Genomic DNA, 55,028 nt, shown 5'->3' with positions numbered 1-55,028 from the left:
GCAGCGTCAGAAGGGGGTTCGTGTATTCCTCAGGGAAGCCAGTGACAAGCTTGTTTTTGGAATCTTTGCCGCACAGGCGGAGTTTGAGCGAGAATTGATTGCCGAGCGAACAACAGCAGGTCAGGCCTCAGAAGGGACCCGAGGGAAGAAGGGGCGGCCTAAAAAATGACGCCAATAAAATCGCTACCGGCAATGGCATTAATAGGACGGCCAGAAACGAAAGTCAGTACATTATGCCACGAACTCAGGGGGTGAAAGTACGCTTAGTTTTCTTGCTCATTAAGTCATTTGTTTTGTGTTGAATGAGAATATAACCTTTAATCAGGTGGCCAAATTTTCTATGCCACTACAATCAGAGCTTCATTGAGGAATTCAGGTGTGTGTAATTTACGGGGCTTTTTGCTTATTGATAATGATCTTGTCATGAGTCCCTCTGGTTGAGAGTTTTCTCACTTAGTCCCGTGTCCACTATTGCAGGGTAGGATTAATCGAGGGAAGTGTCCCTCGCTGGATCTGATGCTTACATTGGACGGCGCAGGCTATGGCATCGGCTTGATGACTGCGACCAAGATCCCGGTAAGCCAACGATCGGATGTCGTTATCCGTCACCTGGCAGTCGAATCGGCTTTGACTATTTACTTGCTTCGCTCCGAGAACAACCGCTTGTCTGTTTCACTAGAGTGGCTTATCGATCGTCTGCGCGATGGCTTGGGCGAATAAATTTCCTGCAAACCGGTCTCAAGAATCCGCAGCAGACTGTGTATTCCTTTTCGAGCTTCTCGCTGTTGCCACGGAGGCCGGTGAACGAGCCACGGCTGGGGCGGGAAACCACTGCCACATTCCACAGCCATGAAGTGTCATGCGCGGTCGGAGTAACGTGCGGTACCCCGATAAAACAGATCATTCTATCCATCCACGGCACTCGAAGATGCCGTTGCTCTCGATCAACTGAGCCGGAGGTTGCGTTCAGCTATGTAGCGCCTCGGTGAAGTGCCGAGTGATTTGCGGAACATAGTCACAAAGTTACCGGCACTTTCTTAACCCAGACTATCGGCGACCTGTCGAACCGACATTCCAGTACTCAACCATTTCACCGCAAGAATGACTTGGATCTGCTGGCGCCAGCGTTCGAAGCTCATACCGGTTTCCTGAATAAGCAACCGTGCGAGAGTGCGTTCACTCAGGCCGACACGAATAGCCCAAGTGCGGACGGTCCCGCGGTGTATTGGGGCTTCCATGAGATCTTCTGCAGTCGCACATCGGGCGGCATTGGCAGGCGAAGATTCCCCCTTGGTACCACCTAAATTTCACCTAAAAGTAAACTAATCAGATGTGTTTCTGCCCTCTGGATAGAACATAGAGAAACTTGCGGAGCGGATCACTAGCTCACGTAACAATGGTGTCGCAGATATCGTGCAGAACTTCGACGGAAGACTCGAAGCAGCGCTTGAGTTGATGTAGGCGATTTAGCATTCGATTATACCTGCGGCCAAGATCTTGTGAAAGAAGCCTCCCGGCACATTGATCTCTGGTGCTAGCCGCGTCTCCCGGTCGGTCTTTATAAACCTTCATTATATGGCAGCAATGAAGCGCTTCGAAGCGTCGGTTTAGAGCAAACCAGATGCCTTATGGCACTAAGTGCCTTATTGTCACTTGGTGCCAGATATGACAGAATACTCTCATGGCAAATAAAAATCCCGGCCTTCGCGAAAGGCACAAAGAGAGCACCCGGAGGGAGCTATCCAACCTCGGGCTTGAGTTGTTTCTGAAACAGGGCTTTACCCACACGACCATCGAACACATCGTCGAGCCGCTTGGTGTGGCTAGGCGTACGTTCTTTCGCTACTTCAAGACTAAAGAAGATCTGATCTTCCTGTGGCACGACGAGAAGACGCATGAGCTGGTCGATGAATTGCGGGGGCGTCCCGACCACGAGGGGCCACTGGATGCGGTCAGAGAGACGCTGGCCACGACGCTCCTGCGGTATGACGCCAATCCTGACATGGCTTTTGCACTGGTGCGCCTGCTGAAGGAAACGCCGGCTCTGCTCGCCAAGGGATGCGAAAAGCGGATGGATCGGGAGGTGTCGCTCGCTGCCGCACTCGTGGAACGAGAAAGCGAGACCGGGCTGAGCATGCTCAAAGCGCGCATCATCGTGGGCGCGGTGACGTCCGCATGGACGGCTGCCCTTGACGAGTGGTATGCGGATGGCGGCAGGCAGAACCTGCGCTCCATCGTGGCCAGGGCGTTTTCATTGGTGGGCGAACTGTGATGGCAGCTATGCACGTCTTGTCGGGCCATCAGCAACGCTATCGTCCCCGGCTCATGACGAGCGTGCTGGTCGCTGCGCCTGGCCCTGGTCCCAGCCAGACCAGATGCGCTCAATGGCCCGGGGTCAACGGCGCGGTGTCGCGAGACAAATCGCAAACCCAGACAGGTGGCACAGACACGATCAGCACCACTTCGGGGTTCTCTGGCGCCAGGTTCTTGTGAGAGCCAGACCTGTGGGGAGATGCCCCTGCGACAGAAGAAGTGGCCCGCAGTGAGCCTGATGCGCGCAACGCCAATGACGTGAGTTCCCTGACGGCTATGTTCCCCGCGTGGCTGGATGCGGATACCTCTCTCCAGACCGCCGATGCGTCTGCAGTTGCGCGCACGCGAACGAAGTCCGGTATAAGGCGGATGTAATCACCTTATTCGGGCAGGAAGGCCCGGGTTGACAGCTCAGGGGCGCGCAGGAAAGCGCCATCGCCGCTGCTTACGATCGCACCCATCCCGGGTCTCCTTGTGCGCGCCGCAGGGAACCCGCCGTTATGGGCCGCAGTACCGCAGCCCACAACGACTGAGCAAATGGACGACGCTCCGTCTGCCACCCCTGTATCGCCCGTAAGGAAAATTATCGCCATGAGTCAGGAACAAGAACACCGTAACCAGCCCACCCGGGGACACCTCCGGCGGCACCGGATCGCGTATTTCGTGGGGGGAGTGGCCCTCGTTGTGACGGCGCTGGCGATAGTCGTCGGCAGGGGCGATACGACGCTGGAGGAAGCGACTGCCGCGGCGACGCCGGCGCTGACCGTCACATGCACCATCCCCCGGGAAGTCTCGTGGCCCATAGAGATCAGGGCTTCGGGTGCGATTGCCGCATGGGAAGAAGCCAGCATCGGTGCTCAGATTGGTGGTTATCAGCTCATCGATGTTCGCGTCAATGTCGGCGATATCGTCAGGAAGGGACAGATTATCGCTCGTTTTGACCCGGATCTGTTGCTGGCGGAACGCGCGGAACTGAAAGCGAATGCCGATCAGGCTGCCGCCAACCGGCAGCGCGCGCTCGCGTTGCAAAGCAGCCGCGCGATGAGTGAACAGGACGTGCTCCAGCTGGTGACTCAATCCAGGACCGCGGATGCGCTGCTCGCTGCCAATCAGTTGCGGCTGCGTTACACCGACGTCACTGCGCCGGACGATGGTGTCATCAGCCACAGGACTGCAACGCTCGGCAGCGTCGTTACGGTGGGCCAGGAACTGTTTCGCATGATTCGCCGGGGGCGCCTGGAGTGGCGTGGCGAACTGACCGCCGAGCAACTCGCTCAGGTCGAGATCGGGCAGCAGGTAACATTAGACCTTCCCGACGGCAAGACAGCGAAGGCGACGGTTCGCCAGACCTCGCCGATTCTGGATAGCACCTCTCGCCTGGCCACTGTTTACGCCGACATCCACCCTGGAAGCACGGCACGGGCTGGTATGTACGCCAACGGCAGGCTCGGACTCGGGACAGAGCCGGCGCTGGTCGTGCCCGCCGAGAGCGTTGTCATCCGCGATGGGCGCAGCCACGTCCTGGTGCTGGCCGACACCAGTGCCACGTCCCGCGTGTCGCTGCGAAGCGTCAGCGTCGGCCGGCGTAATGGCCGTGAGGTCGAGGTCACCGAGGGGCTTGGCAAGGACGAGCGTGTTGTTGTCCGGGGAGCCGGCTTCCTCAAGGATCGCGATCTGGTCCGGGTTTCGCAGGGGCAGCCTGCTGGGGCGGGCAGACCATGAATTTCGCTACCTGGTCCATTCGCAATCCGATCCCCTCGATCCTGCTGTTCGCACTGCTGGCACTCGCAGGGCTATGGGGGTTCCAGAAGCTGCCTACGCAGGATCTTCCAGACCTTGATCTACCAATGGTCACGGTCATGCTGACGCAGCCGGGGGCGGCTCCTGCGCAGCTGGAGACGGAGGTCGCGCGCAAGGTCGAGGATTCACTTGCGACCTTGAGTGGTTTGAACCATCTGCGCACATCGATCACGGATGGTTTGGTTTCAATCCAGGTCGAATTCGTGCTGGAGAAGAACCTGTCGGACGCGCTGATCGAAACCAAGAACGCGGTTGACAGCATCCGGTCTGATCTGCCGGATGATCTTCTGCAACCGACCGTCAGTGCTTCCACGAGCGTAGGTTCGCCCGTTCTGACCTACGCCATATCGTCGTCCCGGCTTAATGAGGAGCAGCTTTCGTGGTTTGTGGATGACACCATTGCCAAGACTATTTTCTCGCTTCCCGGAGTCGGTCGGTTCGAGCGGCTTGGCGGAATCGAACGTGAGGTTCGGATTGAGCTCGATCCGTCGCGCATGTCTGCCCTCGGCATCACGGCGGCGGATGTCTCCCGTGCACTGCGCCAGGTTCAGCAGGAATCTTCCGGCGGCCGTGGTCAGCTTGGCGGCCAGGAGCAGTCGGTTCGCACGATTGCCACGGTTCGCCAGGCATCGGAGCTTGCGGACCTGCGAATCGCGTTGTCCAACGGCAAGAGCTTCAGGTTGGACCAAATCGCGACCATCGTCGATGGTCAGGCCGACCCCACGCAGGCGGCCCTGCTCGATGGCGAGCATGTGGTCGGCTTCAGCGTGTACCGCGCCAGGGGCTTTGACGAGGTACGGCTGGCCGAGGGCGTTCGCGAGGCCCTGGCCGGCCTTCAACAGGCCGACCCGGCGCTCAGCCTGACTGAGATTTCGGGGTCGGTCGGCCAGACGCTTGAGCAGTATGAGGGCTCCATGGCGATGCTGTACGAGGGGGCCATCCTCGCGATGATCGTCGTCTGGCTGTTCCTGCGCGACTGGCGGGCGACGCTGATAGCCTCGACCGCTCTGCCGCTGTCCATCCTTCCGGCATTCGCGGCCATGGCCTGGCTGGGCTTCACGCTCAACACCGTGACGCTGCTGGCGCTGGCGGTGATCGTCGGCATCCTGGTCGATGACGCCATCGTGGAGATCGAGAACATCGAGCGCCACCGGCACAGGGGCAAGTCGGTCCGGGAAGCCGCAGAGGACGCCGTGACCGAAATTGCCCTGGCGGTGATGGCGACCACAATGAGCCTGGTGGTCGTCTTCCTACCGACGGCCATGATGAGTGGTATCGGCGGCCTGGTGTTCAAACAGTTTGGCTGGACCGCCGTGATCGCCGTGCTCGCTTCGCTGCTGGTGGCGCGCCTGCTCACACCCATGATGGCGGCCTACCTGCTCAAGCCCGAGCCGATCCCCGAGAAGGAAGATGGCCGGGTCATGCGCTGGTACATGGCAACGGCGCGCTGGTGCCTGAAGCATCGCAAGACGACCCTGAGCGGAGCGGTCATCTTTCTCGCGGCTTCGCTCGCCCTGGTGCCTTTCATCGAGACGGGCTTTATCCCCGCCTCTGATAGCGGCAGCACGACCCTGAGCATCGAATTGCCGCCAGCCAGCTCGCTGGAGGACACGTTGGCGGTCGCCGGGTCGGCCCGCAAAGCCATCGGCGATGTTGACGGCATCGCCCATGTTTTCGCCACGGTGGGCAAGGCGCAAAGTGCCGGCCCCGGTGGGGCGCAGGCGGGCGAAGTTCGGCGCGCGTCGCTCACGCTCACGCTGGGGCCGCGTAATGATCGCCCTTCGCAGCAGGTCATCGAGAAAGCCGTGCGGGAACGCTTGCTCGATGTTCCCGGGGCGCGCTTTGCCATCGGCGGCGGCGGGCCGGGCGAAAAGCTTACGATCATCCTCGCCAGCGACAATGCCGAGGCACTTAAGGCGAGCGCGGATGCGGTGGAAGCCGAACTGCGCGACGTCAAGGGCCTTACTGGCATTGCCTCGACGGCCAGCCTGGAGCGCCCGGAGATCATCATCCGTCCCGACCCGGAGCGCGCCGCCGAGCGCGGCGTGACGACCGAGGCGATCGGGGACGTAGTGCGGGTGGCAACCAGAGGCGATTTCGACGCTCAGGTGGCGCGCCTGAACCTCGACAACCGCCAGGTCTATATCCGCGCGCGCATTCCCGATGCCGCGCGGCAGGACATCGACACGCTCGGCAACATGCGCGTGCCGGGGCGCGACGGGTCGGTGCCGCTGGCAAGTGTCGCCAGCCTGACTGTGCAAAGTGGCCCCGCGCAGATCGACCGCCATGACCGTCTTCGCAACGTCACCATTTCGGCCGATTTGGGAGGTACCGCGCTCGGGACGGCGCAGGCGGCTGTGGCCAACCTGACTTCGATCAAGTCCCTTCCGTCCAGTGTGAAGGTGATTGAGGCCGGCGACGCGGAGATCGTTGCCGAACTCGGCGGGGGCTTTGCCATGGCGCTCGTGGTCGGTGTTTTGTGCATCTACTGCGTTCTGGTGCTGCTGTTCAGGGATTTCCTTCAGCCCATCACCATCCTCTCTGCCATTCCTCTGTCCATAGGTGGCGCGTTCCTCGCGCTTCTGGTCACGCGCAGCCAGTTGAGTGTGCCTTCGATGATCGGTCTGGTGATGCTTATGGGTATCGTCACCAAGAACTCCATCCTGCTCGTCGAGTACGCGGTTATCGGTATACGCGAGCGCGGATTGCCTGTTCACGAGGCGCTGCTGGATGCGTGCCACAAGCGTGCCCGTCCCATCGTGATGACCACCATCGCGATGATCGCCGGCATGTTGCCTATCGCGCTGGGGTTAGGTGCGGATTCTAGCTTCCGCCGGCCGATGGCCATGGCGGTTATCGGCGGCCTTATCACATCGACTGCCTTGAGCCTGCTGGTCGTGCCAGCCGTGTTCCTGTATGTGGACAGGATCGAGAAATGGCTGGCATCGCTTGGTTTTTTTCGACACACCGTACGCGCTACCGCTGACGAGGTTGAGCGATGACGCAACTAACCTCGTCACGACTCAACAGTCCTGCAATTCACTCGTCACATCGAAACTTGATGCGCAGCGCCTGCACTGACCCGTGCGGGACGACCCAGTGTCGTCCGGACGGTATGGAAATCAGGCAGACGGTGCAGTGCGGCCGTCTGCTGGTGATGGTCCGCGAACTCATCGAGATGGCCCGATGGCGTGGTCCGCGAGCTGCCATTCCCCAGTACAGGGGAGGCATTTTCACGTTTTCCTTAAAAGGGATCAATCATGTCATCTCGTCCTCAATGCGCAGTCCGCCTGCGCCGGCAGCCGTCTTACGCTGCGCTACCGATCCTGGTCGCTGGCATTTTTTCAACACCCGTTGCATGGGCTCAGACCGACGATACGAATAAGTCGGCGAGAGGTCAGGCGATGCCCGAAGCCGGACGCAGTGAACCGACGTGGGGGATTGGCGTTGCCGGTGGCATACAGTACCGCGTCTACCGCGACTTCGACGACCGCGTTCGAGGCTTGCCAATGATTACCTATGAGAACAAATGGATTCAGGTGGCCGGGCCTGTCCTGGACGTCAAGCTTCCGTCGGTCGGGCCGGTGTCATTCAGGCTGCGTGGTCGGTACATCGGGGAAGGCTTCGATTCGGGCGATTCCCCATATTTCGCGGGCATGCGCGATCGAGACTCCAGTTTCTGGCTCGGCGCCGCCGCCATCTGGCGTACCGGCATTGCCAATTTCTCTGCTGAAGTGCTCACGGATGCCATGAGCAACAGCGGGGGGATGCGGACGACGCTGCAGATCGACAGGCGATTTACCGCAGGCACAATCGGGCTGGCCCCGCGGCTGGCGGCCGAGTGGGTGGATGGCGAGTACGTGGACTATTAATACGGCGTAAGGTCAGACGAGGCACGGAGCTGGCGCCCGGCCTACGGCGGTAGTTCCGCGCTCAATACCGAAATCGGGCTTCGCGTGGACTGGCAGCCCGTGTCCAGTCACACCATGTTCCTCGACATGGGCGCCAAGCACATGGGCAGCTCGATCCGCAACAGCCCGCTGGTGGAAAAGAGCACGCAGTATGGCCTTGGTCTCGGCTACCTCTATCGGTTCTGAGAAGCGATTGATGGCATCGCCCGTTGTTGGCGTTTGCCGGGTATCGCATTCGACTCGAAATGAGGGGGATGCAACGTATTGGGAAGGTCTTCTGGAACACCGATTGGTGTGTTCATCGAGCGACTCATGCCATAGGCGTTCATCCTCATCGTCAATGTGGAAGGGGTGGCTATGGCAATTTTCGGCAAATCCAGACGTTTCAGGAATCTTGACGGGAGCGAAGCTCCCGGCACCGTGGTGCCGGCATTTCGGATGCTGGTCGTCGATAGTCTTGCAGGCCGGGGCCGTGGTGTACCGAGAAAGGCTTCGGTGCCGTGTGTGGTGCCCGATCTCGTCGCGATCGCCACTCCACCGGGCACGGGTGAAGGCGCGCGCCTGACCTGGATCGGGCATGCGAGCTGGCTGGTGCAGATCGAAGGGAAGTCGTTCCTCGTCGATCCGGTCTTCGGTGAGCTTGCCCTGGGGCCAGGGGGGCGGAATGTTCCGGCTGGCCTGCGCCCCGAGGATCTGCCATCCATCGACGCGGTGCTGATCAGTCACAACCACTACGACCATCTCGACCTTCCATCCGTGAAGAGCGTCGATGCGCCGGTGATCGCCGGCCTGGGCATGGCGTCGTTCCTCGCAAAAAAAGGGATTTCCGCAAGCGAGTTGGACTGGTGGCAGTCCATCGACATCGGCCCCGTGAGGGTGACTTTCGTGCCCGCCCAGCACTACAGCCGTCGCGGCTTGACCGACGTAAACGAAACGCTGTGGGGCGGATTCATTCTCGAGGGAGCTTCCGCCTGCATCTACCATTCGGGCGATACGGGCTACTTTGACGGGTTCCGGGAAATCGGCCGCCGTTTCCCGGTGATCGATGCTGCACTTTTGCCCATCGGCGCCTATGAGCCGTCCTGGTTCATGCGCCGCCAGCACATGAACCCCGAGGAGGCTGCCCGGGCCTACAGGGATCTTGGTGCCGGGTGCTTCTTCGCCATGCACTGGGGGACTTTCAAGCTGACCTACGAGCCGCTAGACGAACCGCCGGTTCGCCTGGCAGCAGAGTGGGAGCGCCTTGGACTTCCCGCATCGGAAAAGCGGGTTCTTGCCGTTGGCGAAACCGCGGACGTGTGGCGTTATCCGAATGACTAATCTCATACCCGCCGGGCAGTCAGCGCATTGTCGTACAGACAGAAAATGAGTAAGGCCTTGACGATTTCCGCTGGCAGCCCGGTCCCCACGCTTTCTTGGCGGAAGCCTGGGTGGATCCTGCAAGCCCTGGCGTCCCACGCTAGTCTGGCAATGCGGTATGCACCTGACGTAAATCCACCCGGCCGATTGTCCCCCTGATGCGTCCCAGCCACAGGGTGCCCTGAATTTCGACTGCGCCGCTCGCCAGAGGAAAATCCGCGCAGTCAACCAGCGGCTGCACGCTCATTGTTTGTGGGTCAATGCGTAGCACGCGCGCATTCCCGCACGCAGCACCTTCCTTCCCGGAGAAATACTCAACGATTTCCCGTAGGGTGCCTTGCTGGCCCGCGAGCAAAAGACTACCGTCCGGCGCCCAGTGTACATTGTCGCTGTGGAAACCGGTTTGAATTACATGTTTCTTCGCGGCACCGGCTCTGAACGAAAAGCGGTTAAAGGTCTGGCGGACAGAATCTGCGTAGTAGAGCCATTCTCCGTCAGCCGACGTTTCGATTCCGTTCGGCATCAGGTCGCCTCCGGTATCGACCTTGCTCCATCCGGAACGGGAACTCCAGGCCAGCACCTCACCGATGCTGCGCCCACCCTCGATTTCCTCGAAATTCAGCGCACGACCTCCCTTCTTGGGGATGGGCAGCGTGGTCTGCGTCATCACGAATCCGTCGGGCATTGGTGCGACCCCGTTGCCGGTCACAGAACCCGGTGTAAGCACGCAACCCCGCCAGTGGATGCGGGGCAGAACGTCACGGGTATCGACAGTGAAAATCTCCACGGATTCGCGGACGCCGTGATGCACGACGAGGAGCTGGTGGACACCGTTCGCGCCACGACGAATGGTGAGTCCGTGTGGATTGAAGCGCTCTGGCGGCCGGTCGGGCTGGCCGTGAAAGGTGTGCGCGTCGAAGCGTACCTGCGCCTCCGGAGAGGGATAAAGGGCACGGATTGCATGCGTGGATGTGTTCACCAAATCCAGTCGCCCTTCGCCATCGGGTGCCAACGCTCTCACGCTCACGATCAGCCAATGCGTGCCTGGAATTCCAGTCAGGTCTTCAGAGGCTTCGATTGATCCCACCGGCGCTACCTGCGTTGCACCGTTTGTCAGGTTCTTGGGTGTATCCATTGTCATTCAACCCTCAATGTTTATGGGGAGGTGGTTCAAGAAGGCGAGGTCCACCCTCTCGCGATTGCGGATGCTGTCTATCAATCTACTATCGTCGGACTCCCGATCACATCCTCCGTCGATCACGGGCAGGACGCGCAATACTCCCGGGGTTACTCCTGTGGGTCCACGCAAGCTGCCTGACGAGAATGTGCCCAGGCTCGTGCATCTGTCGCTATCCTCCTGGCTAACGCAGCGACCAGTCGTTGTTGGGCCTGAACCATTTCCGGATAGCCTCCTGGCGCGGGCTCATCCAGATAGCCCCGGCAGACCAGCCGTGGCTTTCCCGCCTCATTCGCGAATCCCAAACTCCAGTCGGCATCAAGCTGAACCCGTTGTCCGGGCCAGGCATCAAACCGACGCAACTGGAGTTTGATTCTGAGTACAGGCCTGGCAGAGGTCTGTGGCAGCCCGGCCACATCCTGGGTGGCCAACTCATGCGTCAGTACTGACGATAAGGCACTACGAATTTCGTCATCCAGCGGGCCAGTCCAGCGCTCGTTATCAAGGACAACGGCACCAGCGGCGCCCTGTCGTACGACCAGTTGTGACTGATCGTTCTGTGACGGGATACCGACCGGCAATACATCAACCATGAAGGGGGCCGGTGGCTTCGTCGTTATTGTTTCCCCGGACGGTGCGAGAAGTGAGTAGTAATGTACTGGCGGAGACGCGCAGGCATTCAGAAAGAAGACCGGCACGAGAAGCCCAGAAAAACGGTAACTTTTCATTGATGCGATTCCTGTTGACTTACTGTGTTGTCTTTTCCTGTGGCAGGAGGCGAGGGAGATTCCGGGCGTCCGCGCAACAGTGATTCAGGATGCCGGCCAAGCATGTCTGTCAGCACCCGTAGTGAGCGAGATACCCGCTGAACTTCCTGTAGCGTCTGGCCCAGGTTTTGCTGTAATGGCGCATCTTCGGCCAGCACACCTTGTGCCGCACCAAAGGCCTGCCGGGCCTGCAGCAGGGTCTGCGTGGTTTGCGGTAACGTCTGGCTGTTGACTTGCTTAAGGGTCTTGTCAAGTTCTGCTAATGTGCTGTCGAGGTTTCGCCCGATTGAGTCGAGGGGCATCTTCTCTATCTTGCCGACGATGCTGGCCACCTGCCCCTGCAACTGATCGAAACTGCCGTTGATTGTGGGAACGCTTAGTGGGCGTGCCGATATGTCTATGGTTCTTTTCGGTGCATCCGGAACAAATTCCAGCGAAACATAGAGCTGTCCGGTCAGCAGATTTCCTGATCTCGCCTGCGCGCGCAGGCCATGTTCGACCAGTTCTCTCAGAAATTGAGCGGCTTGTTGCTCTGTATTTGTACCAGGCAATTTATCCAACAGACGCCCAAGACGTTGTGGATACACCACGATGCCAACGGTTGTGGGGAATCGGAGCGTACTTGGATCGTAGTCGAGGTTTATTGATACCACCCTGCCCAGATCCATCCCCGAGAATTGAACCGGAGCACCTACAGATAAACCGCGTAGTGCCTGGTCGAAGCGTAGCTGGACGAACTGCTCCGGCCCGTCGGGTTCAGCCATGGCGCTGGCTTGATCCGGTGCAAGACTGAACTGGGTATTTTCAGGTGCCTTTTGCGTGTGATCTTTGCCGCGTGCAGAGGCGGCGAAAGCAATTCCTCCCGCCACAATTGTGGCCACGGATTGCGTTTTGAGCTTGAGTCCGTCAGCACCCAGCGAAACATCCATCCCACTGGCATTCCAGAATCGGGTATCGGTAGTGACAAAGCTGTCGTAGGGTTTGTCGATGAAGACCTGCAGGCTGACGTGATTACCATCATCATCAAGCTTGTAGGAGGCTACCCGGCCCACCTGGATACGCCGGAAGTAGACCGGCGAGCCAACATCCAGCGACCCCAGATCTTCGGTATGCAGGACAAATGACTTTCCGGGCATACCACCAATAACCGTTGGCGGCGTTTCAAGGCCAGTAAAGACTTTGCTGGATGCATGTTCCGATCCAGCATCCGCCGCAATATAGGCGCCGGAGAGAAGTGTGTCGATGCCTGATATACCGCCGGTGCCAATACGCGGGCGCACGACCCAGAACCGCGTGTCGCTGCGGGTCAGACTTTCCGCGCTCCTGGCCAACGAGACCGTGGCGGCAACGTGCGAGCCGTCGTCGCTGAGTGTGATTGCCGTTACTGTGCCCACGGTCACGTCCTTGTACTTGACCGGTGTTTTGCCTGCCTCCAGTCCTGCCGCTGTACGGAAAGCTATAGTGATTTCAGGACCAGCTGACAGCCAGGTATGCGCCAGCATTGACAGCCCGACCAGTGCAGCGATGGCTGGTACCAGCCATACCAGGGAAATACGCCAGCGACGGCGGGCCACTGCAGGATTGCCGGGCTGGTGGATATGTTCGGGTTCGTTATTCATTCCGGTTTATCATCCCATATCAGACGGGGGTCGAAGGTCATAGCTGAGAGCATGGTAAGGATCACCACCACGCCAAAGAAGAAGATGCCAACTCGTGGCTCGATATCACTCAGGCCCTGGAACTTGACCAGCGCGGCAACTACAGCCACCACCAGTACGTCGAGCATTGACCAGTAGCCGATCACCTCAACGAGCCGGTAGAGTCTGGCTCGCTCGCGTCTCGCCCAGTTACTGCGTCGTTGTGAAGTTATCAGCAGCAGTGTGAGGACAAGAAACTTGGTGCAGGGAACTGCCACGCTGGCAATGAAAATCACCAGAGCGATGCCATAAGACCCGGATTTCCAGAACTCGATAGCGCCGTTCATGATGGTGCTACCGCTGCCACTGCCGAGTAGGCTGGTATACATAACCGGCAGCACGTTGGCCGGAATGTAGAAAATCAAGCCAGCGATCAACAAGGCCCAGGCCCGCACAATGCTGTCGGGGCGCCGACGATGCAGTGATGCGCCGCAGCGAGGGCAGTGTACGTGCTTCGTTTCGTCGAGCTTGTCCTGGCAAACGAGTCTACAGATATGGCAGCCGATGACACCCAGGTGGCACGCGCGGGGAGGCAGATTCATGTGCGGCCCGCCTGCCGTTGCTGGTTGTATTCGGTCAGCTCCCACAGCCAGTGGATATCGCGGCTCGCGATCAGCGTAATCAGCAGCACTAACACGGCCGTGGCCCAGATCCCCGGTCCGGGTGCTACCTGGAGGAAACTTGACAGTTTGATGACCGCCACCAGAATGCCGAGCAGACCGACCTCAATCATGCTCCAGGGGCGCAACGCGACCAGCATCCGCATCGCCTGCGCGAAGCCTGGCGCACGCCGACCAGTGCGGGCAAAAGCCAGCACCCAGGCCAGCAGAGTGATCTGTAGAAGTGGTGCCACGATGATTGATATTGCAGTTGGTACTGCAATGGGAGCGCCAGGTCCGTAGGCGAGCGCCGCCGTCGACTGCCAGAGCGTGGTCTCGTTGTGCAACCCCTGCATACTGATGCGAACGACCGGGCAGACGTTGGCGATCACGAACACGATTGCTGCGGCGACGGTCAGCGCCAGCCAACGATCGACATCCAGACGGTTGGCGCGATAGAGGATGGCAGTACATTGCTCGCAGCGTGCAACCTCGCCCGGGGCCAGCGCGATGCGCCGGTACACCCTGTCGCAGTGCTCGCAGACAACGAGGTCTGGAAACACGATGAGTTTAGCGGAGAGACTCAGTTTCTTTGCCATGGTTTTATGCCCTGTTGTTTAGTGACCGCCGCTCATGTCGATGGGTCCCTTTGGTTTTGGAGAGAACCAGATTAATGCGGCGGCGAAGGCGAAGCAGAAAGCAATCGCAGCGAACATGTTGAGTGTTGCGAGCATGACGCTCTGGCCCTCAACGATGCTGCTCAGCGTAGATGTGGCAACCTCTCTCGACATTCCACTGGCCATCATGCTGTCGAGGGTGGTTTGTCCCTGAGTCATCGCGCTTGCCAGTTCAGTCTGGTTCTCACGTGTCGCGTTGGCCCACCCGGTCTGAACTATTGAAGTCGCAAACGCGCCGGCGAGCGTTCGCATGAAATTTGAGATCCCGGCCGCGTCGGCCTGTTCTGCTGTTGTGACGCTCGCCATACACAGACCGGTTACAGGGATGAAAAACATCATCAGGAATGGGCCCGTCAGCAGCATCGGCCAGGCCATCTGAATGAAGGTAATATCCGGCGTGAATCCCACCCGCCACGCAGATATGCCACCAAGTCCCAGCAATCCGACCGATACAATCAGCCGTGGATCGAGCCTTGCCGCTACCTGACCGATGATGGGGGAACTAATTACTGCGAGAATCCCCATGATCCCGGTGGCATATCCTGCCCACGTGGCGGTGTAGCCCATGTTCTGCTGCAGCCAGAGCGGGATCAGAACAATACTGGCGAAGAACGCACCAAACGCAACCGAGTAGGTAATGGAAGCCGCAACGAAGCCGCGATGGCGAAACACGTGCAGATTAACGATGGGATTCTTTTCGGTCAGTTCCCACATCAGGAAGGCGACAAAGCCGATTACTGCAATCACTGCAAGCACGCGGATTTCTGTTGCAGCGAACCAGTCATGGTTGCGGCCTTCATCAAGCATGATTTGGAGCGCACCGACCCACACAATAAGCAGGCCAAGACCCACTACATCAATCGGAGACCGGGTGACCGTTTCCTGCTGGCCTCGCATCAGGTACAGAAGTCCTAGGCCACCGGCGGCAGCAATTGGCACATTGATGAAGAATATCCACTCCCACCCGACGTTATCGGAGATCGTGCCGCCAAGAATGGGACCGGCGATCGGTGCGACTGTGGTTGTCATCGCCCATATGATTGTCGCGATTGTCGCCTTCTCAGGTGGGAAGATACGCAGCAGAAGGGTCTGCGAAAGGGGAATGATCGTGCCACCGGCCAAACCCAGGAATATGCGCCCGGCGACGAGCATGCCAAGCGTGCCCGACAGGCCACACACTAGCGAGAGCACGCCGAAGGCCAGATAAGAGGTAATGAACACACGATAACCACCGAAGCGGCGCATGAGCCACCCGGTAAGCGGCACAGTGATCGCTTCGGCCACTGCGTAGGAGGTGATAACCCAGCTTGCCTGGCTGGACGAGACCCCTAACCCGCCGGCGATATGGGGGATCGAGACGTTGGCGATAGTGGTATCCAGCACGACCAAAAAATTGCCCAGCCCGATCAGGATAGCGGCGAGGATGAGTTTCCCGCCCCTTAATGACCGGGCGGCTGGATTTTCATGCTGAGAGATGGAATCAACCATTATCGTCTGGTTCCTCACAATCAGTTGGAGACGTCGATATCGGCGGTCATAGACAGACCGACACGAAGAGGATGCTCTGCAAGCTGTTGGGGATCGAGTGCAATCCTTACTGGCAGGCGCTGGACGACCTTGATCCAGTTGCCGGTTGCGTTTTGCGCCGGCACTACAGAAAAGGCCGAGCCGGTACCGCCGGAGAAACCGACGACTTTGCCGTCATACTTAACGCTATTACCGTAGAGGTCTGAGGTGAGCTTAACCGACTGGCCTGGCTTAACCTTCCTGAGTTGACCCTCCTTGAAGTTGGCGTCCACATAGCTGGCGTGGATCGGGACCACGACCATCAGCATTGCGCCAGGCTGCACACGCTGACCAACCTGCACCTGGCGACGGGAGATGATCCCATCAACGGGTGCACGAAGAATGGTGCGTTCGAGGTCGACCTGAGCCTGCTCCCGTGCAGCACGTGCTGCCAGCACCTCGGGATTGGTGTCAGGTGTACTCTTGTCTATAAGTGCCCGGTTGGCGTCACGGCTCCCGATGGCAGTGGCACGATTGGCCGCGGCCTGCGTACGGGCTGCTTCAGCAACTCTCAGACTGGCGAGCGCAGTGCTGTAGGCATTGCGCGCTGTGGTCAACTCTTCGCCTGAGACGGAGCCCGACTCAGCCAGGGCGTTGCGGCGGTCAAGATCGATTTTCGCTCTGGCAAGATCAGCCTGTGCAGAAGAGACCTGCGCCTGGGCGCGCACTTCGTCGGCAGCCCGTGCCGCTATTTGCGCGTCAAGACCGCCATCCGTGGCGATAAGACCGCGCACGCGGCGTTCAGTCAACGCCAGCTCAGCTTCGGCGCGCTTTAGCGCTATCCTGGCATCCGTATCGTCCAGTCGAACGAGAACATCCCCCTGTTTCACGTGCAGCGCATCATCCACCAGGACTTCGCGCACAGGCCCCCCAATCAGAGGGGTCACCTGAGCGATATTAGCCCCGACGTAGGCATTGTCGGTTTCAGCATGGCGGGATGCGACGAAAAGATCATATGCGTAATAGCCACCCCCGAGCGTAGCGACGCTCGCCAGCAGGGCCAGAAATAGCCGCTTTCGCCTGGCGTTTTGCGCTCTGCTATCCGCAGCAGTATTGTTGGCAACGGGAACATCTTGTTCAATGGTATTGGTGGATTCAGACATGGCTCGGATTTCCTTTATGCGCGATAGCCGCCACCGAGCGCACGGATGAGGGCGATCTTGAGGACAAGGGCGCGGCTTTTCAGAGACGCGACCGTGCGGCGGGTGCTGATGAGGGCGTCTTCGGCAGCCAGCACATCAAGATAGGTCGCAAGGCCGCCGCGATAACGATTGCTGGCAACGAACCATGCGGCACTGGCAGAGCGCTCTGCTTCCTGTGCGTGTTCAAGCCGCAGGTCCAGCGCGCGTGTGCTTGTGGCTGCATCAGCCACATCTCGCAGCGCCTGCGTTAATGCGCCGTCATATTGGGCGACGGCCACCCGGTAATCGGCTTCGGCGGCACGGTACTGTCCGCGCAAACGCGCGCCGTCGAAGATCGGCAAGCTGATGGCCGGGCCGACTGTTCCAAAATCGGACCCTGACTCAAACACATTTCCGATGCCGAGAGCCTGCAGGCCAATCAGACCTGTCAGATTGACGTTTGGATAGAAGGCCGCCCTGGCTTCCTTGATCTGGCTCGCAGCAGCTTCTGCCCGGAGCCGTGCGGCAATGATGTCAGGGCGTCGTCCGATTAATTCGGCCGGTAGATTGGCTGGCAGGCCGAAGCTGCCAGTAATGGTCGCGCCCGGACGCGCTATAGTCAGTCCGCGATCAGGGCCAGCCCCAATCAGTGCTGCAATCCGGTGACGAGTGAGGGAGAGGGATTCATTCTGTTCAGCCAGATCGCCCTGAGCTGTGGCGAGTGCTGAACGGGCGCGCTCAACCGCACCTTTATTTTCCAGCCCTTGCTTATTACGACCCTCTATCAGTTCCAGTGTGCGCTTACGCACTTTAATAGCATGTTCGGCGGCATCATGTTCGGCGTAATCTCCGGCCAGATCTCCGTAGGCGCTGGCGATGCCTGCTGACACAGCCAGACGAGTGGCCGCAGCTTCGGCACCTGTTGCTTCGGCTTGTGAACGCGCTGCTGCTAATGCCGCCCGGTTGCGGCCCCAGAAGTCGAGCTCCCAGGTAAGATTGAGGGTTGTCTGACCATAATCACGCCAGCCCTCGGGCAGCCCACTTGCCGGGGAAAGATAGTTGTAGCTTTGCTTGGTCGATCCGACCTCACCATTTGCTGTGATGGCGGGAAGCAACCTGCTCCGGGTCTCCTGAACCAGTGCTTCGGCACGGGCAAAACGTGCTGAAGCCACGCGCAAATCGGTCGCTCCCTTCAACCCCTCGGTGATCAGTGCATTGAGCTGGGCGTCGCCAAATTCTTCCCACCAGCGATCCGAGGGCCAGGCCCTCCCGGGTGCGGAAAAGCTTGTAGCACTCGCGAAGCTTTCTGGTCCTGCAGGCACCACGTCATTTTTTTGTGGCAGGGGAGCACAGCTGCTTAGCATGAGCACAACCACAAAGGCGGTGACACCTCCCGACGCCGTGGTCCGCCATTGGAAATTTGATGACCCCATAACATGCCCTACATAACCATACTGTACGGTCATTTTAGATATATGTTCTTGCAGGTGTCAATGCAAAATCGTACAGTGCTGTATGAAAAAGTGAGGTTTCGAATGAGAGTAAAGACAGACGATCGGCGTAAGGCGATCCTTGATGTGGCAATCGAGGTATTTCGCGATGTCGGTTATGCGCGCGCCAGCATGGCGATGATCTCAGCGCGGATCGGAGGATCGAAAGGCACCCTGTATGGCTACTTCAAATCCAAGGAAGCGTTATTCGCTGCTGCCATGATGGCAGTGATGGAAGAACAAGCAGATGAGATTATGGGACTGCTTGATCTGTCCGAGCCGGATGTTTCACTGGCACTTCGGCGTTTTGGTGAGGCCCTGCTTGCTTTGCTGACTTCTGCAGATACGCTTGCCATCATGCGAGCTGCCATTGCCGAAGGCGCAAGTTCTACGCTGGGAGCCACGCTCTACGAGATGGGGGCCGGGCGGGCGTGGGAACATATGACAAACTATATTGCCCGTCAGCAGGAGAATGGTGTGATTCGTCCGGTAGACGCCCGCGTTGCCGCGGCGCATCTAAAGGGTTTGCTCGAAATCGGATTTATTGAACCGTTGTTATTTGGTGCTCAACCCTGGTTTACGCCAAAGGAAGCTGTAGCAACAGCGGTCGATGCGTTCCTTCGGGCTTATGTCAGCAACGGCGGGGGACAGTAACTATTGTTCTCGGTCTGACCTTCTCATCGCAAAGTCCAAATCCAGAGCGATGGAGCACAGGTCACCACCGGCAACATGCTGCCCGGCTCCTTCGTCACGGCAAAGCAGGAGGCACTGATACCTGTGTCGCTGTAAAACCCGTATTCTCGTGCACCACTGGCGATCCGTGTACCTTGCCGCCCGGGCTAGGCTGGAGTCGTTTCGTTGCTTCAGTCCATGCGATATTGCTGTGGCATAGCTATACATGAACAATCTTGTTTAACCAGAGTCGCCATGTCCCGTCATGATCGCCACTGAGTTTCAGTTGATATCATGTTCGGCAATGGCCGTTTTCTGCCATTGCCGGGTTCCTGAGACAGGTCCGTCGCTGATTACATGATCAGCACAATCCGCCCGGCAGGCCGCCGGCCGAGTTCTGCGTTCCTGATGACAGTCAGCGCGTCGGTGAACGGCGCTTCCAGTCCAATGGATACATGGATTTTGCCTTCACAGGCCAGTCGGGCTATCTCCCGCAGGTTCCTGAATCCCCCTGTTGCGAACACCATCCGGTAGCGCCCTGAAATAAAGCCGCGCAGCATTCTGCCAGGTGTCGGATTAATGTCGATGAAGCGTCCCCCGGACTTCAGCATCGCCAGACCCTCGGCGACGTCGAGCGTGCCGAGCGTGTCGAACACCGCGTCGTACGGGCCATAAGCGGCGAAGGACGTTTTGTCCGGGTAGGTAAAGGCCGGGCGGACACCGGCCAGCTCCACGCTTGCCAGCGAGGCTTCGCCGCAGGCGCCGGAAACCTGTGCTCCACAGGCCTGAGCCAGTTGCACAGCACTGCTGCCGACCGCGCCGCTGCAGCCGTGAATGAATATCCGCGACTCGCTGCCAGCACGCGCTGCGCCCACAATGGCCGCCCAGGCGGTGGCGAATGGAATGGGTAAGCACGCAGCTTCACTGAATGACAGCGCGGCGGGCTTGGGGGCAACCAGCCTCGCGTCAGCATCGACGACCTCGGCAAACGCACCCTGCCTTTTGATTTCTACCGTGCCGAACACCTCATCGCCAACCCGGACGTCTGTCACGGCGGTGCCAACCTCGTCGACAATGCCTGCAAAGTCAGAGCCCATGCCCTGGGGAAACCGGTTGCCAGTAACGAACTTCATGACGCCACGGCGAATCTTCCAGTCGAGCGGGTTGATTGCTGCGGCCTTTACGCGCACGCGGACTCGCCGGGGTTCAAGGGCTGGCAGCGAATATTCTGCAAGCGACATTTCTTCGGGGCCGCCGTAGCGGCTGAACTGGACTCTCTTCATGGATGCCTCGTAATGACAATGGGATTTAGAACGTCACCGCGTCGCGCGGCGGAGTATTGATGTCGATGTCTTTGACGCTGGCAGCCGCCGGCCTTTCGGCAGAGGCATCAGCTGTCTGCGACCTGCCCAGAACGGTCGCCATAACCGAGTTCTGCCAGTTGAAATAGGGATTGAAAGTCAGCCGCGCGTGGACTTTTCCCTGCTCACGGTGGCCCCAGTCCGAATACCAGACCGGTACGCCTTGCTCGCAGGCCTGCGTGTCTTTTGCACTAAAGCCATTCAGGCAGATACGAATAATTCCGCCTTCGCCATACACGGGGTTGGCCGGGGCAAATGTCAGGCTCATGTGCGAAAACTGACTGATGCGCCATGCGGGGAGCCTGTCGGGACGAACTAGAACGCGTTGCATATCCACCAGACTGTCCGGTGCCTTGCCGTACCAGATCAGGCGGCTGTCCGGGTGTGTGAAGCGCCGCTGGAAAACGTCGAGCAGATAACCAGTATCCAGCACCGAGTCATGCCCGGCGACCGCCATGAATACCGGCCTGTCATAGGCCCGCTCTCGCAATAGCCGGCGCGCGTTGGCGCTGGTCCGGTAGAATTGTGCGAAACCGTTGGCCGGTACATTGAAGTATTTGACGGCATTCTGCATCGGAACGTTGCCGTCCGGTGTGATGAGCCAGGGCCTGATACGGGCTGCCAGTGGCGCAAGCCAGTCGAATGGCATGCTCTTGAACCCTGGCGAAAACAGCACCAGCCCTGCGATTTCTGGATGGGAGTAAGCGTAGTCGAGAGCCAGATTGGCGCCCGTGGAGAAGCCCCCCAGGTAGACTGGTCCTTCGACATCCTTCTGCAGTGCGTTGGCCTGTTCCCACACGACCTGCTGCCATTGCTCTGCTGTGGTTTGCAACAGATCCTCGGGGCGGGTTCCGTGTCCGGGGAGAAGCACCGTTCGCACGAGAAACCCTTGCATTGCCAGCGGCTGGCCAAGGTCCCGGAATGACCACGGCGAGTCGCCCAGGCCATGCACGAGCAGGATCCCTTTGCGGGGATAACTTCCTTTCTCCGACGACGCGGGTCGCCACTCCTGAGGTGTATTCCACGTCAGTTCGGCATCGTGGTCGGCAAGCTGAAAATGGCGACCAGCCTGTATATGTTGGATTGTTTCGCGTCGATAGTCCTCGAAGCTCACTGCTGCAGCGGGCGGGGCGCTCAGTTTTACGCTGGCGCAGCCGGTCAATATGCCCGCTGTAACAAGGGTCGCTGCGATCAGTATAAAACGGTGCCTCGGGTGGCCCGGTATCGTGCGGCAAACCGCTTCACGCGAGTTCGGCATGATCTTCTTCAGTGAGCCGGATGCCGCCAGCGGCGACATTCTCTTCAAGATGCCTGACCGACCCTGTGCCAGGGATTGCCAGCATGGCCGGTGAGGACGCCAGTAACCAGGCCAGCGCGGCCTGAACAGGCGTGGCACCGTGCCGCTTTGCCACTCGGGTAAGCCGCCCGTCGTCGATCTCGCCCACACCTCCGCCAAGCGGGAAAAACGGGCAGAAGGCGATGCCGGATTCTTCGCAGGTCTGCAACAGGCTCCGATCCTCGCGCCGGGCGAAGTGAAAGTTGTTCTGCACGGCCACGACCGGAGCGATGGCGCGGGCCTCATTGAAATGCCCGATATCGACATTGCTGATGCCGAGGTGGCGAATCAGGCCTTCTTCGCGAAGTGCGGCCAACGCCCCGAAGCGCTCTGCAAGCGACTCGCCGTGCGGTACCGTCATCTCACCGATGCGCAGGTACACCAGGTCGAGGCGGTTCACGCCGAGGCTTGCCAGGTTCTCCTCGACAAGCTTACGCATGTCTCCGCCCGTGGCGGGCCGGTGGCTGCCATCCGGGTTGAATACAACACCGACCTTGGTTGCAATCACCAAATTTGAAGGATAGGGATGCAGCGCTTCACGAATGAGCGCATTGGCTCGTACTACACCATCGGAGCTTTGGTAGAAATCGGCCGTGTCGATCAGGTTGACGCCAAGTTCAACCACGCGGCGCAGCACCGCGCGGCCGGTCTCCGGATCGCGAGCCGGACCGCGGAAACCATTGCAAGGCAGGCGCATGGCGCCAAAGCCGAGCCGGTTGATCGACAGATCCCCGCCGAGACGGAATTCAGGGGAGGGGGTAGCGGATGAGTCCATGTCATGCTCCTGGGAAAATTTGAGAAGACCACAAGGTTCAGCGAGACGCGCGATTTACCCGCGCCCAAGCCGGTCTGCAATCCGGTCGAAGATGAATTCGGTGGCCGTGGCATAGCCTCCTATCTGGCAGTGCGACTGCGCCGTCGAAGACTCATCGAACAACAGATACTCCTTGGGGCAATTCAAGGCGTCGAAGAACGGCCTGGCACCGTGGAAGACCTCGCCGGTTCCATCCAGCACCAGCGTTTCACAGGTCACCTGGTCCAGGATGGCTGAGTTGTCATAGGGCTGGAGGGCCTGCACTACATCTTTGATCGAGTTGGGCACGCCATGCTTCCAGGCGTAATCACTCACCAGATTCCGTAACTGATCAGGAAGCTCGGCCAGCGGCCGGTCGGCGAAACGCTCCAGCTGCGCGATGATTTGACGTCCCCAACTGATGTTGCCCGGATCAGTGATGCAGAGCTTGATACGTTTGTCGAACGCAGCCACGCGAGGCACCAGATAGCCACCGAAGCTCAGGCCCATCAGCGCGATATTGGAGGCGTCTATCTCCGTAAACTTCTCCAGCGCGAAGTCAATCAGCGGGCTGACAACCTTCTCCCAGTCGGGGCGGAAGGTCAGGTTGTTCAGACGCAGCGCGAACCCCTGGCCAGGGCCATCGTAGGTCAGGCAGTGAATGCCCCGCTGAAGCGCACCTTCGCAAACCCACCGGGTGTCCTCGGCCCAGGTATCCCGGCCCGGTGTGACGATGAGTAGCGGGGCTTTCTCGTCAGCATGAGGTGATCTGTAGAAATAGCCGGGAAGGAAGCTGCCTTCGTAGGGGATTTCGATGCGTTCGGCGGGATAGCCGGACAGAGAGATGTGCCGCTCGTAGCACGATGCGCTGGCGACTGCGTACTCCTTCATACGCTTGTCCCCGAAGTCGCTGAAATAAAGCAACGCGCAGCGCCAGTACGTCGAAGCGCGAAGGTAGGCACTGGCCGCGGTGACAGACCTGTTATTTCTGTCCGCATCTTCGGCCCTGTCTTGCAGCCGGGTCGCCAGCGCGGCCCAGGCACTGACCCAGGTCTCTTCGTCGCTGCCCCTGAGCTGGTGCACCACGTCCATGACCTCGCCGAAGTCGGTCATGCCATAGGGCATCAGGCCCAGGATGTGCTTGATCAGCGCATCGAGCAGCACGTTGTCGTTAAAGAAACTCGGTTGTGCCCAGTGTTTTTTTTCCGGGCTGGCAACTTTTACATTGGCCGCATTCGTATTAGCCTGCTCTTTTCCGGACTGACTACTTTGAGTATTCATACATTTCTACCTCCATTCTTCTTGCTGGTTGCTACGTGGTTAAAAAAATGTTTCATTTCTTACTGTCTTCGTCCGTTTGCCCACCCGCTGCGCCATGAAGAAAAATTTGTACAGCATGACCAACGATTTCCTCGATTTCAGCATCAGTCAATGTTGGTGATCGAAGTCCAGACGCAGCCTGAAGCTTGGTGTTAGCGGCCACCAGACTGACAAAATGTTCCGCCAGCGCTTTGGCGGGGACGTCGCGGCCTAATCCTTTTCCCGGCTGCTGTTGAGCGGCAATCCAGACTGAAAGAATTTGGATGGCTTTACCGTAGCTGACGTCCCACATAGCTCTGGCAACGTCCGGAAAGCGCCGGCCTTCATTGACCAGAAGTCGATGCAACGCAAGGGTGCGTGAAGACAGGGCAGATCTCAGTAGTTGCCGGCCAAGAACTGGCAGCACCTCGCCTGGCTCTCCGTCCGCGATGTTCAGTTGCTCCAGCGGCCTGGCAACCTCGGTACAGAGGTCGATCATTGCATGCCTGAAAAGACCTTCTTTTCCTCCAAAGTGGCTGTAAATGGTGCTTCGTGATCCACCAACACGCGCAATCAAGTCATCAACAGCGACTGCATCAAAGCCCCGTTCAAGGAACAACTCGGCGGCGGCCTCAGTCAGGTCACGGACACGTTGGGCTCCTCTGGCAGTTCTGTGCTTAGGAGCGGAGGTTCTTTCGTCAGCTACCATTTTATTCTTCCGGTCTGGATAGATATTTGTACTGTACTATACAGTACAAATAGCAGCAGTTCAAATGGCAAAGCGCAAGATTTTGGAAGGAGTAAGAGCGCAATCAGACTGTCAGGCAGTGAATGCAATGCCCACCGCATCGCGCAGCAGGACAATTGGCTCAAGCCCACCCGGTGCCTGAACGGAACCAATGGGGTAGCAGGCATCGACAATATTGGAGGGATCAGAGCCTGCGCCAAACGGTGGCGTCCGTGGGTTAAACGCCAGCGGCTGCCCGCCTTTCAGACGGTAGCCCGTGCGGTCGGCTTCGGTACTGACATACCAGTCGTCGGCAAAGAAGGTATCGACCGCGGCATCCGTCAGTCGGTGGATATAGAGGCCCGGTACCAGTCGCAGAGTGACGGATTTCTCCAGCACCGGCAGTAATGCCTCAGGAACAGTGTTCCCCTCGCGGCGGAAGCGATCTGCGTTTACTGGATGCACGTTCAACACATCATCCGCTGCCAGTCGCCGCCCCTGAAAGCCCCCCAGCGCCCCCAGCGTATAGGTCGAGCCGCTTCCCAGGACGCGCGGCACATCAAGGCCGCCAGCAATCGCCAGATAGCCACGGCATCCCTGGCGGGCCGGGGCAAAGCGCAGATGTTGCCCGGCGTGGATATACAGCGCGCTGTGCGCAGCAGCAGGTTGATTGTCAACGATCGGCGTCATCGCCGCGCCGCACACCGCGATCAGCGCATCGGTGGAAAAATGTAACTCCGGGCCGAGCAGCGTCATCTCCAGCACCGCATCATCGGCTGCGTTACCCACCAGCAGGTTCGCCATCTGCATTGAATACGGATCCAATGCGCCGGAGGGGGGAATGCCCAGGTGGTAATAGCCTTCACGCCCTGCATCCTGTACCGTGGTGGCAAGGCCAGGCTTAATCACATTGATGGTCATACAACCCCCTTTTCAATAACTGAGGATAGCCCTGCGGATCGGCGACAAAGTCTGCAAGCACAAATGTCACATCGCGAATGCGCGGGGAAAATATGCCTTTTTTCACCTGTTCGCTGATGTCGTCATAAGTCTGATGATCGATGGCGCGGAACTGCACAATGTCGCCCGCTTTGAAGAACACCATTTCGCTTTGCAGATACGGCAGACGTTGCGCCGGATCATAGATCGGCATTGGCGTGATACCAAACAGCTGATAACCGCCAGCGCCACGCACCGAGTAGATACAGCCGAAGCAGCCGCCATGACCGAGGGATAACCCGGGCGTATCGGTACGCGGGCGCAGGTATTTCGGTACCTGGAGCTGTTTGTCATGCCCGACCATCTGGTACATAAACGGCAATCCGGCGACAAAACCCACCATCGACACGAACCACGGCGTACCGCTGTGCGCGGCAATAAAGTCGTCTTTATCCGCATAACCGTTGATGTGTGCGGCATAGTCGAGGTCGCTGCCTTCCGGTGCCTGATGGCGATCGCGAAAACGCATTAACGTCTCGTGTGTCCACGGATCGTTGTACAGCACCGGCACCTCAATAATGCGTGTCGCCAGCGTTGCGTCGGCTTCGCTATCGGCTTCCAGCGCCTGCAACTTGTCGAGCAGCGTTTGCGGTGCCAGCACGTCCGGGTTAAAGCGTACCTGGAAAGAGGCGTTCGCCAGGCAAATATCCAGCACACCGGGGAGCTGGCATGCCTCCAGTGCCCGTGTCAGTGTCAGGCCGTGGAAAAAAGCATTTAACGACATTGACTGGTCAATTTCGGCAAAAAGATGCTCATCTCCGCCAAACGAGTAGCGAATCGGATTATTGGCCATAGCGCCTCTCCTGTAGCGGCGGCGTGGCTGCACTGTCGCGCTCCGCCAGCCACTGCTCAAGGGTGGTGGTGGTAAATTCTCCCGCCTGCAATTGCGGGTGTTGCAGCAGCCATTGATGCAGCGGGGCGGTGGTTTTGATGCCACGTAGTTCAAGCCCGCCGAGTGCCTGGCGGGCGCGGGCCAGCGCGTCGGCGCGATCGGGGCCCCAGGCAATTACCTTCGCCAGCAAGGAGTCATACCACGGGGGAACGCTGTAACCGCTGAAGACATGGCTGTCGACACGGATCCCTTCGCCACCCGGCCACACCACTGCGTCTATCCGGCCAGGGCAAGGGAAGAAGTTCTTGTCGGGGTCTTCGGCGTTAATGCGCATTTCGCAAGCGCTGCCGCTCAGGTGCACATCCGACTGCGCCAACGTTAGCGGTTCACCGTTGGCAATGCGTAACATCCACTGCACCAGATCGATGCCCGTTACCATCTCGGTTACCGGGTGTTCCACCTGGATACGGGTATTCATTTCAATGAACCAGAACTCGCCGCGCGTTTCATCAAACAGGTATTCCAGCGTGCCTGCCCCGCGGTAGCGTAGGTGCCGCGCCAGTTGCACTGCGCTGTCGCAGAGCGCGGCCCGCTGGGCAGGACTCAGGGCAGGCGAGGGCGCTTCCTCAAAGATTTTCTGCCGACGGCGCTGTAACGAGCACTCGCGGTCGAACAGGTGGATCACCCGCTCGCCATCGCCGAGGATCTGCACTTCAACATGACGGGCGCGGGCGATAAAACGCTCGAGATAGACTGCGCTTGAGCCAAAAGCGGCTTTCGATTCGCTCTGGGCAACGGGGAATTCCCGCGCCAGTGCCTCATCATTTTCTACCACGCGGATACCACGACCACCGCCACCGGCTGCGGCTTTAATCAGGCAGGGATAACCGATCTGGCTGGCGCGAACTTGCGCTGCCTGTACCGTTTCCAGCACCCGGGAGCCGGGAACGACCGGCACACCGGCTTCTGCTGCTGTGCGGCGGGCTGCGGCTTTATCGCCCATCACGCGAATGGTTTGCGCGTCGGGGCCGACGAAAATATACCCGGCCTGTTCAACCCGCTCGGCGAACTGGGCATTTTCCGACAGAAAACCGTAGCCAGGGTGGATCGCATTTGCACCGGTTTGCGCGGCGGCATCCAGTAAGGCATTAATGTTGAGATAACTGCGCGCGGCAGGTGCCGGGCCGATAATGCACACCTCATCGGCCAGTTTTGCCGCAAGGCTTTCGCTGTCCGCCTCGCTGCATGCCGCCACCGTTGGGATCCCCAGTGTTTGCGCAGCACGAATAATACGCACCGCTATTTCCCCACGGTTAGCGACCAATAATTTTTTTATTTTCCCCGTCATAAATCCTCCGCAGTGATTATTCGTTATCGGTTTTTATTATGGCGATCACCTGTCCGGGTTCGACGGCATCACCATTTTGTATGGTGATGGCGCTTATTATGCCGCGAGTCTCGGCGAATATTTCACTGAACTGCTTCATCACTTCAATTAAACCAATAATGGTATCGGGTTCGACTTTATCGCCATCCTTAACAAAAGGTGCAGCCTCCGGTGAGGGTTGCCGGTAAAAAATACCTGGCAATGGCGAAAAAATTTCAATATCAGACATCGTATTTCTCTCCAGATAAGCGGGAATGATTAAACCATACCCGGTGAGCAGACGTTTATACCTGCATTAATGAGCGCCATTTTTACCGAGCTGATAATTTCCAGTGCGCCGGGCGTATCACTGTGGATACAAATAGAATCGAAACGAATCGGGATGGTATTGCCGGTAACGGTTTTGACTTTCCCCTCCAGACAGGCCATTAACACTTTCTCGGTGATCGCCTGCACATTAAGACGTCCGGTACTGCGGGTGAAGACAATAAGCCCTTGATCGTCATACTCTCTGTCGGCGTAAAACTCGGTGACTACCGGATGCTCCAGCCGCTGCGCTGCCTGCCAGACGGCGGAGCCCGCCATGCAGTAAAGATAGAGGCCGGCGTCGAGTTGATGCAGGGCGCAGACTGAGGCGGAACGCAGCACAGCGAGTACCGGACAGTCTGCGCCTCGCAGTGGAATAAAAAAAATTCCGGCCTGGCGGTATCGCCGCCAGGCCGGTGAGGCCATCACGATGACCTGAATAAAAGCTTACGTATAGCTGCCTAATGAAAGGTGTTTCAGTTCATCAAAGGTATAAATGCGAAACACCCGACGGTGGCGTTCTTCCAGCGGGACGTGCTGATGGTTGATGATGACGTGTCTGATGCTGTCAAACAGCAGTTCAAGTGCCCGTTTTTTCTGTGGGTCAGGCATGACATAAAAAACATAAATCCAGTTCTTGCGGGTACGGGCCAGCAGGTGACTGGCAATTATCGACTGATAACGGGCCCGGGTTTTCAGGCGGCGCTCGGTTTCAATGGCAATAACTTTTCCGTCAGGCAGGGTCAGTAACCCATCTGGGCGATGTTTTACCTGATACTTGCTGATAAAAGTGGTCCGGTCGCCGTTAATCCATCCCGAAGCACCTTTTTTCTCCAGAATAAGTCTGGCGGCCTGATTATCAAGATGATGCTCCAGCGTCCAGCCGGTAATTCTGGACGGTTCAAACCTCGCGGGAAAGATTTTATCATCCGGAGTTAACACCACCGCCAGCCCGTCGCTGGTGATCCCCCATAATGAAATCTTCATTGTCCGTGATTCAAGCACATGCTTCTGGATTAACCCCATTTGCTCAGTTTTTGCCAACAGCGAATAAAGCGATTTATGATCCCGGAAACCAAATAGCAGCATCAGCGTTTTGAAATCGCTGTAGGTTTCTTCTTTCAGGAAGTTCAGCAGTTGTTTTATTTTTTCTCTGTTGCGTGTCTGGCGCTCTTGATATGTAGAAATCAGCATAACCGCTCCTTAAAAATCCAGCGGGGACAGGTGTTCTCCTTCATCAGGTTGGGGCTCTGCCGGTTTGACTTCGCTTTCGTTGAAGAAAAGATCCGGGTGCGTTGTCATCACATCCTGTATGGATGGTTTATCATCCTCGTCAAAATCCAGTGCGATTTTCACCGGTGCCGCCGATGCGGCAATATCAGGGGAAACCGAGAAGATTTTTAGCTGACTCTTTCTGATCTTTATCGGTGAAATCAGTGAGGCAGAAGGTAGCGTTTTTGTCGTAAAGATAAAGCTGACAAAATCGTGCAGGTTCAGGATCATGTTACTGTCAATAAAGTAACGTTCGGCCTGGCGGATTGTGCGCTCACTGTCGATGGTCTCTGTCAGCATATTATCCGTTTTAGCCTTACGGAGTTCATCATCCACCAGAATAGTGCCTGACATTCTTGCCACCCATTCCGCCGTATCCGGGTCCATGACGCGATAAACCAGTTTGAATTTGGCATTTTCAACGACCGCACCGACAACGGCATCACCTTTCAAATCTGCCGGGCAGTCTTTTAAATCGGCAATGGACTGGTGGTCCATAATAATATGCACGCCTTTATCCCGCGCCGCACCTAAACCTTCCAGCGCTGGCCGGGATAAATGATATTTCAGTTCGGAAAGATAAATAGCTATGGAGCGGGGAACGTTTGTTACACGGTCGCGCCTTTCTGCTAACTGGTACAGGCGAACCAGTAACATGCGCTGGGTTGTAATAATTTTGCTGTTTCGCATGGAGCCGATAACATAGCAACAGCCGCCTTCATCAAACATTTGTTGAAGTGAAAAACCTTCCGGTGAATTAATGGCATTTAATAATGCCAGCTCTTCAATCTTACCGAAAAATGCTTTGATTTTTTCGGCAATGCTCTGAACGTAGTCACCGTTATAAACATCACGGAGAGTTGCCGATGGGTTATCACTGACAAATTGCGCGGCCATACGTGCGGCTTTTCGGTCATCAATGCGATAAAAATCCGATTCCTGCCCTTTTTCCGCCAGGCTGAAACCGGCAACAAACAATTCTTCCAGTTCATCGGGCGTGATATCTTCAATCAGATTTAACTGGTATTGCTGTTTTCGCAGGTCGATTAAGGCAAAGGGTTTGCCTGCATCCTCGCAGGCTTTGCGGTAAAGATGCGGTGCCCATTCATCATCCTTGGGGTCCATAACAAACACACCTTCACCGGCCAGAATGCTTTGATAAAGCAATATACCAGCAGCAACCCCTTTACCGGCTCCTGTGGTGCCGATAATATCCGCGTGTTGTTTCTGCCAGTCCTTTAACGGGAGATACAACGGCTCCTTCTCGCTGTCCATACCAGTAAAAATACCTTTATTCAGGTCGATATAATCCAGCGGGTTATAATGCAGTGTTTCCGGCAGCAGGGATTTTACGGTGCGGACATCGGTGCGCAATTCCCGTTCAAGGGTGGTTTTTTTAACAAGGCGTTTCTTTATTCTGTCCAGTTCAGGCGTGAATACCCGGCGAAGCATAATATGAAAAATAATCCCGGTCACAGTGAAAGTGATCCGTACTGCCCACGCCAGTACCGTATTATCACTGGTGAGTCTGATTTTATACAGCCACTGAAAGGATCCGATAACTATCGGGGCCATTGTGCCAGATATAAAACACAACAGCGAAAAAGCAATAATCAGCTTTTTCCATAACGGGGCCTTCTGCCGTTCATCGCTTTTCATCGACGTAAAAAACGGCATCGTCAGCCCCGCTAATAACGCCAGTATCAGTTGTTGCTGTTGCACAAAAGCGAGCAGTGCCAGCATCCCGTTCACTATCGGCGACAGTGAAGCGGTAAGCTTATTTAAAATCATCGTGCCTCCTTCGTCAGCGATTCGCCCCATGACATCGCCCCATCAGTTCGCCCCACGGTGTCGGGCGAAAAGGCGGGGCGAACGTATGGGGTAAAGAAGGTGGTCGCTGTGCGGCCATGTGCAGGAAAGCATGCTTCCCTGCACGAAACGGCGTGCGCCAGTACATGCGGGCTGGACGCCCTTATTGCCTGTCACATGGGGGCAATGTCGTGGCTGGACGCCGCGCCAAAACCCCCAGGGTCAAAGGCAGCACACCGTCGCCCGCTACGCGCGACCACCCCCTTTAAGACGGTCGCTTTCGCCTTTTTCTTCCCTTTACTCGTTCCTCGTAGCGGGAATAAAAGGGAAGCTGACCTTTAAAGAGGGTGGTCGCGCCACGCTACCGGCTTTTGGCCGGAGACTTAGCTGCGACGGTGTGCGGGGCGATGCCCCCCAAATAAACCGCTGTCGTGGGCGACAGCTTTTCGCTCGCTGGGGCGGCGAAATTTATCCGGCTCCCCCCAGCCTGCAAAATCCGCGTGGGCGCGGCTGTTTGCAGGTGAGGCGCGGTGCCTGAATTATTTTCGCTCCTTAACCCGCGAAAATATTTCTGTCCGCTGCCTCATTTTTACGGCCCCTGTTTCTTCGCTCCTTAATCCGCGAAAAACAGAAGCCGTAAAAACCTGAAAACCGTCACGCTCTGTGCCCGTCTCGCCAGTATTAACCACGAACGCGGCCATATTTACTGATGACCTGACTGATAGCCGCCGGGTCTGCCGAATCACATTCAAGTAAAAACGATTTTCTGGCATCGGCCGTATGGTCAGGAAGAAAACCGTGTTTATTCTCTTTCACGATATTAAAGAATGCCCGTTCAGCGGAATGACATTCACTGCTGCCACTGTTTCCCGTTGTTTTACCGTACATGCATAAAACCACTTCGCAGGCATCAGCGGCCATTGCGGATGTTGAACATGACGCCATAACGCCGAGAAATAATAAGGAGAGTATGACTTTCTTCATTTCAGTTACCGGTATGATTAATGAAAGGTTGCGTATTTAGGGTAATGTTATTTGCCAGAGTTATTGTCTGAATGCCTCTTTCATGCTGTTTAAATGAACTGGCTTAAAGTAAATATCACTCATCCGGCGCACATCGCCGTGTATGTCAATACTGACGATGACATCAATGCTTTTAAGTACCTTGCGTAACAGCACATCAAAAGGAATATTCCGGCAGTCGGGGTTTTCATAGCAGCGGTCAATGATCCCTTCAATACATTCTTCCGGGCTGCCCGCGTGCATGGAGGTGATTAGTCCTTCATGTCCCGAGCCGACAATTTTCAGCGCGTCCCACGCTTCACGCCCACGAATTTCCGCCAGTAATATCCGGTCAGGGTTCATCCGATAATTAGCACGAATCAGCCTGCCAGGCGTGACAATAGCGTTATCCCCGGCATCCGCCGGGTAAAAAAGATGAACATAATTGGCATGGTGATAAAAACGGATTTCAGGATTATCCTCAATGGTGGTTAGCCGGAGATGCAACGGAATATAATGCAGTAGCGTTTTCATATAGGTGGTTTTACCGGAGCCGGTTTCACCCACAATAAAAATCGTTTTGCCATATTCCACCGCTTTTTCCATAAAGCGGGGAATATTCCCGCTGTTATATAACTGAATCAGTGCATCATCCTGACTTTCCGTTTTCTCCTGACCGGCCACACGCTGATAAAATCCCGCATCAATCCATGACTGATGTGTTTTCTGCTCAAACGAGGGCTTGCGCAGCGTAATGGATACCGTATTACGCTCACAGGCCGGAGGAATAATCGCCTGAATACGTTCGCCGGATCTTAATGTTGCAGAAAGGATGGGTGATGTATCGTCAATATTATCGTCATGCCAGGATGCCAGCGCCCTGGCAAAGGCATGACACTGACGCAGCGTGATCGGGGATGCCTGTTTTTGCCAATTCCCCCGGATTTTCGTATACAGTTCGCCCGGCCGGTTAACGGCAATTTCTGTCAGGCCATCCTGCGCAAGAAAATCACCAAAGAGCCGGTTTTTCATAAAGTCCAGTGACAGGTTTTCAGCGTTCATACCATTTCTTTTTTAGTCGAAGTTGATAAACAGAGGAAAAATCAATATCCGTGCCGGTCATGATGCCGAGCACATCACCCTGGTTCAGGTACATGGTGGGCGGGATACTGATGCTGTTTTCCAGCGTCGTTTTTGCCATTTCAGCCGTGGCGGCACGGGTGTTTTCGGTATAGTCGGTATTGCGGTCTTTACCCGGCGCGGCATCTGATGCCGCTGCCGCCACGTCCTGCACGGTACTCAGCATCAGGGCGTTGCCGAAACGCTCCCAGAAATGGCTGTCGATCCAGCCTGCGATCCCCGCCTCACCAAGCGGGCCGGTAGCCTGCGTATCGGTGAGCGGGATTTGCAGGCTGCCGGGCTCCGGTGTGCGCAGCTCCGTCCACAGCACAAACATCCGGCTGCGTCCGTGATGCAGTGCCCCGGTGCGGTAGAAACCACGGGCAACTGTTCCCGCTGGGATCAGCCTTACATGGTTGCTGGCGCTCCAGACATCCTCATTGATAAGGCAGGAGATATGGCCGCCAACATCCGACACGAAGCGCCGCATCATCGAACAGGGAATATATCGATCCACCGGGATATAGAGATCAGGATCGAGGCCCAGCCGCCTGACACCGGTGACGCTGGCGAGGCCCGGATCGTCGCTGTTACTGCTGGCTGCCGATGTGACCCCATCCGGGCAGTGCAGGCGGCCATCCTTCCCCCTGACCAGTACCAACTGACAAGATGTGTACGCCGTGGATGATGCCGGACTGCCCGACGTTCCCGTGCCGCTGTGCGGTTCGCTACGGGACGTGCGGGTATTGCCGCCAGCTGTTGTACTGCCGTTGTTCAGCCCATCGGCCAGTGCTGCCGCCTTGTTCAGGGCGGGTGGTTCCGGCGGTAATAAGGGAGGAGCAGTGTCGCTCTGACTGGCAGGGCCTGCGCTTTCCTGCCTCCCTGGCCCGAACAGGCCAAACGGGTTACTGTCCATGCCCAGATTCTTACGCTCCTGCTGCACCGCCCCGGAGGAGGGCGGCGGCGCGGTGTCAGATTTTTTCTCATCATCCCTTTTCAGGGCGCTGAGAAGACGATCGCCACCGGATGCCAGCGCGATGACCAGGACCAGACTCAGCAGGCTGACGATCAGCGTGCGGCGACCGGACGCCTTACGGAAACGGGTCACTTCCGGCTGGCCGGGCGGCGTTTTCTGCTCCGGCTCCTGATATGTCATTGCCGCGCGGGCGCGTTCACGGGCTTCCGCTTCCCGTTCTGCGGTGGTTTTTTCCGGTTCGTCCGGGAAAGATTTGTCGGTCATTTTGCCTCCAGCGTAACGGACGGCGAAACGGTGTCACTGTTGGTCAGCGGGAAACGCCCGAATCCGTCGTTTTCGATCCCCACCACCGAGGTGCCGTAACGCAGTACCAGCTGCGGCGATGCCGGAACCACCATCACGGTGTAGTTGCCCTGTTGAACTGTCTGCGGCGTGACCGCCTGCTCCTGACCATTAACCACCCGGAAGACAGAAGGCAGGGTTTTCGTGGGGGAAAAACCGATATACGCAAAACGGCCGTCATCCCAGGTAAAGTCCGGGGCGATGAAGGCTGAGCCTGCTGCCACCCGTTTTGTATAGCGCCAGTTGCGCGGAGTGGTAGCCTTCCCGAATGCCGCCGCTATCCGCTTGCGGTCCAGTGTTTCCTGCTGTCGTTGCTGACGGGGGGCGCTGGCGGCGGCTGACTTTTCCCTCTGCTCATCGGGATAGCGGTAGCGGATAACAAATGCCTGAGCGGGCGAGTCTTTATCCAGGACGTTCAGCTCCAGGCTGTAATCGCGCTTCGATGTCACCACGAACAGATTGGTTTTCCAGTCTTTTGCTGTCGGCAGAAATACCTGGCTGACGGTGTTGCCGCTGGCATCCGTGACCGGCTGGGTAATCGGGTTCGGACTGACGCCCACCCGGTTGTCGCTTTTCGTCACGGTCCAGCCTCTGGGAAAACCCGCCTGCGCATCGATAACGGTTTCATCGTCATCAAACACCAGCATGGTAACGTAGCCGGGGCGGGTACTGACGACCGTGGCGTTCTGGCTGTTGTATGTGACGTTCTGCATCCGGCTGTCATACGCGCTGCCGCGCGGTGTCGCTGCGCTCCATGCCACGCATGACGCCAGTAAGCCAGAGAGGAGCAGGGTATGTCTAAGCATCATTCCCCCCTCAGCTCTTTATCGCGCTGGTAGCTGGTGACGATAAAGCCCAGCGGGTTCACTTCGCGCTGGCTGTCGGTCAGTTGCCGGTGCGGGACGTAGCGGTATGTGAGACGGATATTCCAGACATCCGTTTTCACGGAATTATCAGCAATACGGCGGATAGTGCGTTTGATACGCAGGGTTGCCAGATTATCCGGCCTAGTGGCAGGCGCATGCACATTGGAAATAATGTCGATATAAACGACATATTCCGCCTTGTTAAAAATAACGTCCGGTGCCTGGTCGCCGTTAAACCCGTACAGATAGTCCCGGTTTACGCTGTCGCTGTTGAATAACTGTACGTCGTCATAATCACGCTGGAGGGAGAAATAATTATATCCCTCGCGGAGTTTGACATAGTGTGCTGCCAGTGAATGCGCCAGTGCCTTTTCAGACGAAATATCCCGTTCCTTCACGCGGGTCATATATTCATAGCGCCCGGTCTGTTTATCCACTGACCATAATTCAGTGTCGGTGGTTTTCAGCGGCAGCAGAATAATAATGGCCGTAATCGCCATTGCGGCCAGAATCAGTCCGGCAGTGGCCACCCGCCAGGCGGTTCTTCGGGAACGCTCTTCCTTTTCCAGCAGGATGGATTCAAAAGAGCGGGAAACATTAACAATGTTCTGAATATCAGACATGGTTAGTCAGCTCCTGAATGATGGCGGGGGAATTCACCGGCTCGAGTTCGCCGGATACCGGCGGGAGGTCGCCCTGATGCCGTGCGCAGCCCGTGAGCGCGCACAGCATCAGAAGGAAGATGCTGAATTTCATGGAAGCCCCTTATCGTATGGATGCAGGAATGCCGCACCGGTGGCGCAGGCCACGGCGTGACGGGGAAAGGAAATTAAGAGACGGGAGGATTAACGGTGACGTTGCCGGTTCAGGCGTTTCATACTTTCGATGGCGGCGGCGCGTTTCTGCCAGGCGCTCACGGTTTTACCCGCGCCTGCGCCAGTGAGTGTGCCGGTCGCCGCTGCGACGGCCATACCGCCTTTCGCAGCCAGGCGGGCACCACCCTTTATCCCCGGCCCGGCAAGGTCGGCGGATTTGTTCGCCAGTCCGGTCAGACCACTCATGGCCGCCCCCTGTAACACCGCCTGTACAGCGGCTCCGCTGAGGGCGCTGGCGAGCTTCGCCGAGAACCAGACCACCACACCGGCTGCAATCCCGGCCAGCAGGCACTGTGCCGCCAGCGTCACCATGTTGCTGACATTGGATGTCCGGGTCGCTGCATCAAGGATTTTATTCAGGTAATTGATGGCGATACGGATGGATAAGGCGGAAAACATGATCGTTAATATTGCCGCGAAAATCGTTTTCAGCCAGTTATCAAACATCGGCTTAAGAAAACCGTACAGCAGGCAGAAAATAAAGAGCGGCGCGGTGGTCGTCATTAACAGGATGACAATTTCAGCGAGCAGGTTGACAAAGGTGGCAGCCAGTAACAGAACGATCGCGCCGCCCCATACCAGCACTTCGGCAAAGCCACCATTCAGTTTGACGTAAGTCGAGGTGTCCATACTGAACAGTGTCTGCCCCAGTGTCTGTGCCTTTTCCCAGACGGTATCAAGCAGCGCCCAGACGTTATCATTGCCGCTGACACCGTCTTTGAGTCCCTGGATAGCCGCTACCGCCATATCCAGCCAGCCATCCCGGTTTAACGCAAAGGTGGTGATCAGCAACATTCGCCCCACATCCCAGACGACATCTTCAACCGGGGCCCGGAGTTTGCCAGCCAGCGTCTGATAACCGCGATACAGTATAAATAAGGTAAAAGAGCTGACGATGATGACACTGATCATCGTACCGTAACTGGAAGACTGACCTTCCAGTACGGCATTAAGTCCATCCATGATGTTTTTGTCCATACCCACAAAAATACCACCGGACATGGTGCCTCACCTGATATATAAAGAAAGGAAATAGAAAACAGGGAGAATTCCCTGTTTTGCTGGAGGAGATATTACTGTGTGACGGATTTTCTCTTTTCGGCTTCCTGCTGAAAGATTATCTCAAATTTTTCTTTTATTCTGGGCTTGCCAATTTGAGCGAACATAATGGCAGCCCGTTGAGCAAACTCGCAGTTATCGCTTGCCTCGCCATCCTTCAGGCATTGCGTATAAACCGCATAAGTTTCGTCAGGATGTTGCTTATACCAGGCTTCGGATTTGGTTTCCTTGCAGCCGGACAGTAATATCACGCCTGAGAGTGTGCATAAGGTGAATAAGGATCTGAGCACGGATAACCTCCTTATAAATTATTAAGGTCAGCAACAGGTGCCGTTAGCTGCTGCTGTTCAAAGGCTTTCTGTCTTTGCTGTTCCAGCAATGTCGTTCGCTGTTGAGCCTGTCTGACAGACATCTCCCACTGATTCGTCAGCGCATTTAACTGTACGCTTTTCGCCGCGATGGCGTTAGCCAGATCCTGAGACTCTTTCGAGTCCTGCGCATTCGATATACGGTCAGATAAGTCTGATATATCGCTGAGTGTGCTGTTGATCCTGTTTTCAACGTCAGTGGTATTCTCGATCGCCATTGCCTGATTGAGGATTATCTGTTTGCAACTGTCGGCCAGGGCCTGATATTTTATTCCTTCCTGTTCCTCGCTGCATACGCTGAACGATTTGTATTTACTGTAAAGGTGTTGCAGTTCAGAAGAATATGAACTGTTCTGCGTGGTCAGCAGATCATCCAGTGAAATACCGTTCTTACGGAGATTATCAATATCGGTTTTCAGGCTTCGGGCATCACTGAGAAAACTCTGAATATCCCGCACGCCGGTTGCGGTAGCCAGTTGCTTCTTATATGCATCAAGTTCACTTTTATAATGGGTAACTGTATTCTCCCATTGCTGTAATTTCTGCATCCACTGGTTAATGGATTCGGTATTCTGCACGGCGTCGAAAACCGGTATTCCGGCGCTGAAAGCCTGCGTCGAGAAAAATAACGATAATGCCAGAAGGTGATCCCGGGTACGCATTAATATTACCTCCGGTTGGCTTTCAGATTGCCCGCTCAAGGAAAGCGTCTTTCCATTCATCAGGTCGCATACCGTCCTGATAAATGGCATCGAATATTTTCAGGTTGTCCTCACTGCCGCTGAGAAGCCGGGTGAGTTTACCCAGTCCGGACAGATCCATTTTCGCCATTGCCACAAACGGGCGGGTTTCTCCGGCCTGCAACGGTGTTTTCAGGATGACCATATAATGCTCGCCCGGATCAAGGTTTCTGACCGTCTCATAAACGCTGTCCGGCACTTTCATTTTCTCCACGTAATCCGCATGGCTGGCTTTTGGATTGGCGAGGAAAATCTGGGTACCGCATTGCTCAATAATCGCCGGGGCGATGGGGTGTCTGACGATTTCATCCGGTGACTGTGTTGCCGGGATGAAGATACCGTTCAGCTTGCGGATGACCTTCAGCATATTGAGCGAGAAGCGGGAAAATTCGACATCGGCCAGCCAGCGCCAGAACTCATCCATAAACATCACCAGGCGGCGACCATCCAGCAGGCTGGTCACGCGATACAGCAGGTAAAAGGTCACGGGGCCGCGAATATCGTCATCATCCAGAAATTCGGTGCCGTCGATACCAAAGTTATCGACATCGCTGATGGTGAAAGTATCAGCCTCGTTATCAAACACCCAGCCGAACTCGCCCCCCTGCGCCCACTGTTTCAGGCGAATACGCAGCCCGTTTGTGCGGGCATCTGCAGTCGGCGGCTCTGGCAGCATTTCCAGCAGCCGGGTGATCCCGAACCGGCGGTACTCCGGCGGGTAGTCCAGCATGATGGTGTCAACGGCGGCATTGATCCGCTCCTCATCGCGCGGATCGAGCGGCTTACCGTTGCGGCGGCACAGCATGCGCACCAGACGTTTAATGAAACTGATGTTCCGGCGGGTTGGCTCCAGCGTAAACGGGTTGAAGCCGGTGGGCTCGCCGGTACGGATGCGGAAATAACGCCCGCCCGCCTGGCGGATCGCCATCTCCGCCGCCCGATCCTTATCGAAATACACTGTGGTCAGCCGTTTGATGGTGGCAGAAGGCGCAAACGTCGCCGGGTTGCGGTACTTCTGCATCAGTTGTTGCATGACCGTCATCAGCAGGGTTTTGCCGGAGCCGGTTTTCCCGATAATCGCCGTATTCCCTGGCGTTTTCTCACCGGTATCATCCCGCCCGGCCTGGCTGTCGTGAAGGTTCAGGTAATACCCGCCACCGCCGGGAGATGTGAGGATGGCGATGGCTTCCCCCCACGGATTGCCGCTGCGTTTGTGGGGATGGAAGTTATGCAGGCAGGCCATATCGGCAAAATTCTGGCTGCTGACGGCCACCAGTCGGGGACGCAGCGTATAGACGCCCGGCAGTTGCGCCAGATATGCGGCGGGCAGTGACAGGGTGGAGAGCGTCGTCATAATACCCAGATCGGCGAAGGGCTGGGCCAGAACGTTAGTGTCCTTCACCACCTGTCCGGGACTTTCTGAGGAGATCAGCAGGGAAAAGTGGAATTTACCGCACGACACATGCCCGGACTGCAGCAGGTCGCGCAGGACAATCAGCTCTTCGCGCTGGGAAATCGCGTCGTCGTCCGCTGAGTTCAGCCGTTTTTCCGCCAGCCGGATATGATGCTGCGCCTCATCCCGTGCCATGCAGGTAAAGGACTGCGTCAGAACATACTCGCTTTCGGCGTACAGCAGCGCATCCAGCATACCGGTATGGGTTTCCGGGGAATAATCCTTAATCTCAAGGCTGCGGAAGAAGCGGGAACCGCTGACCGTCTGGCATTCACCGGTGTCGGTGGTGAAAAACACGTCCGGCGTGCTTAACGTTTCATAAAACGGCGAGCGCGTTACGGCCACTTTCTGCCACTGGCCGGTGATCAGGCGGTGGAAGAACGCCATTTGCGAGGAATATACCCGCCCGTTTTCTTCATATATCCCCAGCGGCATTGCCATATAGCGGGATAATGAAGATTCCAGTGCTTCGCGGTATTCCAGCATGATTTTGAGCGCGTCATCCAGTGCTGCCAGGCGTTTACCGTGCGACTGCGCTTTCATGGTTTTCTTCTCAATCTGAGAGAACGGCGCGTAGCAGACGGTGAAAAAGAGCCGGTGCCGCCAGAACGGTTTTTCTTTTACCGGCTGGTAATACCGACGTGTTACCTCATCGGAAAAGGGAATGCCGGAATCCGCCTCAAAGACATCATGATATTTTTCACGGAGCCGGTGAATATAGAATGTTACCGGCAGCCCCTCATACGAACGAATAACGTTATTCAGGTGCGTGGCCATCAGGGTCAGGAGATGTTCGTCTTCACATTCAAAGACTGTGCCGCCCAGCTCCCAGGTGGCAACCAAATCACGGTGACGATTTCTGATGACGTAGGGGTGAATATGGGAGGAATACGGAATATATTTATCCAGCGTAATACGCTCGTTTAATTTCATTTTCTGAATAAACTCCGAGACATCAACGTTATCGTACTGGTTTGCCAGCAGGGCATTCGCGCCAAAATGGGTATTGGTGAAAAGTCGTCCACGGGTTTTAAACGCCAGCCAGAGCAGACTGAAATAATGAATATCCTTTCGGGCTTTGTTTTTCATTTCCGCCCAGGCAGGAATGAGCAGAACCGCCAGGTAATAGCTGACATAGACCGCCAGCAGGACGATGGCCCCGCTGACGAGAACGAACGGCACCAGAGGAATACCCATAATGGCGGCAGGCCGCGTCAGTGCTTTATTCAGCGTAGCCATCGTTGCCTCTCTTATGACGCCCAGTAGGCACCGAAGCCGGACGCGCCGACAATCAGGATCGCGCCGATGATGACGTTACGCATGTCGTGCAGGCTCTTGCCGTCGAACAGCACCTTGTAGCCCACCCACATGGTCGCCAGCGTGATGGTGACGGCGGCCAGTCCCAGCAGGCCGGTCGAGGTATTGCTCAGTGTTTCATTGGCCTTGTTAAAACCACTGTCCGCCGCCAGCACCGGGGAAGACAGCAGCACGGAAACAACAGCGTAGTAACGGCGTTTATGCATGATCATTTCTCCTCATCAGGGATAACAGGGATAGCGCCGCGAATGACGGAACCGGGATAATGCAGGGAAGTCAGGATCGGCGCAGTGGCACCGGCTGGCTCGTCGCGCAGCACAACGGCGGGATAGCGGACAGGCGGTTGCGCGTTCCGGTCAGGGTCACGCTGCCGGTCTTCCCGGGTGGACGGGACGACATAGCCAATGCGCTGCACGTAGCTGGTCTGGTTAAAGGCCGATTCCGGTCGCTGGCCGGTTTCAAAGTTGCCGGAGTAGTAACAACTGAGCGCCCGTTTCAGTGTTCCGCCGCGCCGGTAACAGTCGGCGAGAATGCGCTCAAATACCGACAGATTGATGCAAGGGTTAAGCAGGTCGCTGGCCGTGACGCCGTAATGGCGGAAATTGGTGCTGGTGATTTGCATCAGGCCGACCGAATAGCGTCGGCCCTGTGCAGCCAGCTGTCTGGTGAGGTGGATCGCCTCCGGCAGGCTCGTGGGGAAATGTGAAATCACGCCCCGGCTGTCTGGCAGAGTTTCAGCAATGGCGTAAGGGTGGAAACCGGATTCGACCCGTGCGACATCAAGTGACGTGGCCGGGTGAATACTGGCGGCGCACTGCACCGCCAGTGCCAGAAAGGCAGTGGTGGAAAGCATGCTGGCCTCGTAACAGAGAGAACGGCGGCTTATAGAAAAGTACGCCGCCGGTGGAGAAGAAGAGAAAATGGATTAAGCGGCAGAGGCATCCTGTGAAATGTCGCTTTCTTCTCTCGGTTCGAGCAGCACCAGCCTGCCGGAAACCGCAATACCGGGTATCAACACGATATTCAGGCCGGGCTTGCAGTTATGCGCGAAGGCAACGCCAACTTTTGTCCAGTACGTGTTTTTTTCACCCTGTGCATCGGGCTGACTTTCCTGGGTGACAAATACGTGATAAATGGGTTTTCGCATGAAGTCTCCTCTAATAAAAACATCGATGAGTTAAATAAATGTCACATCCCAATTCTGCATTCCGGTTTTAACGGGGCAGCGAGAACATTCAGCGGCACCCTGAATTGTGGTCACGTGACAGCCCGATCCATTTTTTTAAAGAGCAATACCCGGCCCGGACGAATTAACGTCTATCTTGGCAACCATGCTGTAATGGCAATTTCAGGATCGGATATTTATCGCAGGATATAAACGACAAACTCAAAATAAAAAGAAGAGAGATTAATAAGTGGGGAATTTAAGATGCTATGAGAAGGATAAAAGTATAAAAAAGAAAATAGAGACTCATTTAAATTTAATGAGAATGATAAGGACGTGCAGAGAAATAATATCTTCGCACGTCATTGTTGCCATGATTAACGTCTACGGCGCTCAAGTTTTTCCTGACATTCCGTACAGGTGGTTACGCCCGGCAATGTCTGTCGTCGCTTTTCAGGAATGGGTTTACCGCATACACGACAGTGGAGTAATGACGGTTCTAACCCAGGTTTAAAACGATTCTGTTCAATCATCTCCTCTAGTCGCTGTTCATTAAATTCCTGATCGCGATCAATCTCATCCGGCATGGGGCACCCTCCTGTTAGCGACGACCTCCTGTTCGCACAGCGTAATACGCTTCCAGACCGTTGTGAGTGACAGTCCTTCGGTCCTTGGCAGCAGGGATTCAGTCACCTTCATCATTGCTATCAGCGCGTCGGGCGATTCCAGGTTGTCCACCCGGCATCGTTGCCATTGCCGCCAGATCTCGGTATCCGTCTCTTCATCTGGCTCAGGTGTGCGCCCATATGGCACGCTGATACCCAGTAACCGTCGGCGAAGGCTGACCTCATTTGACGTCAGGCCAAAATAGCGGTTGAGCAAAGCGATAGAACCACCCAGGCGGATAGCGCGTTTAATCTGCTGTTGTCGCCGATATTCCTGACGTGCCTGTGTCAGTAAATGAGACAGAACATCATGGCTGACAGTAATCGAAATGAAGGGTGCCGCCGTCCGGCTGACAGTAAACAGTTCATCAAGAGATAACTGATCGAGAGCATTTATTTCGTCGAAAGTAAATCCCAGAGCTTCGCAGTGGCGAATATTGCCTTGTTTTAGTGCATGCAGTGCATCGGTCATGATGGCGTAATTAATTGATGGGATCATTCTGTTATCTCCTCAATTTGTTGGGAGGAAAGTTGAGTACATAAACGGATGTTTTAACTACTCTCACGTCTGGATAATTTCCGGTTGATCCATTCATCAAGTTCCGATTCGAGCCATGCCACACTGGCAGGGCCGATTTTAATGGAACGAGGAAAGTCGCCATTTTTCATATATAGGTAGATCTGCGAGCGTTTCAGGCCGGTTTTTTCTTCGACCTGTTTTAAACGTAATAACTGGTGTGTTGTCATTGTCTGCTCCTGCATCAAAATTAACCGAGGTATCCGACAATCATAAAAAACACAGGTAAGAGCGGAGGGAAAGTTTCTGAACCCTTATTAAGGGTTACAATACCCTTATTACGAGTTTTTAGGATGAATGAAATGTCTTAACTTTTGCGTTTAATTGCCAGAGTAGTGGCTTGTCCTTTTTAGTAGATAATCGATTTGATAGTTTGATTATTCTATTAGGTGAGAGATAAGGCAGGTTTGATATGAAAAGAAATGGGATTCGACAGGGAATGAAAAAAATTAGTGGGAGTGTGAGCACGTATTATGAATGGTTTTACAATTGATATGGATATTATTCGGGTATGCCATATTATTTTGAACTCTGATTCGGGGATCCGCGTTCAAGCGCTCTTTTCAGCGTGTCCGCGCTCAGATGATCGGTAATACCATCGACTGATGCCCATTCTTCAAAAATGGGAAGAAGTTTATAGGGATGCCTGAGCAGTGGACTGATCGAATCATTATGTTTGCATGCTAACCAGAATAAGCGTGAGAGAGGTGTGGAAAGCCTACTGGATGAAGTGTGGGTAAAGCGATCTGCATGTGTACCGAGTAATTTATCAAGTTCCTCTTGTCGTATTACAAAGCAGGCATCTTCCGGGAGTTCATAAACAGGAAAATATCCTTTACCGGAAAAATTCATGAATCTGTTTACTGATTCATCCTCATAAATATCTGCAATGATATGCGCCGGTAATCGCGTGATTTGCTGATTAATTCTGTCCTGCCATGTCTTTTTTTCAAAAATCTGATATGATTGGCCTGCCAAAGCAATTGTAATACCATAATTGGCATTATTTGCACCTGTAATAGGTAACGGCATATTTAGAGAATGTGCAAGTAGTCGCTGAATGAGAACGAATTCATGTCCCAGCATACCTATGTTCATGACTAATTGAGCAGGTGAGATATATTCCCCCTCTGTACTGAGAATTAAACCTTTACCATTTAAAAATACATTTCGTTCAAGCATGCAAAGCCGATATGGTAGAGAATCGCCTACTGGGCGTAGTTTTATTTTGTTCACTGAGGAACGAATTTTTCTCAGTATAACAGGTGACTGAAAGTATATCGAAAGTGAAATGTTACCATATAAGGCATGTCGATAAATATCATATTCTGCTATTTTTATATCCCTAAGTTTATTGGTTATTTTTACTGCTTCACGGATGGTAACCCAGGCTGGCTTAGGGAAAAAGGTATTGACTTTACTAACATCATTTTGCATAAAATAAACTCCTTGAATATCACAGAGTAAACATGATATTACTTGCTATGCTTAATAATTTTACTCTTGTAATCTTTGATGTATTTTAAAAAATCGTGTGCCACTGCCTACGGATAAATCAGATTATATACTCAGAAAGTTTTAAGATTGTCATGCATGATGTTCATAAAGTTAATGATGCCGTTTTCCGCAGCATTCACATACGTTGCGGTAACAACTGTTACCACAATCATTATGTTATAGTGTTGGCCTCGTCTGATTATGAAGAGTCTGCGAAATTTTTATCCGTATCAATACCGATTAAAGGTCGTTTCTGGAGTATTGATAACCATGCTCCAGCTGCTGCAATAAAACAGGTCAAAACTCCCAACAGGAAGGAAATAACACTCAGCTTTCCTGCAATAAGTAACAGCCCTGCTACTGTAGCAGTGGCTTCAGCAGCGCCCCAGACACAGGTCTGTATTGCCATTACAACAGATCGACGTCCTCGCCAGATTCTAACTGCCTGCGCCTGATACAACGGACCACAAATCATTTCTCCGGTTACTATCAGGACGACAACGATATACAGAACGGCTTGCTGCTCAGATGAGAATATTAATAATGCACATCCTGAACCGATACATAAGTTTGAAATAACAACCCGCCATAGTCGGCTTATCCTCTGTGAGAATGAAGTGATATAAACCTGTCCGATAATGATGATAATACTTGATAGAAGAAATAGAGTGCCTACCAGTTCACTGGAAAACTTTTCCACCGCATAGGTCGGCAATACATAATAAAACTGGGCATAGCCAACCATCGTCAGGAAATTAATCACCATAAAAGCGATAATTTGGTGATTACCAGTATCCTCTGATGAATTCGCTGTTTCACTTTTTGTGTCAGCCACCTCAGGATGGGTTGCAGAGGGTAGAGGACGGGTGGCTATTGCGCCCAGTGTCCCAAGTAACAAGGGAAAGGCAACAAACCAGTAACCTGTACCTGAAAGCATGAAGGACGCCAGAAATGGTGCAATACCAGCGCCAGCATTGGCTGCAACGTTTTCATATGAAAGCACACGCTCATGCTCGCCGTCATGGAAAACATGCACGATGTATGAAATTTGCGATATGACTGATACAGAGTTAGTCAGGCCAAATAACGTTGCAAGAACAATCCAGACAAAGATATCAGAAACGCCCATTGCTGCTGCAACGAGCATCAGGAATGCTGATATGGCAACACCCAACAGCGTCAGTGCGATCTCTGCTTTTCGTTCTGTTTTGTCCAGCAGGCGATGGAAAGCGAGCGCGCCTGTACGGTTCGCCACAATAGCAAACCCGACGACGATACCGGCAGCGCTACTGCTGAGTCCCACAACGCTATTAAGCCAGACAGCCATGAAGGGATAAAAAAAGCTCCAGGCCGCAGCTGAGAAAAAGCGAATAATGTATATCATTTGAATACAGGTATCCTGTCCCCATGGTCAGTTTTTACGCGTATCAGGTTGATTTCCTGCTGAACAATGTCGGTGTACCCGGTAAGCATCCCGACCCACGAATAATCCGATACCCCCACAGGCTGGATGCGGCTGCCTGGACTGGCTATCGGGGTATGAATGGATGAAATCGCCGGAACGTCCCATCCACGGATAACCGATTCTTCTGCCAGACCATACCAGTAGCTCAAGGTATTATTGATCTGCGCTGCTTGGTCATATGCGGGGACGGATTCTGCCAGACCTAATGGGAGTAATGCTGCATGCTGCAAAACAGTTGAAGGAGAATATCCATAGGCCAGAGCAACCTGTTCTACGATAGTTGCCCCACCTAAACGTCCCATATTGGCATCAATAAGATATGCTGTCGTATCTGTGGCGATAAATTCACAGTGGAAGAATCCGTTATCAAATCCTGAACGTAAGACAAGATCGTGAATAGCCGCCTGAATTTTTGCATGTACGATGGGCTCAATACCGCAGTCGTTTGGAAAATGGTTTGCCACCTCAGTAAACCGAACTCTTTCACGTCTGGACAACCCTAGGTAAATAGTTTTACCTCCCTGCACAAATCCTTCCATGCTCACTAGCGTTCCTGAACAATATTCTTGGATAATCCAGGGAAGGGTTTCACAGGATTTAGCACCGCTTGCTATTATCGCTGACTTGATCGTATGCGTCGGGTCCCGGTCTGCTTCAATATGCAGTGTGGATGTAGCAAGCGCGCCTGAACCGATCGCTGGTTTCAATATGATCGTATTGTTTTCACGTACCTTAAGCCAAGGTAGAACGAATTTATCTTCGGAAAATGAGATTTGTACCTCTTCCGGAACATGCTCAGGGACGATCTTACCGACCGCATATTTTGACGCCAGCTCAGCAAAGACGGAGGGTGGTCCTCTAAAGTTAAACTCCTCCGCGATTTTGTTGACCATCGGGAATAATTCATCAAAAAAAGTAGTAATGCTGTGGATATTCTGAGTGACATCCGGATTGGCATTCAAATAGTCAGACAGAGCATTATGGTCAGAAAAAAGAGGAATACATTGAACATCACTAATTGCTTGTAGGGCATCGCCACAAAGTGCAGATTTATCAATAGAAAGAATAAGGTCGTGACCTGCATTGCGAATAGCGTCACTAATATATTTCACCGATATCTTGTTTATTCCTACGATTAATATGTATTGCATACTAAATATTCCCGTTTTAGTGTAACCAGAATAGTTCTGCTGAATCCGCTCAATACATTTTTGCTGGATTCATGATATTATGTGGATCCAAAGCAGACTTAATGGCTTTCATCAAATGCAGGGCTGCACCATGCTGCACTGGCATCCATTTTATTTTTCCCTGTCCGACACCGTGCTCGCCACTGATGGTTCCACCATATGACAAAGCTCGTTCAGCCAGACGACTCAGAAATCCCTGTATAACAGGAGTTTCTTCCTCTCCTTCACGGAGCATAAGTAAAAGATGGAAATTACCGTCTCCAACATGCCCTATTAAGGGAGCCTTGAGCACTGTATTCGCGATATCCGTTTCTGTTGCAGAAATACAAGCACTCAGGCATGACAGAGGGACACAGATATCCGTAGGGATCCCCTGGCAACCTTCATAAAAGGCATGGAATGCCCACCACGCATCATGACGTGCTACCCACAGTGCTTCTCTTTCTTCTGGATGAGAAGAAAGCTGTACTTCCCCCCCGTACCTGTGCACATGTTCTTCAAATAACGCAATATTACCTGGCATTGACAGGCTATTAACGTGTAACTCCACAAACAAATGCGGTTTTTCTGATAATCCCAGTTTTGAATAAGCATTACATGCCCGAACTGCGGAAACATTAAGGAGTTCAATACGTGCAATAGGTAGTGCAGATTTCAAGGTGTCTGTCACAGCCCTGACGGCATTCTCTACTGAGTCAAACGCACAAACACCGGAAAGAATAACTTCAGGGAGTGGATGAAGCTTAACGGTTAACTCACTGAAAATGCCTAGTGTGCCTTCCGAACCAACGGCAAGTGAAAGCAGGTCAAGCCCCATAGCTGATTTCACCGCTCTGGATCCTATGTTTGCTATAGACCCGTCAACCATGACAAGACGGGCAGCCCGGACATTCGTTGCCATCGTGCCATAACGCACTGAGTTTGTTCCTGAGGCACGGGTTGCGGCCATACCGCCAATTGAGGCATTTGCACCTGGGTCAACTGAAAAAAACAACCCTGTTCCCCGGAGAGCTTCATTCAATTGTTCGCGCGTGACACCGGGCTGGATTGTCGCGGTCATATCTTCAATGCTGATGTCCGTAATGGCATTCATTTCAGAGCAATCAATGCATATACCTCCTTGCGGGGCATTGATCTGTCCCTCGATCGAGGTCCGGGCACCACTTGGTATCATGGGCAGTCCTTCAACAGAACAGAACGTCACGATATCCACGATATCCTGCTCATTTCGGACGATCACAACCCCATCGGGAGGACTAAGAGTAATTCCCGTCGGAGCTTGGCAGTACTGTTCTCTGAATGTCGGCTCCGTATGAAAATGATCGCCAAATTTTTCCTGTAATTTTTCGATAACTGATATGTTCATTCATTGCCTCCATTGTAAATATAAAATCAGGTCTTTATGGTGGAACTATTCTGGCTTTTTAAACCCTGATGGTTTTCTGGCAGTTCGACCGTCATATTCTGGTCTGCCTGAAATGATCAATTCCAAAAAATAAGGATGTGCATTCTCATCCTCAAGCTGTCGTCCGGATTTAGTGTGTACCTCAATAGCGGAAAAGAGATCAACAAGTCTGTCCTGTATTTGTTCAATTTCCGGCGATTTAAGCGTAACCATTGCACTAAATTTAAATGTCCCATCTATGTCAAAATATTCACTTTTTTCGGGTTTGGACAGGGATTTCTCAGTTTCATAACACATAAATTTGTCTTTAAGATTAATAGATTCTGGGGTCCTTGGCATTCTGAGTGTCGGTGCAAGGCGAACAAAAGGGGCTTCCTCATGATTTCGTTCTTTTGCTACAAGACTCAAAAATTCGACCACACGAGAATCGAATGCAATGTCAAGTTGATGGCAAACTTGTTTAATTTCAGCCACGGATGCAGTGTCAACCATATATAGATATGTCATAAGCGGCCATAAATCAAAATTGTTCTTAAATCCTCTAATTATTTCATCAGAAATAATAAATTCGCGTTCATATCGACTTAGGCTGAGTGCGCGGCGTAATATTTTGGAATCATGGTCTCTCAGTTCTAGTCTTGAAGACAGATCTCTTGTTTCTATTCCTTTCCCAAATAGCATTTCATGCATATCAGAAGGTAATAAATCCTTAAAATAATGCCAGAAATAATCAAAGCTTGATTTGCTTGATGTTTCTATACCAAGAGAGTTGTGGAGTTCTACTGCTGAGTCTATACTGAGATATTTCCTGCCTGCTTCGATATCACGATAATAATTAGCAGAAAAAGGAATATCTATCCCTTCCAGAAATGTCGAAACTTTAAGATGTCCCCTTTCAACACGAAGTTGTGTCAGGAATGAACCAAGAGCATGTTTTTCATCTGTCTTGTTAGACGTTTTACCAGGGAGACTATCTACGTGTTTTGTTTCGTTTTTATCTGTTCTCATACCAGAGGCTACCATCGTTATTTGTTGATTAGATATTGACTCTATAGACATCTACCAGGTTAACCTGAATTATCAGAGAGCCTGAGTGCTATACGCGTCATGTTTTTTTTGATTTTCAACGTGGAAAATATCATCCCGATCTCTTTTGTATCTTTTACATGTGTACCTCCACAAGGAATTGACCATCGTCCACACTTCCATATCCGAAAGTTATTTCCCTGTTCGGGAACATTTACAGTTTGTATCTCATGTCCCGATGAACAAAATTCATTTAGTTCTGTTGTTGCCTTTTCAAGAATATCTTTATCAATATAGTCAAGAAGTTGATAATGATTCTCTCCGCTTTCATCATTGAGTGGTGAACGAACAGGGTAAGGGATTGAATGGCCTGTTACCTGCTCGAGTATACAATGGATCAGATGTACAGCCGAGTGTATACGCATCTGGTGATATCGCAGATCCCAATCAAGAATAGCAGTCACTTGCTGACCTGCCTGCTTTTTCAGCAAGTCAAAACCGATCTCATTAATATCAAGATAGTGTCTGATCTCTTCATCTTTTCGTTTTGTTGTGAGAACACCGATTTTTTGTTGTGATGTCAGCATATCCGGTAAAACAAGATAACCTCTGTCACCCAATTGCCCACCACCCTGTGGGTAAAAAATGGTCGGACTGAGGACACAATAGGGAGAATTTGACTCATCAAGGTTAACATGAAGGAGTCGCGTTTGGGTTTGACTTAGATAGGGGGCTGTATGGTATAGCCCAGGTACTTTATTCATATTCTTAAACCTCAATTGAATAGATACTTTTAATTATTTATTTGAATGAATGTAAATAACCTTGGCAGAATCTATGCTTTTAGTTCTTTCTCTAAAACAAAGAGTAACTTTTCCATTTGTTCCCGGGGTCCGAATGAAATTCTCAGGCAATGATCCAAAGAATAATCGGTCAGCCTGGCTATAAGGAAACCTTCACTGTTAAGACTGTTCTGGATCTCCCGGCTGCGTTCTTCACTGTCAAATTCAACAAAGACGAAATTGACATATTGGGCACTGGCTTTGACTCCGTAATCTTCAAATAAATCTACCAGTTTTCTTCCCCAGCTAAGACAATATTCTGTTGTTTTGAAAAGATGCTCACGATCCTGTAGTGCATGTTCACCAGCAAGAGCAGATAAAGCACTGACATTGTAAGGCGCCCGGCGAGCTTCCAGTTGTGGATACAGATCTGTGCTGACGTAAGCCCAGCCAAGACGCAATCCGGCAAGTCCATACGCTTTTGAAAATGTTCGTAAGCATATTGAGTTAACGCGTTTATGAACTATTTGAATACCTGCCGTATTTTCGATATCAGGTGTAAATTCTGCGTAGGCCTCATCAATGATAATGGTCGTTTCTGGCGGTATGGTTTCAACTAAAGATATCATTTCTGAAGGTGCAATATAGTGACCCAAAGGATTAGAAGGATTAACTAGGACCAGAATGTCAGGTTTATGACTGACCGCCTCTTTTAAATCCTCAGGGAGGATGCGCCCACTTTTCACTGGGATCTCACTGTATAAGGCTCCGAGAATATCAGTTCTCTTTTTGTACATCATAAAACTGTGACGAGGAGCGGTAAGCCGTGCACCCGGTTTCAGCAGACTACGCAGTGTGATATCAATCAGTTCGTCAGAGCCATTACCCGTGATGATCTGTTCCGGATTAATATTCCAGCGTTCTCCAATTGCTGCTCTCAGTGCATTGTAGGTGGGATCGGGATACAGGCTCAGCAAAGACAGATCATATTGTCCTGTTTGTATTATGTCTGGTGAACCCAACGGATTTTCATTGGCGTGCAGGCGGATGGAAGCATTATTATTTGCTCCCTCAACACATTCCCGGATTTTTTTAGAGAACATCATGAGTGGCCTCCAAGTATCCGGGATACGAGTTCTTCCAGATAAGGTGTTATTGACTCGTCATGGTCCAGATAAGGGACTGACTCCCTCACTTTTGCGTACCACAGGCGACCTGAATTTCCTAATTTTGTAGCATCCCTGATATCAGCTGCCTGAGCGGCGCAGATCAACTCAAAAGCAATAACATAGCGGGTATTCTGGAGCACCTCCGCCGTCCTGCGAGCAGCAACCAGACCGAAAGAGACTACGTCCTGAAAATCACCTGTTGTTGTTAGTGTTTGTATTGATACAGGTGTAGCCAGAGAACGATTTTCCGCTGTGACAGAAGATGACATAAACTGTCCCCCCATTAAACCAAACCGCAGCCCACCATTTTCTGCACATAGAAAAGAGGGGAGCCCGTTGCTGTTCGCACTGGTCAGCAATCTGTCTATTCGCCGGTCAGATAAGTTACACATGGTAATGATTGCTATCGTCAAATAGTCCATCGCGGCGGATATATACTGTCCGTGAAAATGACCGTTATGGAAAACCTGACCGTTTTCGGGTGTGATAAGGGGGTTATCATTTGACGAATTTAATTCATTACTCACTATTCGTTCCACAAATTCTATTGTCTCCAAAACCGGGCCAAGTATCTGTGGTGTGCAGCGAATTGAATAGGCATCTTCAATCGGCATATCTTCTTGTTTGATGCTATTCGTAAGCCTGCTTCCGAGTTCTGATGAAAGCTGTATATCATCAACCGCCAGCCTTGTTCCCTGGAGGTTATTCCATATCATCTCTGCAATTTTTTGCTGGCCTGTATGCGGTTTTAGTTGATGAACGTCGGGATGAAATGGCCGAATCCGGGCAAGAAGCGTTTCTGAGGCAAAGGCGGAGATTGACGCATATTGTTCAAGAAGTGACCTGGTTTCGATGACATTCAGGGCGGCAAGCGCAACCATGCAGGAGGTGCCGTTGATGAGTGCCAGCCCTTCCTTATAACTTAGCTCAAGCGGTGCGAGCCCCAGCTGGTGCAGAATATCTTCTGCAGCCAAGCGTTCACCATTGAACCAGGCATTGCCCTCACCAGTGAGCATACGGGCCATGGCTGCCAGTGGCCCCAGATCTCCGCTGGTGCCCAATGACCCTTTACGTGGTATCTCAGGAATCAGACCAGCGTTGTAGATTGCGATAAATCGATCGAAATTTTCCAGAGATAATGCTGAGTTGCCGCGAGAAAGTGAGATAATTCGGGCGAACATAGTTGCCCGGCAAATTATATCTGAAAATCTTTCACCAACATTTGTCGCAACACCACGGATAAGGTTTTTTTGTAATTCTTCAGCCCTTTCGAGCGGAACGAGATGATCGACAAACCCACCCATCCCAGTGTTGACACCATATATAACCGAGCCTTCTTTCACTAATTTTTCAAGGGCTCGTCTTGATGCGGCAATTCTTTCTCTGGTTTCTTCTGAAGCAACTATTTTTTTACTGAACTGAGAGAATTCAATAAAGTCTTTCAGACTGACGTTACGGCCTGGGCTGAGAATGAAGGTATCGCCTGTGGATGTGCTATTATGCTGTGTAATATTCATGACCATTTTCCTTCTGTTTGTTTGAATTAATGTTCAGTCCAGTCGGCAATAATGACGTTAATCTCTCTGTTTCCTGAAAATGCATGCCTGCCATGAGCAAACTGCAGGTTATCGAGCAGCAAAATATCGCCGGTGTTGAGATTCACGTCCTGTTCTAACCCCTTGACCAGATGAAATAAGTTAAGTGTCAGTTCTTCCGGTAGCGGTTCTCCATCGCCGAAACACATGGATTCGAGAAGTTCAGGACAATTCTGAGCAGCTTCTTTTAACTCTTCTTCGTCTTCGTTTCTGGAATCCACCCGTGCCCATTCAATCATCGCAGCAGCACCCCAGAAATGTGCCTGATTGCACCAGATCAACTCATTTTTACGAGGATGCTGACGCACCGGTGAAATACAGTCCTGCCAAAGGATTAAATCATCATTCCACCATTCAAATTCCCAACCCCTGGAGCGGCAGGCAAACTCTGCCTCTTCTTTTGTTTTTGCAGAAAGCGCTTCCTGCCAGCTTTTTTTTATTCCGGGTTTCAGATGAACTCGGTTTTCATCCGGCAGTGTTCTACGCAGTCTGAGGCCGCGTTCTGTCAGAAGTTGTAATGTTGAAGGCTCGACCAGTTTTGTTATTCGGCGCATATCGCCAATGGTAGATTCTCCGCCCTCTGTGGCGGGTTTGACGCAAGAGAAGGCAATGATTTCCGGTGGGTGTTTTACATAGGCCATTTCCTGATGGAGGATGATTGACCATGCCGGAGGCGTTCGGGTTGCCTCCATCACTTTACCTTTTATGGTTGAACGGGGAGATGAACCACCAATGTAATCTCTGGTGCGAAAACCTAGCGCATTCATTATCACTTCAAACACAGCGGGTTCTGCACTTTGCACAACGCCGCGTAGTAGCAACGCTCCGTTATTGAGCACTGCTTCCCGAATATCTGGTGCAGTTTGAGTAAAGAAGTTTTGCGTATCAGTGACCGATAACCCATCAACGGTGAATCCAGACAGTCCACTCTCATTACATTCTTTCAACATCACCATCTTAGTCTCCTTGAGTCTTAAGAAATGTTGATATGTCTGTCTACTAATTAATCGCCATGAATCATCAAAGTCAACAAAAAGATTATTTTTTCTTTTAAAAGAAATAAAATGTACTCAAACATCTTTTATTGATATTTATTTTATTTAAA

51 protein-coding genes and 3 pseudogenes are annotated in these 55,028 nt (G+C 54.0%); 8 read left to right on the top strand and 46 right to left on the bottom strand.

Annotated elements, in window-relative coordinates; genetic code table 11:
• Nucleotides 1-246 (top strand): annotated as a pseudogene (locus IM265_RS20445) (recombinase family protein); the annotation flags it as partial.
• Nucleotides 247-504: 258 nt separating this feature from the next.
• Nucleotides 505-720, top strand: a pseudogene (locus IM265_RS20440) (LysR family transcriptional regulator); the annotation flags it as partial.
• Nucleotides 721-1,037: 317 nt separating this feature from the next.
• Here the strand turns inward: IM265_RS20440 and IM265_RS22090 are convergent.
• Nucleotides 1,038-1,238, bottom strand: a complete 201-nt coding sequence (locus IM265_RS22090; RefSeq protein WP_052768067.1) for a helix-turn-helix domain-containing protein — start codon at nucleotides 1,236-1,238, stop codon at nucleotides 1,038-1,040.
• A gap of 443 nt (nucleotides 1,239-1,681) precedes the next feature.
• Between IM265_RS22090 and IM265_RS20430 the strand changes: the two genes are divergently transcribed.
• The 5 genes and pseudogenes from IM265_RS20430 to IM265_RS20410 all read left to right on the top strand — a co-directional run bounded on the left by IM265_RS20430 (nucleotide 1,682) and on the right by IM265_RS20410 (nucleotide 9,344).
• On the top strand, nucleotides 1,682-2,272 hold the full coding sequence (locus IM265_RS20430; RefSeq protein ID WP_047063004.1) for a TetR family transcriptional regulator: 591 nt from the start codon (nucleotides 1,682-1,684) through the stop codon (nucleotides 2,270-2,272).
• 632 nt (nucleotides 2,273-2,904) lie between these two features.
• Entirely contained in the window at nucleotides 2,905-4,035 is a 1,131-nt protein-coding gene (locus IM265_RS20425) for an efflux RND transporter periplasmic adaptor subunit (RefSeq protein WP_047063006.1), read from the top strand.
• Entirely contained in the window at nucleotides 4,032-7,115 is a 3,084-nt protein-coding gene (locus tag IM265_RS20420; RefSeq protein WP_047063008.1) for an efflux RND transporter permease subunit, read from the top strand. The genes IM265_RS20425 and IM265_RS20420 overlap by 4 nt, the downstream gene beginning before the upstream one ends.
• A gap of 258 nt (nucleotides 7,116-7,373) precedes the next feature.
• Nucleotides 7,374-8,210: pseudogene (locus tag IM265_RS20415) on the top strand (MipA/OmpV family protein).
• A gap of 171 nt (nucleotides 8,211-8,381) precedes the next feature.
• Complete coding sequence (locus IM265_RS20410) at nucleotides 8,382-9,344, top strand: MBL fold metallo-hydrolase (RefSeq protein WP_047955838.1); 963 nt, start codon at nucleotides 8,382-8,384, stop codon at nucleotides 9,342-9,344.
• Nucleotides 9,345-9,483: 139 nt separating this feature from the next.
• Here IM265_RS20410 and IM265_RS20405 read toward each other — a convergent pair whose 3' ends face one another.
• The 8 genes from IM265_RS20405 to IM265_RS20370 all read right to left on the bottom strand — a co-directional run bounded on the left by IM265_RS20405 (nucleotide 9,484) and on the right by IM265_RS20370 (nucleotide 18,351).
• The gene (locus IM265_RS20405; protein WP_047955837.1) at nucleotides 9,484-10,518 is read right to left on the bottom strand and encodes a hypothetical protein; all 1,035 of its coding nucleotides are present in this window, start codon (nucleotides 10,516-10,518) and stop codon (nucleotides 9,484-9,486) included.
• Nucleotides 10,519-10,670: 152 nt separating this feature from the next.
• Nucleotides 10,671-11,288: a membrane integrity-associated transporter subunit PqiC gene (locus IM265_RS20400; RefSeq protein ID WP_047063014.1), complete on the bottom strand. Its 618-nt coding sequence runs from the start codon at nucleotides 11,286-11,288 to the stop codon at nucleotides 10,671-10,673.
• Nucleotides 11,285-12,946, bottom strand: a complete 1,662-nt coding sequence (locus IM265_RS20395; RefSeq protein WP_047955836.1) for an intermembrane transport protein PqiB — start codon at nucleotides 12,944-12,946, stop codon at nucleotides 11,285-11,287. Before IM265_RS20395 ends, IM265_RS20400 begins: the two co-directional genes overlap by 4 nt.
• On the bottom strand, nucleotides 12,943-13,566 hold the full coding sequence (locus IM265_RS20390; RefSeq protein WP_047063016.1) for a paraquat-inducible protein A: 624 nt from the start codon (nucleotides 13,564-13,566) through the stop codon (nucleotides 12,943-12,945). The genes IM265_RS20395 and IM265_RS20390 overlap by 4 nt, the downstream gene beginning before the upstream one ends.
• Complete coding sequence (locus IM265_RS20385) at nucleotides 13,563-14,222, bottom strand: paraquat-inducible protein A (RefSeq protein ID WP_047955835.1); 660 nt, start codon at nucleotides 14,220-14,222, stop codon at nucleotides 13,563-13,565. The genes IM265_RS20390 and IM265_RS20385 overlap by 4 nt, the downstream gene beginning before the upstream one ends.
• A gap of 18 nt (nucleotides 14,223-14,240) precedes the next feature.
• A complete protein-coding gene (locus IM265_RS20380; protein ID WP_072208238.1) occupies nucleotides 14,241-15,788 on the bottom strand; it encodes a DHA2 family efflux MFS transporter permease subunit in 1,548 nt (515 codons plus the stop codon).
• Between the two features lie 20 nt (nucleotides 15,789-15,808).
• Entirely contained in the window at nucleotides 15,809-16,969 is a 1,161-nt protein-coding gene (locus IM265_RS20375; protein WP_047063019.1) for an HlyD family efflux transporter periplasmic adaptor subunit, read from the bottom strand.
• Nucleotides 16,970-16,983: 14 nt separating this feature from the next.
• Nucleotides 16,984-18,351, bottom strand: coding sequence for an efflux transporter outer membrane subunit (locus IM265_RS20370; RefSeq protein ID WP_047063020.1), 1,368 nt, complete (start codon nucleotides 18,349-18,351; stop codon nucleotides 16,984-16,986).
• A 129-nt stretch (nucleotides 18,352-18,480) separates the two neighbouring features.
• On the opposite strand from IM265_RS20370, the gene IM265_RS20365 reads away from it, so the two are divergent.
• Nucleotides 18,481-19,131: a TetR/AcrR family transcriptional regulator gene (locus tag IM265_RS20365; protein WP_052768068.1), complete on the top strand. Its 651-nt coding sequence runs from the start codon at nucleotides 18,481-18,483 to the stop codon at nucleotides 19,129-19,131.
• Between the two features lie 371 nt (nucleotides 19,132-19,502).
• Here IM265_RS20365 and IM265_RS20360 read toward each other — a convergent pair whose 3' ends face one another.
• The 37 genes from IM265_RS20360 to IM265_RS20180 form a co-directional block, all read right to left on the bottom strand.
• Nucleotides 19,503-20,432, bottom strand: a complete 930-nt coding sequence (locus IM265_RS20360) for an NADP-dependent oxidoreductase (RefSeq protein WP_047063021.1) — start codon at nucleotides 20,430-20,432, stop codon at nucleotides 19,503-19,505.
• Nucleotides 20,433-20,457: 25 nt separating this feature from the next.
• Nucleotides 20,458-21,807 carry an alpha/beta fold hydrolase gene (locus IM265_RS20355; protein WP_223812791.1) on the bottom strand — a complete coding sequence of 450 codons (1,350 nt, stop codon included), beginning with the start codon at nucleotides 21,805-21,807 and terminating at the stop codon, nucleotides 20,458-20,460.
• A complete protein-coding gene (locus IM265_RS20350; RefSeq protein ID WP_047063023.1) occupies nucleotides 21,752-22,621 on the bottom strand; it encodes an aldo/keto reductase in 870 nt (289 codons plus the stop codon). The genes IM265_RS20355 and IM265_RS20350 overlap by 56 nt, the downstream gene beginning before the upstream one ends.
• A 54-nt stretch (nucleotides 22,622-22,675) precedes the next feature.
• The gene (locus IM265_RS20345; RefSeq protein WP_080346974.1) at nucleotides 22,676-23,920 is read right to left on the bottom strand and encodes a S9 family peptidase; all 1,245 of its coding nucleotides are present in this window, start codon (nucleotides 23,918-23,920) and stop codon (nucleotides 22,676-22,678) included.
• Between the two features lie 52 nt (nucleotides 23,921-23,972).
• The gene (locus IM265_RS20340) at nucleotides 23,973-24,647 is read right to left on the bottom strand and encodes a TetR/AcrR family transcriptional regulator (RefSeq protein ID WP_047063024.1); all 675 of its coding nucleotides are present in this window, start codon (nucleotides 24,645-24,647) and stop codon (nucleotides 23,973-23,975) included.
• Between the two features lie 111 nt (nucleotides 24,648-24,758).
• Nucleotides 24,759-25,586, bottom strand: coding sequence for a biotin-dependent carboxyltransferase family protein (locus IM265_RS20335; protein WP_223812790.1), 828 nt, complete (start codon nucleotides 25,584-25,586; stop codon nucleotides 24,759-24,761).
• A complete protein-coding gene (locus tag IM265_RS20330; protein ID WP_047063026.1) occupies nucleotides 25,567-26,457 on the bottom strand; it encodes an allophanate hydrolase subunit 1 in 891 nt (296 codons plus the stop codon). Before IM265_RS20330 ends, IM265_RS20335 begins: the two co-directional genes overlap by 20 nt.
• Nucleotides 26,447-27,844, bottom strand: a complete 1,398-nt coding sequence (locus IM265_RS20325; RefSeq protein WP_047955834.1) for an acetyl-CoA carboxylase biotin carboxylase subunit — start codon at nucleotides 27,842-27,844, stop codon at nucleotides 26,447-26,449. The genes IM265_RS20330 and IM265_RS20325 overlap by 11 nt, the downstream gene beginning before the upstream one ends.
• 16 nt (nucleotides 27,845-27,860) lie before the next feature.
• Nucleotides 27,861-28,112: an acetyl-CoA carboxylase gene (locus IM265_RS20320; protein ID WP_047063028.1), complete on the bottom strand. Its 252-nt coding sequence runs from the start codon at nucleotides 28,110-28,112 to the stop codon at nucleotides 27,861-27,863.
• A gap of 29 nt (nucleotides 28,113-28,141) precedes the next feature.
• Nucleotides 28,142-28,531, bottom strand: a complete 390-nt coding sequence (locus IM265_RS20315; protein WP_370551786.1) for a LamB/YcsF family protein — start codon at nucleotides 28,529-28,531, stop codon at nucleotides 28,142-28,144.
• A gap of 105 nt (nucleotides 28,532-28,636) precedes the next feature.
• The gene (mobC, locus tag IM265_RS20310) at nucleotides 28,637-29,383 is read right to left on the bottom strand and encodes a MobC family replication-relaxation protein (protein ID WP_047955825.1); all 747 of its coding nucleotides are present in this window, start codon (nucleotides 29,381-29,383) and stop codon (nucleotides 28,637-28,639) included.
• Between the two features lie 9 nt (nucleotides 29,384-29,392).
• Nucleotides 29,393-31,252 carry a type IV secretory system conjugative DNA transfer family protein gene (locus IM265_RS20305; RefSeq protein WP_047955824.1) on the bottom strand — a complete coding sequence of 620 codons (1,860 nt, stop codon included), beginning with the start codon at nucleotides 31,250-31,252 and terminating at the stop codon, nucleotides 29,393-29,395.
• 699 nt (nucleotides 31,253-31,951) lie between these two features.
• The gene (locus IM265_RS20300; protein WP_047955823.1) at nucleotides 31,952-32,254 is read right to left on the bottom strand and encodes a TrbM/KikA/MpfK family conjugal transfer protein; all 303 of its coding nucleotides are present in this window, start codon (nucleotides 32,252-32,254) and stop codon (nucleotides 31,952-31,954) included.
• A 60-nt stretch (nucleotides 32,255-32,314) separates the two neighbouring features.
• Complete coding sequence (gene virB11 / locus IM265_RS20295) at nucleotides 32,315-33,334, bottom strand: P-type DNA transfer ATPase VirB11 (RefSeq protein ID WP_047955822.1); 1,020 nt, start codon at nucleotides 33,332-33,334, stop codon at nucleotides 32,315-32,317.
• Nucleotides 33,324-34,631: a VirB10/TraB/TrbI family type IV secretion system protein gene (virB10, locus tag IM265_RS20290; RefSeq protein ID WP_047955821.1), complete on the bottom strand. Its 1,308-nt coding sequence runs from the start codon at nucleotides 34,629-34,631 to the stop codon at nucleotides 33,324-33,326. Before virB10 ends, virB11 begins: the two co-directional genes overlap by 11 nt.
• Nucleotides 34,628-35,518 carry a P-type conjugative transfer protein VirB9 gene (gene virB9 / locus IM265_RS20285; RefSeq protein WP_185939365.1) on the bottom strand — a complete coding sequence of 297 codons (891 nt, stop codon included), beginning with the start codon at nucleotides 35,516-35,518 and terminating at the stop codon, nucleotides 34,628-34,630. Before virB9 ends, virB10 begins: the two co-directional genes overlap by 4 nt.
• Nucleotides 35,515-36,198 carry a virB8 family protein gene (locus tag IM265_RS20280; RefSeq protein WP_047955819.1) on the bottom strand — a complete coding sequence of 228 codons (684 nt, stop codon included), beginning with the start codon at nucleotides 36,196-36,198 and terminating at the stop codon, nucleotides 35,515-35,517. The genes virB9 and IM265_RS20280 overlap by 4 nt, the downstream gene beginning before the upstream one ends.
• Nucleotides 36,191-36,331 carry a hypothetical protein gene (locus IM265_RS20275; RefSeq protein ID WP_047955818.1) on the bottom strand — a complete coding sequence of 47 codons (141 nt, stop codon included), beginning with the start codon at nucleotides 36,329-36,331 and terminating at the stop codon, nucleotides 36,191-36,193. Before IM265_RS20275 ends, IM265_RS20280 begins: the two co-directional genes overlap by 8 nt.
• Before the next feature lie 89 nt (nucleotides 36,332-36,420).
• Nucleotides 36,421-37,452, bottom strand: a complete 1,032-nt coding sequence (locus IM265_RS20270; protein WP_047955817.1) for a type IV secretion system protein — start codon at nucleotides 37,450-37,452, stop codon at nucleotides 36,421-36,423.
• Between the two features lie 71 nt (nucleotides 37,453-37,523).
• Nucleotides 37,524-37,799 (bottom strand): EexN family lipoprotein, encoded by a 276-nt coding sequence (locus IM265_RS20265; protein ID WP_047955816.1) that lies wholly within the window; start codon nucleotides 37,797-37,799, stop codon nucleotides 37,524-37,526.
• 11 nt (nucleotides 37,800-37,810) lie between these two features.
• Nucleotides 37,811-38,539 carry a type IV secretion system protein gene (locus IM265_RS20260; RefSeq protein ID WP_047955815.1) on the bottom strand — a complete coding sequence of 243 codons (729 nt, stop codon included), beginning with the start codon at nucleotides 38,537-38,539 and terminating at the stop codon, nucleotides 37,811-37,813.
• Nucleotides 38,540-38,561: 22 nt separating this feature from the next.
• A complete protein-coding gene (locus tag IM265_RS20255; RefSeq protein WP_047955814.1) occupies nucleotides 38,562-41,309 on the bottom strand; it encodes a VirB3 family type IV secretion system protein in 2,748 nt (915 codons plus the stop codon).
• 11 nt (nucleotides 41,310-41,320) lie between these two features.
• Complete coding sequence (locus IM265_RS20250; RefSeq protein ID WP_047955813.1) at nucleotides 41,321-41,599, bottom strand: TrbC/VirB2 family protein; 279 nt, start codon at nucleotides 41,597-41,599, stop codon at nucleotides 41,321-41,323.
• Complete coding sequence (locus tag IM265_RS20245) at nucleotides 41,596-42,240, bottom strand: lytic transglycosylase domain-containing protein (RefSeq protein WP_047955812.1); 645 nt, start codon at nucleotides 42,238-42,240, stop codon at nucleotides 41,596-41,598. Before IM265_RS20245 ends, IM265_RS20250 begins: the two co-directional genes overlap by 4 nt.
• Nucleotides 42,241-42,312: 72 nt before the next feature.
• Nucleotides 42,313-42,534 (bottom strand): hypothetical protein, encoded by a 222-nt coding sequence (locus tag IM265_RS20240; protein WP_047955811.1) that lies wholly within the window; start codon nucleotides 42,532-42,534, stop codon nucleotides 42,313-42,315.
• Nucleotides 42,535-42,929: 395 nt separating this feature from the next.
• A complete protein-coding gene (locus tag IM265_RS20235) occupies nucleotides 42,930-43,139 on the bottom strand; it encodes a TraR/DksA family transcriptional regulator (RefSeq protein WP_047955810.1) in 210 nt (69 codons plus the stop codon).
• Nucleotides 43,129-43,716, bottom strand: coding sequence for a DUF2857 domain-containing protein (locus tag IM265_RS20230; protein WP_047955809.1), 588 nt, complete (start codon nucleotides 43,714-43,716; stop codon nucleotides 43,129-43,131). Before IM265_RS20230 ends, IM265_RS20235 begins: the two co-directional genes overlap by 11 nt.
• A 53-nt stretch (nucleotides 43,717-43,769) precedes the next feature.
• Nucleotides 43,770-43,964, bottom strand: a complete 195-nt coding sequence (locus IM265_RS20225; RefSeq protein WP_041165340.1) for an AlpA family transcriptional regulator — start codon at nucleotides 43,962-43,964, stop codon at nucleotides 43,770-43,772.
• A gap of 349 nt (nucleotides 43,965-44,313) precedes the next feature.
• Nucleotides 44,314-45,231: a hypothetical protein gene (locus IM265_RS20220; protein ID WP_047955808.1), complete on the bottom strand. Its 918-nt coding sequence runs from the start codon at nucleotides 45,229-45,231 to the stop codon at nucleotides 44,314-44,316.
• A 259-nt stretch (nucleotides 45,232-45,490) separates the two neighbouring features.
• On the bottom strand, nucleotides 45,491-46,675 hold the full coding sequence (locus IM265_RS20215) for an MFS transporter (RefSeq protein ID WP_047955807.1): 1,185 nt from the start codon (nucleotides 46,673-46,675) through the stop codon (nucleotides 45,491-45,493).
• Entirely contained in the window at nucleotides 46,672-47,907 is a 1,236-nt protein-coding gene (locus tag IM265_RS20210) for an acetyl-CoA carboxylase biotin carboxylase subunit family protein (RefSeq protein WP_047955806.1), read from the bottom strand. The genes IM265_RS20215 and IM265_RS20210 overlap by 4 nt, the downstream gene beginning before the upstream one ends.
• Before the next feature lie 49 nt (nucleotides 47,908-47,956).
• Nucleotides 47,957-49,312: an FAD-binding oxidoreductase gene (locus IM265_RS20205; protein WP_193031624.1), complete on the bottom strand. Its 1,356-nt coding sequence runs from the start codon at nucleotides 49,310-49,312 to the stop codon at nucleotides 47,957-47,959.
• 45 nt (nucleotides 49,313-49,357) lie between these two features.
• Nucleotides 49,358-50,410: a hypothetical protein gene (locus IM265_RS20200; protein ID WP_047955804.1), complete on the bottom strand. Its 1,053-nt coding sequence runs from the start codon at nucleotides 50,408-50,410 to the stop codon at nucleotides 49,358-49,360.
• Nucleotides 50,411-50,418: 8 nt separating this feature from the next.
• Nucleotides 50,419-51,141: an alanyl-tRNA editing protein gene (locus tag IM265_RS20195; RefSeq protein WP_223813098.1), complete on the bottom strand. Its 723-nt coding sequence runs from the start codon at nucleotides 51,139-51,141 to the stop codon at nucleotides 50,419-50,421.
• A 71-nt stretch (nucleotides 51,142-51,212) separates the two neighbouring features.
• Complete coding sequence (locus tag IM265_RS20190; protein WP_047955802.1) at nucleotides 51,213-52,265, bottom strand: histidinol-phosphate transaminase; 1,053 nt, start codon at nucleotides 52,263-52,265, stop codon at nucleotides 51,213-51,215.
• Complete coding sequence (locus IM265_RS20185; RefSeq protein ID WP_080346973.1) at nucleotides 52,262-53,845, bottom strand: phenylalanine aminomutase (D-beta-phenylalanine forming); 1,584 nt, start codon at nucleotides 53,843-53,845, stop codon at nucleotides 52,262-52,264. Before IM265_RS20185 ends, IM265_RS20190 begins: the two co-directional genes overlap by 4 nt.
• A gap of 26 nt (nucleotides 53,846-53,871) precedes the next feature.
• Nucleotides 53,872-54,879, bottom strand: a complete 1,008-nt coding sequence (locus IM265_RS20180; protein ID WP_047955801.1) for a TauD/TfdA family dioxygenase — start codon at nucleotides 54,877-54,879, stop codon at nucleotides 53,872-53,874.
• Between the last annotated feature and the right edge of the window lie 149 nt (nucleotides 54,880-55,028).

Origin of the sequence: Enterobacter cloacae complex sp. P17RS (genome assembly GCF_014895885.1) — a bacterium.
Lineage (GTDB): Bacteria > Pseudomonadota > Gammaproteobacteria > Enterobacterales > Enterobacteriaceae > Enterobacter > Enterobacter bugandensis.
This window is presented reverse-complemented; position numbering and strand designations above follow the sequence as displayed.

Coding starts and splice junctions, on each gene's coding strand:
- IM265_RS20235 (WP_047955810.1), bottom strand. CDS start 43,139: ATGCCGGATGAGATTGATCGCGATCAGGAATTTAATGAACAGCGACTA.
- virB10 (WP_047955821.1), bottom strand. CDS start 34,631: ATGACCGACAAATCTTTCCCGGACGAACCGGAAAAAACCACCGCAGAA.
- IM265_RS20190 (WP_047955802.1), bottom strand. CDS start 52,265: ATGATGTTCTCTAAAAAAATCCGGGAATGTGTTGAGGGAGCAAATAAT.
- IM265_RS20390 (WP_047063016.1), bottom strand. CDS start 13,566: ATGAATCTGCCTCCCCGCGCGTGCCACCTGGGTGTCATCGGCTGCCAT.
- IM265_RS22090 (WP_052768067.1), bottom strand. CDS start 1,238: ATGGAAGCCCCAATACACCGCGGGACCGTCCGCACTTGGGCTATTCGT.
- IM265_RS20180 (WP_047955801.1), bottom strand. CDS start 54,879: ATGGTGATGTTGAAAGAATGTAATGAGAGTGGACTGTCTGGATTCACC.
- IM265_RS20185 (WP_080346973.1), bottom strand. CDS start 53,845: ATGAATATTACACAGCATAATAGCACATCCACAGGCGATACCTTCATT.
- IM265_RS20205 (WP_193031624.1), bottom strand. CDS start 49,312: ATGAACATATCAGTTATCGAAAAATTACAGGAAAAATTTGGCGATCAT.
- IM265_RS20215 (WP_047955807.1), bottom strand. CDS start 46,675: ATGATATACATTATTCGCTTTTTCTCAGCTGCGGCCTGGAGCTTTTTT.
- IM265_RS20375 (WP_047063019.1), bottom strand. CDS start 16,969: ATGTCTGAATCCACCAATACCATTGAACAAGATGTTCCCGTTGCCAAC.
- IM265_RS20270 (WP_047955817.1), bottom strand. CDS start 37,452: ATGTCCGGTGGTATTTTTGTGGGTATGGACAAAAACATCATGGATGGA.
- IM265_RS20230 (WP_047955809.1), bottom strand. CDS start 43,716: ATGATCCCATCAATTAATTACGCCATCATGACCGATGCACTGCATGCA.
- IM265_RS20370 (WP_047063020.1), bottom strand. CDS start 18,351: ATGCTAAGCAGCTGTGCTCCCCTGCCACAAAAAAATGACGTGGTGCCT.
- IM265_RS20245 (WP_047955812.1), bottom strand. CDS start 42,240: ATGCTTTCCACCACTGCCTTTCTGGCACTGGCGGTGCAGTGCGCCGCC.
- IM265_RS20395 (WP_047955836.1), bottom strand. CDS start 12,946: ATGAATAACGAACCCGAACATATCCACCAGCCCGGCAATCCTGCAGTG.
- virB9 (WP_185939365.1), bottom strand. CDS start 35,518: ATGATGCTTAGACATACCCTGCTCCTCTCTGGCTTACTGGCGTCATGC.
- IM265_RS20425 (WP_047063006.1), top strand. CDS start 2,905: ATGAGTCAGGAACAAGAACACCGTAACCAGCCCACCCGGGGACACCTC.
- IM265_RS20420 (WP_047063008.1), top strand. CDS start 4,032: ATGAATTTCGCTACCTGGTCCATTCGCAATCCGATCCCCTCGATCCTG.
- IM265_RS20275 (WP_047955818.1), bottom strand. CDS start 36,331: ATGAAATTCAGCATCTTCCTTCTGATGCTGTGCGCGCTCACGGGCTGC.
- IM265_RS20405 (WP_047955837.1), bottom strand. CDS start 10,518: ATGGATACACCCAAGAACCTGACAAACGGTGCAACGCAGGTAGCGCCG.
- IM265_RS20360 (WP_047063021.1), bottom strand. CDS start 20,432: ATGAAGAGAGTCCAGTTCAGCCGCTACGGCGGCCCCGAAGAAATGTCG.
- IM265_RS20340 (WP_047063024.1), bottom strand. CDS start 24,647: ATGGTAGCTGACGAAAGAACCTCCGCTCCTAAGCACAGAACTGCCAGA.
- IM265_RS20325 (WP_047955834.1), bottom strand. CDS start 27,844: ATGACGGGGAAAATAAAAAAATTATTGGTCGCTAACCGTGGGGAAATA.
- mobC (WP_047955825.1), bottom strand. CDS start 29,383: ATGCTGATTTCTACATATCAAGAGCGCCAGACACGCAACAGAGAAAAA.
- IM265_RS20200 (WP_047955804.1), bottom strand. CDS start 50,410: ATGTCTATAGAGTCAATATCTAATCAACAAATAACGATGGTAGCCTCT.
- IM265_RS20320 (WP_047063028.1), bottom strand. CDS start 28,112: ATGTCTGATATTGAAATTTTTTCGCCATTGCCAGGTATTTTTTACCGG.
- IM265_RS20300 (WP_047955823.1), bottom strand. CDS start 32,254: ATGAAGAAAGTCATACTCTCCTTATTATTTCTCGGCGTTATGGCGTCA.
- virB11 (WP_047955822.1), bottom strand. CDS start 33,334: ATGAACGCTGAAAACCTGTCACTGGACTTTATGAAAAACCGGCTCTTT.
- IM265_RS20430 (WP_047063004.1), top strand. CDS start 1,682: ATGGCAAATAAAAATCCCGGCCTTCGCGAAAGGCACAAAGAGAGCACC.
- IM265_RS20195 (WP_223813098.1), bottom strand. CDS start 51,141: ATGAATAAAGTACCTGGGCTATACCATACAGCCCCCTATCTAAGTCAA.
- IM265_RS20380 (WP_072208238.1), bottom strand. CDS start 15,788: ATGGTTGATTCCATCTCTCAGCATGAAAATCCAGCCGCCCGGTCATTA.
- IM265_RS20345 (WP_080346974.1), bottom strand. CDS start 23,920: ATGAATACTCAAAGTAGTCAGTCCGGAAAAGAGCAGGCTAATACGAAT.
- IM265_RS20220 (WP_047955808.1), bottom strand. CDS start 45,231: ATGCAAAATGATGTTAGTAAAGTCAATACCTTTTTCCCTAAGCCAGCC.
- IM265_RS20240 (WP_047955811.1), bottom strand. CDS start 42,534: ATGCGAAAACCCATTTATCACGTATTTGTCACCCAGGAAAGTCAGCCC.
- IM265_RS20350 (WP_047063023.1), bottom strand. CDS start 22,621: ATGGACTCATCCGCTACCCCCTCCCCTGAATTCCGTCTCGGCGGGGAT.
- IM265_RS20410 (WP_047955838.1), top strand. CDS start 8,382: ATGGCAATTTTCGGCAAATCCAGACGTTTCAGGAATCTTGACGGGAGC.
- IM265_RS20255 (WP_047955814.1), bottom strand. CDS start 41,309: ATGGCTACGCTGAATAAAGCACTGACGCGGCCTGCCGCCATTATGGGT.
- IM265_RS20365 (WP_052768068.1), top strand. CDS start 18,481: ATGCAAAATCGTACAGTGCTGTATGAAAAAGTGAGGTTTCGAATGAGA.
- IM265_RS20335 (WP_223812790.1), bottom strand. CDS start 25,586: ATGACCATCAATGTGATTAAGCCTGGCCTTGCCACCACGGTACAGGAT.
- IM265_RS20250 (WP_047955813.1), bottom strand. CDS start 41,599: ATGATCATGCATAAACGCCGTTACTACGCTGTTGTTTCCGTGCTGCTG.
- IM265_RS20385 (WP_047955835.1), bottom strand. CDS start 14,222: ATGGCAAAGAAACTGAGTCTCTCCGCTAAACTCATCGTGTTTCCAGAC.
- IM265_RS20355 (WP_223812791.1), bottom strand. CDS start 21,807: ATGTCGCCGCTGGCGGCATCCGGCTCACTGAAGAAGATCATGCCGAAC.
- IM265_RS20225 (WP_041165340.1), bottom strand. CDS start 43,964: ATGACAACACACCAGTTATTACGTTTAAAACAGGTCGAAGAAAAAACC.
- IM265_RS20400 (WP_047063014.1), bottom strand. CDS start 11,288: ATGAAAAGTTACCGTTTTTCTGGGCTTCTCGTGCCGGTCTTCTTTCTG.
- IM265_RS20280 (WP_047955819.1), bottom strand. CDS start 36,198: ATGTCTGATATTCAGAACATTGTTAATGTTTCCCGCTCTTTTGAATCC.
- IM265_RS20210 (WP_047955806.1), bottom strand. CDS start 47,907: ATGCAATACATATTAATCGTAGGAATAAACAAGATATCGGTGAAATAT.
- IM265_RS20330 (WP_047063026.1), bottom strand. CDS start 26,457: ATGGCCAATAATCCGATTCGCTACTCGTTTGGCGGAGATGAGCATCTT.
- IM265_RS20260 (WP_047955815.1), bottom strand. CDS start 38,539: ATGCGTACCCGGGATCACCTTCTGGCATTATCGTTATTTTTCTCGACG.
- IM265_RS20305 (WP_047955824.1), bottom strand. CDS start 31,252: ATGATTTTAAATAAGCTTACCGCTTCACTGTCGCCGATAGTGAACGGG.